The following is a 57,671-nucleotide window of genomic DNA, read 5'->3' as shown; positions in this document are numbered from 1 at the left end:
GCTGCCGCCATCTTTAGGCTGTCCGTTATCAGCTGTTGTGGTAGCTGTACTGGGCGTATTCCCATTCGTCTCAGACGTAGATCCAGAATTCCCGCTGGAGCATGCACTTATAACCAACATCAATACAATTAATACCAATACACCAGTCAAATTACGACGCATCGCTCTAGCCCCCGTGTCCTCTTAGTATGTAATAAATTTATTATAAATCGGAATAGTCGGATTTACAATCGGTCAAAAACTGTTTATTCCCCTTGTCATTAGCATTCCAGACATTATGTGATCGAATCTAGAAAAAAGACACCCGTTAAGGGTGTCTTTGTCTTCAGAGTATCCACAAACTGATTAGTGCCAGGATGGCAGGCAGGCCTTGCTTTAATAAAATAGACTTATTGGCAGTTAATGCACCATACAACGCAGCCACTACCACACAAATGACAAAGAATAATTGGATTTGCCGCCCGAACACAGTATCTGGATAGAACAAGCCCCACACCAATCCGGCTGCCAAAAAGCCGTTGTACAGCCCCTGATTTGCAGCCAAGGATTTGCTTGCTTCCGCCAGCTCCTTCGAGGTGCCGAACGTACGCATCGCCCGCGGAGTCGTCCACAGAAACATTTCCAATATTAGAATGTACACATGCTCCAGAGCTACAATTCCGACCAATATTGAACTAAGTAAGCTCAAGTATATTCCTCTTTTCCACATAAAGTTACTATGAGGTGATTTTTAGATCTATCCTCGAAAAGTATAGTTCATCTTCCAAAAACAGTAAAGAGACCGAGCCTAAGGCCCGGTCTCATTTCTACATGAAGCCTTACATCGTTCTTGCAAAATCCAACAAAGCTTTGGACATGCTGTTGATCTCGTCTGTAGATGCATTCACTTGTTGCGTTAGCGCGGCTTGTGTTTGTGTCAGCGTAGACATATTACCAATATTGTGCAAAATCCGCTCGATGAGTGTCTTCATTTCGTCCAGACTAGTCTCGATATTTCCGGTCGCATCAGCACTGTGTATGGCGAGTTTTCTCACTTCATCTGCAACTACCGCAAACCCCCGTCCCTGCTCGCCCGCACGCGATGCCTCAATGGCGGCATTCAGACCCAGCAGATTCGTTTGATTCGCAATCTCTTTAATGAAGTTGGAAATGTTTTGCGTCTCTTCTGCACTGACTTTGGCTTGATTCGCCGCCTCTGTCGATTGCTCCTGAGCCGTTGCTAGCTCCTGCGCCTGGTTACTAACCGAGTTAACGCCGTTCACCATTTCCGTAATGGAATCGGAGAGATGCTGGATTTTGAGCGTCAGCTCATCCGCGACAGCCTGCTTTTCCTTTTCGACAGTGATATCACGAATGGTACCCGCAATACGAATAGGCACTCCCTTGCTATCGCGTATGCTTTTTCCACTGCAATAATACCACCGATGCTCGCCATTCTTACGTACTAAACGGCATTCCATTTCGTACGGTGTGCGTCCCGTATAATCATTTAAATGATCATTCAAAATCTTAATCGCCATTTCGGCATCCTCAGGATACAGGATTGAAGCCCAACTGCTAAGCTTGCTTGGGAAATCTTGCTCGTCCTTAAAGCCTAGCGTTGCGCGGAATTGCGGTGACCACCAAAATGTATTATCCGGATTTTCTATATTTCCTCCAATAATGTTTACATCGTAAGGAGCCTCTACCAGCACAAGGTTAATGAGATCGTATCTTGTAACCATGGCCTCCAACTCTTCAGACTTAATCTTCTGGTCGTGCACATCCAATAGAGCGCCCGCAATCCGAAGCGGCACTCCCTGCTGATCGCGGATCGTCGTTCCGGTAGCCCGGAACCAGCGGTATTCTCCATGCTTCAGCTTCAAACGATACTGTACGTCATAAGGCGTCTTTCCCGTAAAATCCAGCAAATGATCCGACAATTCGGTCAATGCTCTGTCATGATCTTCGGGGTGCAGCCGGGATGCCCAGCTGTTTAATACATTGGGAAAGTCCTTTTCGCTCTGATACCCCAGCATAGCACGAAATTCTTCTGACCATGTGAACGTATTACTTGGATTGACGGGATCACCCGCAACCACCTCCATGTCCCATAAGCCAATCTCTATAGCCTTGGTAACAAGCTTCAGACGGATGTCAACATGTTGAGCATCATTTTTCATGGACTCAAGCGCTTGGTTGACATTGTTTGCGATTTCTTGAACCTCGGAAGATTGGGATGAAACTTGTATTGCGGCAGAATAATCCTTCTGCTGTATTCTTTGTGAAAGTTTGCGGCTTTCTTCTACTAAAGGAGCAAGTGAGTGGGTCTCATTTTTTTTAAGAAACATATATGCTCTTCCCTTCTAAGCCAATATATAAAACGATATAGTTTAATATCGGAATTTTATTAAGAATCATTATAAATAAATCTAAAATAGCATAGGTAATAAGAATCATTTTTATGTCCATATACCTATATATTCATACATAAAACATCGAAAAATATCGAAAAAGGAAAGGTCTTAATAAGTCTGGAAATGAAAAGAACACCTTCGCATTACTTCGCAAAAGTGCTCTTTCTGGCAATTATTCAGTTCGTTGCATCTTATTTAATTGAAGCAACGTATTCCTCGCCCTTTTCTTTATCATATTGGCCTTCCCATTTGGACATGACCACAGCGGCAAGCGAGTTACCTAATACATTGACTACCGTACGCGCCATATCCAGAATGCGATCAATACCAGCAATAAAAGCCAACCCCTCCAGCGGGAGGTTCACTGCTCCAAGTGTAGCGAGCAAAACGACAAAGGAAGCACCTGGCACCCCTGCAATACCTTTAGATGAAATAATCAAAACTAGCACCAGCGTGATTTGTGTCGTGATTGGGAGGTCAATGCCATACATTTGGGCAATAAAAATCGCAGCCAGTGCCTGATACAGGGTGGAACCGTCCAGATTAAAAGAATACCCAATCGGAATGACAAAGGACGTAATTCCTTTAGGACATCCGAACTTCTCCATCTTCTCCATGATCTTAGGCAAAACACTTTCCGAACTGGCCGTCGAATATGCAAGCAACAGCTCACTTTTCAAAATTTTAACCATGGTCCAGAGACGGGTACCGCAAAGCTTGGCGATAATTCCAAAAACAATCACAATGAACAGTATCATGGAGCCGTACACCGACAAAACAAGCTTCAATAAAGGCCATAACGAGGCCAATCCAAACTTGGCCACTGTCGTTCCAATCAGGGCAAATACACCGAACGGAGCCAGGCGCATGACCTGATTGGTTACCCAGAACATAGCGTCGGCTACGCCTTCAAAGAAATTCAGCACAGGCTTGCCTTTGTCACCAATCGCCGCTACCCCTAGTCCAAACAGTACGGAGAAGAATATAATAGCCAGCATATCTCCCTCGCCCAGGGCGTGAATAACATTGGTAGGAACAATATGCACAATCGTATCTATAAAGCTATGGCCTGACTTCTCTGCAGTCTCTACATAGGAATGGATATCACTCTTGGCCAGGTGGGACATGTCCACGCCGTCACCTGGTCGAACCAGATTGGCAACAAGCAGTCCGAAAAGGATGGCGATTGTCGTTACAATCTCAAAGTAAAGGATCGACTTTCCGCCGAGTTTACCCAGTTTCTTCATATCTCCGACGCCGGCTACGCCGATAATGAGCGTTGAGATCACAATAGGCACGACAATCATCTTGATCAAGCGGATGAAAATATCGCCGATTGGCTTTAAGTAGACTTCCACCCCTGAATTGCCGTAAAATAAGGCACCAATAATAATACCTAAAGCCAGACCGATAAAGATTTGCATCGTCAAATTAATCTTTTTCACTTCGTGTCCCCCCTGGCTGATTTGTATATTTTTGCAGTATGCTGTTCTTAATATTCAAATGATGTTATTTATACTACAATCTGATCTATAAAAAACGACAATTATCTACAGCTGCATTTATTTTTTTCTATAAATTCACAAACTTTAACGGCGAGCCTGTGAATTTAGCTCACATTGCCTTTCTGACTGAATACCCAGGAGGTGAATATAGATGAAGTTGAATACGCTCCTTTTCCTGCTCATGCTTGTATTTGTACCGCTCGCAGGTGAGCTGAATATTCACCCGTTCGCTAATACATTCCGTCTCAGCTTTGGTACGCCTGTATTTTTTTTCTTTCTGTTATCTATTCGTCATATTCCGCCTGCATTATCGGGAGTGCTTGCAGGGATAGCGGTAGTCGCCTTTCGCATCTTACTCAATCATTACACTCAGCCCGGCCTTCCCTTCGAAGAGTTGCTGACACTGCACGGCCCTACTTTTTTTTATTACACGGTCTACGGCCTGCTCTTCCAGGTCCTTAACATTAATGCTGAGCCTTACCGCGCACTCCGCGTGGGCATCCTCTCTGTAGGGATTGAGGTTGCCGCAAGTGTGTCGGAACTTAGCGTCCGGTGGAGCATGGACGGCGATTTCTGGGACATCATTAAGATCAGCAAAGTAGCTTTCATGGCTATGATCCGCAGCTTCTTCGTGCTTGGGTTTTATAATATGATTCGGTTAAATCAATCGGTCCAGCATGAAGAGGCACAGAGGCAGCAGACGGAGCGAATTTTACTCCTTGTATCGGACTTGTATGAGGAGTCGGTCCAGTTAGGCAAAACGCTGTCACATGCAGAACAAATCACTCGTGAAAGCTACGAGCTGTACCGTGAGTTGCAGCAGGATGAATCTCTGAAGGATAGAGAACATTACGCCAGACAGGCACTTCGTATTTCCGGACAGGTTCACGAGATCAAAAAAGACAGCCAGCGGATTTTTGCTGGTTTGTCCAAGCTGATTGATGCCGAAAGCGGAGTGCATTACATGGCCTCTCAAGAGCTTGGGGAGCTAATCATCCGAACGAACAGCAAATACGCGCAATCGCTGGACAAGTCTATTCGTTTTACCCTTGATGTCGATCCATTGTTACCCAAGCTGCATGTTTATACCGTTTTGACACTTATTAATAACCTGACAGCCAATGCGGTTGAAGCAATGAAGGACAACGGAAGGATTGACGTTTCCATTCGCTGTCTAGCGGGAAAAGAGGATATAGCTTCCTTTATTGTCACCGACAACGGGCCGGGTATTCCTCAGCGTAAAAGGGAAATGGTCTTCACACCGGGGTATACGACCAAGTATGATGAGGAAGGACAGCCGTCGACCGGTATGGGATTGTTTTATGTACGTGAGGTCGCGGAGAGCCTTGGAGGAACGATTGAACTGCAACAGGATGAAGAAGAGAATACAGATAGATTACAGACCACTTTTAGAATTACATTGCCTTTACGGAAACTGACGGAGAAAGGAAGATAGCCCGGATGCGTTTTTATATTGTGGATGACGATCAGGGAATTCGTTCTATGCTGGCAGACATTATTGAAGACGAAGGTCTAGGAGAAGTCATCGGGGAAGCAGAGGATGGTACCTACGTGAATAGCGGCCTCCTGGAGCTGAACCGGATTGATGTATTGCTGATTGACTTGCTGATGCCGCTTCGTGACGGCATTCAGACCGTGCGTGCACTCGGCGATCAATTCAGCGGCAAAATCATTATGATTTCTCGCATCGAATCCAAAAACATGATCGGCGAGGCATACTCGCTCGGTATTGAATATTATGTGGCCAAGCCTTTGAATCGACTGGAGATTATTGCAGTTATTCATAAGGTGGCTGAGCGTCTGCGCATGCAGCAGTCGATTACGGATATTCAGCGCACGCTTCAAGGGTTGTCGATGTTCACAACGAACAACCCAACGGCAACAATTGAACCGACCCGAAACATCGTAACTTCCGGGCAGTTTCTGCTCTCCGAAATGGGGATGATCGGCGAAGCCGGGAGTATGGATTTACTGGACATGCTGGAATTTCTGGACCAGTATGAGGAGGAAACAGGCAATCTATCTCCTTATCTGTTCCCGCCGTTGAAGGATATATTTGCTAATGTAGCATCCAAACGGTTAGGGGCTTCAGCCTCAGCAGTAGAGCTGAGTAAGGAAATCAAGGCATCGGAGCAACGTGTCCGCCGTGCTATTTTCCAGACGCTAAGCCATATAGTATCGCTCGGATTGACTGACTATACCCATCCTAAATTTGAAAATTATGCATCCAAATTTTTTGATTTTACAGAAATCCGCAAAAAAATGCTGGAGCTGCAAAACAATGTGGAGCCTTCACTGTCCCAAGCCCGCATTAATACGAAAAAGTTCGTACAAGTGCTCTATATGGAAGCAAAACGGCTATTACACTAAGCATTTTGCATAAATCCCAAGAGTATTTACAAATCAGCAATATATAGATCGGAACGGGTTAGTCCGTCTATATATTGTACCCTCGAGCGTTGGGAATCGAATTATGCAAAATGCTGACATTAAAAGAAAGCACCTGCATATCCCCATGTATCTATTACTTGGAGATTAACAGGTGCCCATCGTAGATGATTCGATATCCCTTTAGTCCAGACTCTTGTCCTGCCACTCCATAGCTTCCAAGAGATCTACACCATCGGACAGCAGACGTTTCAAGACATTCAGTTCTTCCGAGCTATAACGATTTAAAAATTGAAATAACTGCTGCTGTACCTTAACATGCAGTCGTTCATGCACAAGAAAGAGTCTTTTCCCCAACGGGGTTAACCGAAAATAGATTTCTTTCTTGTTGTCGTTAAGCTGGGTTCTGCGAATCCAGCCTTCCTTGAGCAGCTTGGTGCTGACTTTCGAAACTGTACCCTTGCTCAGCTCAATTCGATCCGCTAATGTCGTAACATTAATCGGTTCATGCCTCCCGATACAGTCAATGACGTGCACATCCGTCAGATTGAGTGAAGCAATTCCATCAAAATGCTCTTGGATTTCTTCGAGAATAGTCATGCTCTCTCTCTGCTGATGCTGCTCCAGCTGGTGATTCATCTTAATGAGCAAATCATAAACATGCTGAACTGATGTCACTTTCTCCATACGAAAAAATGGTCACTCCTTTGGCATACTCCTCCTTTCATTATAGCCCATTTTTGTTTTGTAGAAAACAATATATGCATACGGAAAGCTCCCCTTTAACATTTCCGTATATATACAAAATATATCTATTGTTAATACTTTGTTTCCATTGAAACAATTTTATTTTAGTGCAATCGAGAATGATTATCAATTGTTTTTAAAAATTATTTTTGTTTCTCTTCATACTACGTGGGTATTTTCATTTTATAAAATATAATTGTATAATCGTAAAATGAGAATAAGCTAGAAACAAGTTCTCCATAGAAGGGATGATGATACATGTCGGATGCAAACCAATTATTCGGTCAAGCACTGGTTAAATCACTGGTTGGGGAACGTGGACATATTCGAGTAGCTCGGGCTTTACCAGACATCGACGTCGAACTGGCAGGGAAGAAAAATGCAGAAATGCCTTACAGCATTTATCAACTGCTGAAGCATATGATTTACTGGCAGCAGTTCATGCTGGAGCATTTGGAAGGACGGAAGCCCCAGCTTCCGGGCAATGTCATGGAAAGCTGGCCCAAAGAGACTGGACCGCAAAGCGAAGAGGCATGGCAGGCTGTCATTAACGAATTTTTACAGGGTGTAGATCAGGCTGTGCAGATTGCCGAAACCGCGCAACTGGATGATTCACTAGCTCATTTCCCAGGTGAAACGAAAGCAGGACTACTGCGGAATATCGCTTCCCACAATTCATATCATTTGGGTGAAATCGTGCTGCTACGCCGGATTTATGGAGCTTGGCCACCACCAGGAGGCGGCTTTCCAGCCTAAAGGCAACACCATGCTCTAATCAAGCTTTCCCCCATCCGCTGCTCCATACCTCCATCATTGCAATGGGATTTAGGCACCGCGAGGAACTCGCTTGCGTACCCTATATGGGAACCCGCTAACTCGACCTGAAGCCGTTTACCCGTAATCAGGTGCAATCCGAATAACGGTTCCCATGATGCAAGACCAAAGAGAGGTTTCGAGGTTATGGTGAGACACTTATATTTAAATCGTAATATTGCCTGTATGATTGTGATCAGCCTTATTGCTAACATGAGTGGAAGTATGATCCTTCCACTCTTTGCTATTTATGTAGAGCAATTCGGGATATCCGTACTCGGCATGAGCATTTTATTTTCTCTATTTTATGTAGGTAGATTTCTTGGTGGAGGCTTGGCAGGACGAATTTATGAAAAGATTGGCGCAAAACGCTTGGGGTTGAGCTTACTTATTGCTGAAATCGCATGTATGCTCCTGTTTCCGATTGCAACAAGCTTCATCATTCTATCCATACTGAGACTCCTCCAAGGCTTGGTAGCTATAGGTCTAACCGTCTTTGTAAGAGTCACGATCAACCATATGAGCACCGCAGAGAATCGAGGCACGCTCAATGGATATATCAGCAGCAGTGAAGGTGCCGGTATGATTTTAGGGCCCCTTATGAGTGGAGCTATTGTTTCTTATTTTTCTTTATCCATTCCGTTTTATTTCGTTGCTATTTTCTCATGTATATCCTTCGTTGCCGTCTCCAGAATGACCTTCCCCAGTCTCTCTTCCAAACCTCAGCAACAGCACGCTCCCCTTCATGAGTCGAAAAGAAAAACCATGCTAACGAAACAGCTACTGCTCTATTCCACCGTTCATTTCCTTGAAATGAGTGCATTCGCTATATTTTTAACGTACTTCTCTGTATATGCAACCTACAAACTCCATTGGAGCCCCGCAGAAATTAGCTTAGCTTTTACCATTATCGGCATATCGACCTTCATATCAGCCCCCTTTATTGGCAAACTATCTGATCTACTTAAGGATCGCTTGATGCTTTGTATCATCGGTCTATTGTTGATCATGGTGGAAATCATCTTATTTCTTTGGTTCACAGAACCGTGGATCGTATACTTAGGGATGTTCATCGGAGGTATAGGAGGAGCCAGCTATCTGGATTCCTTTTACTCGCAACTAGGGGATGTTATTCCTGAGGAGAATAGAAGCTCATTTATCGGCAACGTCGTATCTTTGTCCGAATTGGGGGCCATTGTGTCTCCGATCATCGCAGGTGCACTCATGGAACGGTTTAGCATCAACACTCCCTTTTACTACAATTTGATTTTGGTGTTGATCGCTATAGTTATCCAATATGTTATTCATTTTAAGTCGAAATCTATAAGAAAAAGGCCATTTGCATAAGCAAGCGGCCTCCTTTCTTTTCATCACAGCTCCAACTCAACTGCAACCCCAAAATGATCCGATACAACTGGTCCAGTTTTCCCGTTCAGTACAACGGTTGAGGATTGAACCTGTGCAGCCTTATTGGAGAAGATAAAGTCAATACGGAGCGGCTCCGCATTACTTTCCCAACCAGCAATAGCTTTAATCACTGTGTGGCCTTCATCACGTACTGCTGCATTCGGATAGGTGTCCGACCAGCCGGATTGCAGTACATAGTCATATCCTTCTCCGCGTACTTCAGCCGCGTTGTTGAAATCACCCATCATAAACACAGGAGTCGGAGCAAAAGAATTTAGCACTTTTGTTGTACGATCCCATAGTCCACGGAAGGATTCTTCATCATTCCACCAGTTATAATGTCCACTTACAAACCAGGCCTGCACTCCGTCCACCACAGTTTGAACGCCGACAATTTTACGTGAGCGGTAGTTGTCATAATCCTGTAGCGAGGAAACATATTCGTTCACCGTAGCTGTAATCGGTGTTTTGGACAGAATCGCCAAACCCTCGTCGTATTTGGCAAAACCAACATGTGCGGGAGCCCACGTCCACTGATAAGCATCGGACAATAGCCCGTTCAGCACATAAGCATAGTTATCACGCTTAATGACAACTTCAGGATCTGCGCTATAATAAGCGCCCAAATCGTCCGGCAACAAAGGAGTCTCTTCCATGGACTGGTTCACTTCCTGCAAAGCAATGACATCAAACTGCTGTTCATCAATAAAAGCAGCCAGCTGCTTTAGCTTATCATGCTGGTTTTCTTCCATCCAAGCATGTGCATTTAAGGTTAACAACTTCAAAGTAATCACCTGTTGAGTATGTCTTGTATATCTGATTTAAGCACATCGGCCTTCGGTCCGTAAACTGCCTGCACCCCATTGTCTACTTTTATCAAGCCCAAGGCACCCAGCGCTTTCCACGTCTTTTCGTCCCCAACGGCATCCGTATCCTTCACCGTCACACGCAGACGGGTCATGCAAGCGTCCACCTCGACAATGTTCTGCTCACCCCCAAGCGTCTTGATGATATCCGTAGCCAGTTGATTTTGAGTGGAAACAGCTGCCACACCCTCTGTCTTCGTATTCCCAGCCACGGAAGTCCCTTGAGGCTCCTCATCCGTATAGTTCCCCAGTCTTCCCGGCGTAGCCATTTTGAATTTACCGATCATAAAATACGCGATAAAGTAGGTTGCTACCGCAAACACCACACAAGTCAGCACGAAGTTAATAATATCCTGCACCAAACCCGCATTTATAGACAACGGCATTCGGGTCAGCAGTTCAATCATACCAAACGAATGTAAACGCAAATGTATGATGTCGGCCATTCCGAACGCAATACCGGTAAGAATAGCATAAACCACATACAGCACAGGCGCCACGAACATAAACATGAATTCCAGTGGCTCCGTTACCCCTGTTAAAAAGACAGCTGCGGCTGCCGAAAAGATCATCGACTTGTACTTGCCACGTTTATCTTTGTCTACACGGCGATACATGGCCACCGCTAGTCCCATAAGGATTCCTGCTCCACCGATCATTTGTCCTACCTTGAAGCGGGCAGGCGTCACGCCTTCCAACAAGCTATTGTAGGCTGTCGGATCAGTACCACGAAGCGCACTTAGGTCACTTGCCCAAGCCAGCCACAGCGGGTCTTGCCCGGCAACGACGCTTCCTGCCCCGGAACCCGTAAGTGTCGTGTAAACGCCACCAAGTTGAGTATAGTTAATAGGAACGGTCAGCATATGGTGAAGTCCAAAAGGAATTAATAGTCTTTCCAGTGTACCATAGACAAATGGCGCTACAAAAGGAGCCGACTCCCCTGAGGTCGCTAACCAAATACCGAACTGATTAATCCCCCCCTGAACAAATGGCCAGATGGCAGACATGATCAAACTTACGATGACAGACCATAAAATCACGACAAAAGGAACAAAACGTTTGCCGTTAAAAAAAGCTAAAGCGTCTGGCAGCTTGCGGTAATTGTAGTACTTGTTAAATACCACGGCCCCGACAAAGCCGGAGATGATACCGACAAACACACCCATATTAAGTGCAGGTGCCCCTAAGACAGAGGTAAAATAGCCACTAACCGGAATGGATGCACCAAAAAGAGTGTGGGTGGTGGCACCCTCCTGGGTTAGCATTTTCGAGGACACACCCAAAATCGTTCCTGTTGAAATATTAATGAGAATAAAGGCAATTAAGGCCGCAAAAGCTCCGCCCGCCCGTTCCTTAGCCCAGGAACCACCAATTGCCACGGCAAACAGTATGTGTAAATTATTGATAATACCCCAACCCAAATTCTCCATAACCCCGCCGACGGTCAACCAGAAATGGATATCACCAGCCAACATCGCCACTACTTTACCAAGCGAAATCATAATCCCGGCTGCCGGCATAACAGCAACAACCACTAGCAGTGCTTTCCCGAGCTTTTGCCAAAAATCAAATGATAGAAGTTTTTTCATGCTCCTTCAATCCCCATCCCTTATAGTATGTACAGCGTTGTTTGTACCCTATAAACATTATGCAATCGGTTGCACAATTATTATAATGATATCGCTTTCTATTGGCAATACCCTAATTGTAAATATCTTGGCTAATGATCATAGAAATACTCGAAAAAGCCGCGAATTTGTTGATTTTCGAGCAATATCGTATGATAGAACATAATATTTCCTGCTTGAGATAGCAAAAGGAGACGAAGACGATGGCAGTAACCATCAAAGATGTCGCAAAACGTGCTAATGTTGCTACTTCCACCGTATCCCGTGTCATTCAAGACAGCCCCAAAATCAGCGAAGCGACCAAGGCACGTGTCCGTAAAGAAATGAAGGCGCTTGGCTATGAACCCAACTATTCAGCTCAGAGTCTGGCTAACCGTGTCACACAGTCAATTGGCATCATTATGCCTGAATCGGATGTGGCAATCTTTCAAAATCCGTTCTTTCCGGAAAGCCTTCGCGGGATCAGCGAATGGGTAAATGAGCACAACTATACACTGTCCATTGTCACAGGAAAAACGAGCGATGAATTGCTATCCCGCGTGAAGCTGATGACCCGGACCGGGCGTGTTGACGGCTATATTGTTCTGTACTCCAAGCAAAAAGATAGCATTGTGGAGTACCTTCATAAAGAAAAAATACCTTACACCGTAATCGGTAAGCCTCAGCAATTTGTCAGTGAAACTACCCATGTAGATAACGATAACTACCAGGCTGCCAAGGATGTGGTCACTTATTTGACTGGGCTGAATCATCAGCACATTGCTTATGTTGGCGGTGATCATGAACACATCGTGAATATTGAAAGACTCCGAGGCTACCAGGATGCGTTGCGAGAGGCAGGCTTGCCTTTACCCAAGGAATACGTGGTCAGGGAGCCATTTAATCTGGAGGACATGCGCACATTATTGCAGGCCACCCCGCCGCCTACCGCGATGATCGTTAGCGACGACCTTGTAGCCATGGCAGTACAGAAAATGCTTTCTCAGCTAGGCGTGTCCATGCCAGAGCAGTTATCCATGGTGAGCTTCAATAATCTAATGCTAGCTGAGCTGATGAATCCCCCTCTGACTTCCGTGGATATTGATATCTTCACTCTAGGTTATCAGGCAGCCAAAAGCCTGATTGAAAAAATCGAGGACCCCAAGGAATTGACCAAGCACATCATTGTTCCCCACCGAATCGTGGAGCGCAAATCCAGCCAATTACTATGATTCTTAGCGGAATGAACAAGAACTGATTTTGTGGAAACCCATAAAATCAGTTTTTTTGCGTTGACAGGGCAAACGGTTGCACTATATACTGAACTCGCTCATATACTGGTTTCGTTAAAACAACGATCTCATTTTCCGAGAGGGGTACGCAATCATGGTTTACAACCGATTATTTGACGTAGATAGCTGGAAGCTGACAACACACACTCTACATAGCACACACATGCGATTACAGGAAAGCATAACGTCCATAGGCAACGGTTATATGGGCATGCGCGGCAATTTTGAAGAAGCTTATTCAGGTGATCATCATCAGGGAACGTATATCTCCGGTGTATGGTTCCCCGACAAAACAAAGGTCGGCTGGTGGAAAAACGGCTATCCTGAATATTTTGGTAAGGTCATCAATGCCATGAACTTCATCGGCATCCGTCTGATCATAAACCAAGAGGAAGTAGACTTATTTACGGCACACATCAGCGATTTTGTGCAGGAGTTGGACATGAAACAGGGGATCCTGCGACGCACCTGCACCGTGAACGATCAGGTTCGTATCACTACGGAGCGTTTTCTGAGCATTACCACTCGTGAGCTATGCCTGATCGATTACCAAGCAACGAATATAAGCGAGCAGCCTCTAACCATAGAGCTTGTCCCTTATTTGGACGGCAATACGAAGAATGAAGACACGAACTATGACGAGGTTTTTTGGTTGGAGGAGGCCCGAGAGGTTCAAGAACAATTCATCAGCCTGTCCACAACAACTATAGATAATCCCTTCGGTATTCCGCGTTTTACCGTAAACGCTACCATGGGTATTGTGACCAAGGGACAGGATCTGCAGACGACGGAAGAGAGCTTTTTGTACGCTGCACGCCACTATCAATACAGCGTCGCTCCGGGCGACAGTATCCAGCTGCAAAAAATTGTGGCGGTTACCACCTCACGGGATATGGAAAAGGATGCACTGATTCCACAAGCTGAACGCATCGCTGTGGAGGCTGTGAACAAAGGCTACACCTCCCTCAAGCAGGAGCATGTCGCAGCTTGGGCTCGACGTTGGGACAAAGCAGATGTAGAAATCGAGGGAGATACAGAGGCCCAGCAGGGAATACGCTTTAATATTTTTCAACTGTTCTCTACGTACTACGGCGAAGATGCCCGTCTGAACATTGGTCCCAAGGGCTTTACAGGTGAAAAATATGGCGGTGCCACCTATTGGGATACAGAAGCATATGCCGTGCCTATGTACCTGGCGCTTGCAGACCCGGACGTAACGCGAAATCTGCTGCTGTACCGTCACCAACAACTAGAGGGTGCCAAGCATAACGCAGCCCAGCAAGGGCTACGGGGTGCACTATACCCTATGGTCACTTTTACAGGTGTGGAGTGCCATAACGAATGGGAGATTACCTTTGAGGAAATCCACCGTAACGGGGCCATTGCATATGCCATTTACAATTACACCAACTATACGGGGGACTCCTCCTACCTTCATCAGTACGGCATAGATGTACTGGTTGAAATTAGCCGCTTCTGGGCCGACCGGGTTCACTTTTCCAAAAGCCAGCAGCAGTATATGATCCACGGGGTTACCGGGCCGAACGAATACGAAAATAACGTCAATAACAACTGGTATACCAACACGCTGGCTGCATGGGTTTTGAAATATACCTTATCGGTCTTGCCTCAAATTTCAGCAGAAAAATCGATGCATCTAGCGGTTACGGCTGATGAGCTTGCCCATTGGCAGGATATCATCACTCACATGTATTATCCCTATGATGAGGAGCGGGAAGTCTTCGTACAGCACGATACCTTTATGGATAAGGATTTGCAGCCTGTATCCTCCCTTGATCCCAGCAACCTTCCATTAAATCAGAAATGGTCATGGGATAAAATCCTTCGTTCCTGCTTCATTAAGCAGGCAGATGTGCTGCAAGGGCTGTATTTCTTTGGAGACCAGTTCACGCTGGAGGAAAAAGCGCGCAATTTTGCATTTTACGAGCCAATGACTGTTCATGAATCCAGTCTGTCCCCGTCCATTCATGCCGTGCTGGCTGCCGAACTCAAAATGGAAGAAAAGGCAGTCGAGATGTATAAGCGGACGGCCCGTCTGGATCTGGATAACTACAATAACGATACCGAAGACGGACTTCATATCACTTCCATGACAGGAAGCTGGCTGGCGATTGTACAGGGATTTGCCGGGATGAGAACGTATCGTGAAACATTAAGCTTCTCCCCCTTCCTGCCTCAAGGCTGGAACAAATATACGTTTAAAATCAACTATCGCGGTCGCTTGTTAAGTATTCTCGTACAGGAAAATGAAGTGATCATTACCCTGTTGGACGGAGAACCGCTGACGCTGGAGCTGTATGGAGAGCCAACGCACATTACCAGTGGACAGTCGTTAATGACAAACAGCGTTTCATAAATCGGGCAGACAGGGGGGAAACCAAATGAAAGCAGTCATTTTTGATCTGGACGGAGTCATTACAGATACCGCCGAATATCATTTTCAGGCATGGGGCAGCTTGGCGGCAGCGCTTAGCATCCCTTTTGATCGGGAATTTAATGAACAGTTAAAAGGAATCAGCCGTACGGAATCGCTCGACAAAATACTGGCGCGCGGTAACCTGTCCGATACGTTTTCAGAAGAAGGCAAGCAAGAACTGGCCACACGGAAAAATACGGAGTATCAGCGGCTCATCTCAGCTGTAACTCCCTCGGACATTCTTCCAGGCATTAAAGCGCTTCTGACAGAGCTTCGTGAAGCCCGAATCGGCATCGCGCTGGCCTCTGCAAGCAAAAATGCAGCGTTTATCCTGGAGCGACTGGAGCTAGCGTACTATTTTGACAGTGTGGTGGATGTTACCGCCATTCGGCATGGCAAACCTGACCCGGAAATTTTCCTCACCGGAGCCGCAAATCTGGGCGTTCAGCCTGCCGACTGTATCGGTATAGAGGACGCACAGGCTGGCATACAGGCGATCAAGGGCGCCGGGATGTTCGCGGTCGGTGTAGGAACACCTTCGCAAATGCAAGGTGCGGATATCGTGGTAGCCACTACTGCCGAGCTTTCTCTGAGCATGTTGGAGGCACATTTCTACGAGTTCAAAAAGTGACCTTCACTCGGAGTAGTTTATATGGCGTTATCTTAGGGATAGAGCACCCTCGCCTCATATGTATGACCAACGACGGACACCACTGGTGTTCGTTTTTGTTTACATGTACTCAAAAAAACTCCCTCTGTCTCTCGCGTCTTCAGCTCCTCCATCGTCGAACACGTTGAATTACCATTCCATGAATATCTATCACCATTTTACACATATTACATGTATGTCGTTGATTTAAGCTTTTGAAGGAGGACGAGTCATGGCAAGATCACTCGAGGCGAAATTGGACCATCTAAAAAAGACCCTGGGCCATCTTCCCGATGTCGTCTTCAAAAAAATGAACGTGGGACAAACGGGAATTCATGTAGTGATGGTTTATCTCTCCGGTATTGCGAATACGGGCATAATTAATGAACAAATCGTTAAGCCACTCATTTTGACTGGAATCCGTGAAAACCACTCCCAAGTTAATCTGGAGAAAATAAAGGAGGAACTGATACAGCAGACGGCATTTACGATCGGTACGAAAGAAGGGGCAGACCTTGAGACATGTGTAATTGAAGTGTTATCGGGAAATACTTGTCTGCTGATCGAAGGAACCGATGAAGTTTTTTTTGCTTCTACGGGCCAGTTTCCTTCGCGAAGTGTCGATGAACCGAGCACCGAAACTTTGGTGAGAGGGCCGAGAGAAGGTTTTATTGAAGATTTGGAAAGCAACTTGGCAATGGTAAGGCGGCATATCAAAGATCTAAGTTTCAAAATAGATAAAATGACCATAGGAAGGAGATCTTCACGGAAATTGGCGATCTTGTACATATCAGATATCGCAAATCCAGAGCTAGTTCAGGAAGTTAAACGAAGAGTCGAAACGATTGATGTGGACGATGCTTCCGATACCGGGATTATTGAGCAATGGATTGAGGAACATTCATGGTCTCCGTTCCCACAGATTCAAGCCTCTGAACGCTCGGATAAAGCTATAAATGCTTTAATGTCCGGAAGAGTTGTCATTATGCTTGATGGCACTCCTTTTGTCCTGATTGCTCCCATGACCTTCTGGATGCTGGCTCAATCCCCAGAGGATTATTACGAGCGTTTTCCTTTAGGAACATTTTTTCGTATGCTTCGTTTAATGGCTCTGTTCATTGCAACATTCCTGCCTTCGCTGTACGTTGCACTTATTTCTTTCCATCCTGGATTAATCCCGCCTGAGCTGGTGATGTCTATCGTTGCCTCAAGGGAAGGAATTCCTTTTCCCGTTTTTGTGGAAGCTCTAATTATGGAGTTATCATTGGAAATATTACGCGAGGCAAGTCTGCGGCTACCTAAAGGCATAGGACAAGTCATCGGTATTGTAGGCGGTCTTGTGATTGGACAAGCAGCGGTCGAGGCGGCGGTCGTAAGTGCTTTTCTGATTATTGTCGTTGGTCTTACGGCCATCGCGTCCTTTGCAAGCCCGCAGTACAGCGGCAGTATTGGAATACGGCTTCTTCGTTTTCCCATTATGATGATTGCAGGGATTTATGGGCTGTATGGCGTGATTTTAGCCTTTATTTGCTTAGGCGTACACATGGTCCAGATCAAAAGCTTTGGAGTTCCTTACATGTCACCCCTAGCCCCAATTCGGCTAAGAGATCAACAAGATACTTTTATTCGGGCTCCTTTTAAATACCTCAAAAAGCGTCCTATGATGCTAAAGACACAGGATGAAACACAATCTAACAGGAAAAGGAAGTAAGCCAATGATCTCTTACATCTTTCTGTTTCGTCGAACCCTACGGGTGCAAAAATGCGTCGCCGTATGGATCGCATGTGCTCTCCTCACTGGTTGTTGGGACAGCAGAGAGATCGATAACTTGAGTATCATTCAAGGCGTCGCCATTGATACAGATGAGCAGGAAATGCTGGAGCTTACCTACCAGCATTTAATAGCGCAGAAATCCAGAAAAAATATGTATAGCAACGTAACAACCTTTAACAAAAGTTCCATTCAATCTGCTTCAAGGGAACAGGCCAAGCTGGTATCCCGTGCTCCTTTATATAGTTTTATTCGCTTGATTTTGATTAGTGACCAAGCTATACAAAAAACAAGAATCGACCAATTGTTAGATACGTTTACCCGCTCCTATAAACCGAGTCGAAAATCACTTGTTATGATCGTTAAGGGCAGTGCGAAAGAAGCGCTCAATAAGATCGGCAAACATAAAGAGATACCTTCCATTGACCTTGAAGCATTGGCTAAAAATAGCGATTTCAACTCCAAAATACCCTATAGAATAACATTAGGGGAAATTTCTACACATATTTCACAAGGATCTGACTTCGTCATTCAATGCCTAGAAACCAATGAAGGCAACCACTTCTCAGGCGCAGCTTTGGTCAGCGGCAAAACGAAGAAATTTGCTTATTGGCTAGACGAAGAGGATGTTAACGGGATCAACTGGATGCTGGGAAAAACGAAGGGTTCAATTATTAGAACTGAAGGCCCAAAATCGGAACAATCCATGGTGTTTGAAGTCGAAGATGTCCATACAAAACTTATCCCCCACCTCAACGGGCAGGATCTCTCATTCACAGTTCGTATTAAAGCAGATATCAAACTAAACGAAAGCTCGGATAATTCTGTAGACTTCCTGAAGGAATCATTCATCCAAACCGCTAAAGAAGCGGCGCAAGATGAAATCAGACAAACAGTATCCCTATCGTTAAACACGCTCCAGAAAGAAATGAGAGCAGATGTAGTCGGTTTTGGCACAAAAGTAAAAGTGAACTATCCCAATTACTGGGATCGGGTAAAGGAAAATTGGCAAGATACATTCAGTCAAATACCGATCGATGTTCAAGCTAAAGTACAGATCGAACGAACAGGTGCTTATACAAAAGGAGAGGGAGCGTAATGTCCAACATACCTTCCATGAAACAGGAAAAAATATCTACTCTGCAAGCCTTATTTACCGTCACTTCGACCGTGTATGCTGTGGGTATTGTCAGTTTACCAAGAACCATTGCGGAGCAGACAAAAACGCCCGACGTGTGGCAGGGACTTTTGCTGGCAAGTCTGCTTGGGATAGGCGTCATTTTTATCCATGTTAAATTGTGTCAACGATTTCCAGGGAAGACGTTCTATGAGTTCAATCCTGTGATCGCAGGTAAATTCATCGGTCAACTCATCAATATCGCATTTATTGTATATTGCACGATGATCTGCTCGCTTGTATGCAGAATGATGGCGGAATTCCTCAAAGGCCTTGCATTGGAGAGAACGCCAATAGGCATGATTATTTTTCCGTTTCTTCTGCTTATAGGGTATTTGACTTGGGGCGGTCTCCATGCGATGGTTCGATTGGTCGAGCTTTTTTTTCCTTTAACCCTTATTGTTTTTTTATTGTTGATCGTTTTCAATATCAATCATTTTGACATCGATAATTTGCGCCCTGTTTTTCATAAAGGATGGGGCCCGATCTTCCAATCTCTTAAAGTTGTACCTTTTTCGGCAATGGGTTTTGAATCGGTTCTCATATTAACAAATGTTATGGCCAATCCACAAAAGGCGTGGAAGGCTGGCTGGATCGGCTACTCGATTGCAATGGGTTTGTATCTCTTGATGGTAACGATGGTCGTTGGCTGTATGTCAGTTGAAGAAGTTTCCCGATTGCAATGGCCGGTCGTTTCTTTTGCACAGCAAATAGAATTCCCCGGCGCGTTCCTGGAACGATTTGAAATATTATTTATCATTTTGTGGACGATCAAAATCTTCATGACCGCCTCAAACTATTATTTCTATATTGTTGCCGGGATCAGCCAGCTCACCCAAAAGTGGAATAGGTACATCTGTTATCTCCCGTTAATTTTATTATTTTCCCTGAGCATGTATCCCCAAAGTTTTATTGAAATAGGCAATTTCGATAAAATAACAGGTTACTTTGGCATTATTATATGCGCAGCAGTCCCCTTGGTACTTCTTGTCATCTCCATGGTCTTCCGCCGAGTGGAGAATCTGGATGGGAAACAGTAGAGGATAGCCCCCATTCTTGCCCGATGACTCAAGTCCCCTTACGTTATAGAGTAAGGGGACTTTTTGCTTTATCCAGCGGATATCTTCGAAATTTTCCAACTCTCCCTCCACTCAATTTATATTCGTGAACTGATATAATGGAAGAGTTAAGCTACTACCTGATCAACTATTCTCTCTTAGGAGACTAATCATATGAAACCAACCTATCTTATGAATGATATACAGTGGCAACAGCTTATTCAAAACGTGGCTGATCATTTTAATGATGTAACGATCAAACGAGGCTTTCAATATTTTAAGCAGGGAAAGGTAAAAGAATTCGCAATGCCTGATGCCGACCATATCGCAGCTGTCGTAGATGGAAGCGAGCTATACGAGGTGGATCTTCACTTGAGTGCTTTTGCTGCCAGCAGATGTACATGCCCTGTCCACACCAACTGCAAGCATATGATCGCCGTACTACTGAATTACGCGAATGAACAGGAACGTTCTGTACATGCTTTAGTGAACGCTCATTCGGCGGGATTCACCCGATTGGCGGCAAAAGCTGACACGCGTACCACACCTCCTTCCCGGTCGAATCTTTCACCGGATCACAAGGAAGCAACAAGAAACGCTCTCAGTAAAACAGCAAGCAAGATACCAGACATGCCCATTTCAGAGTGGCATGATCTGTTCGATCAGTGTATCGCCCTTAACCGTGTGAACACACAAAATTCCCAATATGTCCAAAGCGCTTTAGCCTCGATCTATGCTGTGAAGCCACCGCTTTCACCCGGCATGCAACAGCTATACGGACTGCATGCTCATCTGCGTGTGCTGGAAAAGCTGGTGCCTCAGTCTCCCATGCCGGGCTATCCCTCTCATACCTATATGGGGTATTACACGCAAATCGCCGCCGATGAGCTTAAAGAAGCTATCGAGCGTGATTTTGAAAGCCCGCTGGAGCTGACCGATGAACCGATGCAAGAAGCCCGTATCGCAGAAACCTTAGCCTATTTGCGCCGAAAAATGCTGACAGAATCGCGTAACGGTACTTATTTTTCAGACACGTATTATCAGTTTTGGCTGAACTGGGTGCATCCCGAAAGACAGGACTCCAGCATATATACGGAGGAATTACAGCATTTACAGGTGGCTGAGGAGGATCTCGGCACAACTTTAGCACGGCTTCCATGGATGTTGGCTCGTAGCTGGATGCATATTTACCAATCGCAGGATAATGAAGCTTGGGTACTTCTTCAGGAAGCGGAACGAGCTTTTCCACTAAAAATCTCTTCCAACCAATTGCTTTTGTTCTTACAGGCGTTGCGCAAAGCCGAGGATTGGGCACGTCTCAAGGACGGACTGCAGCATATCGGTCCCCTGCTTCACAGTCATCGGGATGACCATTTACAGGATTATATGCATGATTGGGATGTGGTTTTGCAGCACCTTCCAGAAGCGGAGCAGGACATGTGGGACACGCTGGTGGGTATGCTTCCATTTGCCGGAGGAATGTATGAAGAGGCGCTGCTTGCCCACGAAAAATGGCGGTCATGGATCGACTATCAGCTAAGCATACGCAGTGAACCATTGAGTTTTCGAGTGAGCGTGTTACAGCCCATTGAAAAGAACGCGCCTGAGTTACTACTCCCCTTTTACCATCAAGCGGTAGAACGTTATGTGCTAGAAAAAAACAGAGCCAGCTATAAAGCAGCAGTCAAGCTGTTAAAGCGACTGTTCAAGCTGTACAAGAAAATGAAGCAAGAATCACGCTGGGAGCTGTTCTTCACGACCTTCACCAGCCGTCATAGCCGCCTGCGGGCGCTACAAGAGGAATTGCGGAAAGGGAAATTGTTATCATGAGTCAATATACCGAAACGATTACCGTGCATATCCAATTAACTACCTATGGAGACGCGCTGATCTATGGCGATTCCTCCATGAACTATAGCATTTCCGGCCAAATCCTGAAGCAGCGTTTGTTTGCTTGGCATGAGGCTTCGTTTTATGGCACCGAGCTGGAGATTCAACATGTTCAAGACACGGATATTATCCTGCTGCCTTCGGAGCAGGTGATTCCTTTTCTGGCAGAGCGCGAGCTTCTAAAGCATATCGAATGGATCTGGGACGAGGCCCATGCCCCGTGGCTTCGGCTGATCCCTTTACTTGCTCACTGTATTGAAGCGAAAGCATATGTGCCCAGCTTCACGGCATTCCAGGCAGGGAAGCTGCAATGGATGTGGGATGCGGAAGCACAGGAAAACATCCAACCGGCAGAGCTTGCTTTGCTAGACAGCTTGGAGAAGGACGAGCAGGATGGGCTGATAGCGGCGTTCTCGGCTGCCGTATTTCAGCGCTGGTACGGCACTGAAGCGGAAGCCGCCGATTTGCGAAGAGAATATCCAATTCTCTTCGCTCCCAATCGCCCGGCGGCGGGTCTAGACGCGCGGGCCTGGCTCATCGCCATCGGCTGGAAAGCCGATACCGCGCCATTTCGGCCGCTTCTGCAACTGCTGGAGCCAGAGCTGGAGGACGATGAACCGTCCTGGCAGCTCAAGCTTGTGTTGCAGGACAAGCAAGACCCAGCGTTGCTGGTGTCTGTACAGCTCGCCGATGATGGGTACGCATCCGGCTCATGGCCCGATGCCTGGACAGCACATGTCCGTGAGCGCTCAGCCGGGTGGCTAGAACGCTTGACCTCGATTTTGCCTGCCGGGCAGCGTGCCGGAAGCCGCGATGACGTGCTGAATCACCCGCTCTCCGACGAAGCAGCGTGGCAATTCCTGACGACCGACAGCCAGCGTCTGCTGGAAAGCGGTTGGCAGGTGCTGCTCCCGGCTTGGTGGGAGGCAGCTACCCGCAAGAAGCCGAAGCTGCGGGCCAAGGTACGCCCGGGCGAAGGGGCGGGAGAGCGCACGAAGGGCAGCTCGCTGTTCGGACTGGACTCGATTGTCCAGTTCGATTGGCGTGTTGCCATTGGCGACGCCGATCTGAGCGAGTCGGAATTCGCCGAGCTCGTCGCTCGCAACGAGCGCTTGGTGCGCTTCCGCGGGCAATGGATCGCGCTCGACCCCGCGTTGCTGGCGCAGATCCGCCGGGCCATGGCCGGGATCGACAGTGCTCAGGGTTTGTCCTTCCAGGACATCCTACAGCTACATCTGCTCGGCAACGCCGACGAGCCTGAAGGCGACGCCTCGGGCGAGCAGCCGGAAGATGCGGCACGCTTCCGACTGGAAGTCGAGCTGAATGCCCATCTGCTGAAGCTGATCAGCCAGCTCGGACGGCAGTCGGAATGGCCTGCATTGGACGTGCCGGACGGGCTGCAAGCCGAGCTGCGGACGTATCAGCGGGACGGGTATACATGGCTTGCCTTTTTACGGCGTTTTGGACTGGGTGCCTGTCTCGCCGATGACATGGGACTCGGTAAAACAGTGCAGTTTATTACTTATTTACTGCACCTACAGGATATTGCCGCCGAGACGGGCGTCCGTTCCAGCTCGCTGCTGATTTGCCCGACTTCGGTGCTGGGCAACTGGCAGAAGGAACTCAGCCGCTTCGCCCCTTCATTAAAGGTGATGCTGCACTATGGAAGCAAGCGGGAGCAGGGAGACTTGTTCCGCGAAGAAGTCGAGCAGGCCGATGTCATCCTGACCTCCTTCGCTACGGCAACCCTGGATCAAGAGCTGCTACAAAGCATGACTTGGGATTCAGTCTGCCTGGATGAAGCGCAAAACATTAAAAATGCGCAAACCAAGCAATCCACAGCCGTGCGCAGCTTTCCTGCACGTCATCGGATCGCGTTGACCGGGACACCTATTGAAAATCGGTTGTCCGAGCTATGGTCCATTTATGATTTTATCAATCCAGGTTATCTGGGCAGCTCACGCGCCTTTAGCAATCGCTTCATTAATGCTATTGAGAAGGAACATAACGAGCAGCGCACGTTAGATTTGCAAAAGCTGGTTCAGCCCTTCATGCTGCGGCGCAAGAAGAAGGACCCTGCTATACAGCTTGATTTGCCTGACAAGAATGAGATGAAAACGTACATTCATCTGACCTCTGAGCAGGGCGCGCTCTATGACCAGATTGTCAAAGAGTTGATGGAACGGATGCAGAAGCTGGAAGGGATTGAACGGAAAGGAGCCATTTTATCCGCCCTTACCCAGTTGAAGCAGCTTTGTGACCATCCTGCCCTCTTAACCAAGGAGGCACTCCCGAATGCCGCGGATTCCGGTTATAGTCAGTCCGATCTTGAAGCGGTCATTAGCCGTTCATCCAAGCTGGAGCGCATTCTGGCTATGGTCAAGGAACTGCGGGAGGAGGGCGAGCGCTGCCTTATTTTTACACAGTATATTGGTATGGGGCAGATGCTCCAGCGGGTACTCGCTCAGGAGCTGCAAGAGCCCGTGCTTTATCTGAACGGCAGCACATCCAAAACGGCCCGTGACCGAATGATTGATCAATTCCAATCTCACACGCTCCCCCCTGCCGAGCAACCGTCCGTGTTTATTTTGTCGCTCAAAGCCGGGGGGGTGGGTCTGAATCTGACGGCCGCCAACCACGTCTTTCACTTTGATCGCTGGTGGAATCCAGCTGTTGAAAATCAGGCCACAGACCGAGCCTACCGGATGGGACAAACGAAGGATGTACAGGTGCACAAATTTATCTCGTTGGGCACGCTGGAGGAACGCATTGATGAAATGCTGGAAAGCAAGCAGCAGCTTAGCGACCAGATCATAACCAGTACCGAGGGCTGGATTACTGAGCTGTCTACAGACGCGTTAAAAGACCTCTTTACGCTACGGCGCGATTGGGCATGATGAGGTCCCGAATCGAACGATAATGTACATGGAGTGTCATTTTGAGTTCGGTATATACCTATTTATAAGAAGTCGTAGTTTATAACACAATCCAAAACTCCTTTGTGTGCATTTACTATCTCATCACAACAAAGGAGTTGATTTTTAGTGGCCATTCGTCCTCCACAAACATTGAAATCTACGGGCAGAAAGGTTCCTGTTACGAGATATCGCAATGTGAGCCCTACACAAACTCTACGCCGATTTACAGTTATCTGGGCTAACACAAACGGTGTTCCTTTTAACACAACCGGATTCTTTGCTATACTCCGGCGTCTAGATGGAAGCTTTGTCCAAGCTGCAGGCTTCGATGGTTTTGGTACTGCGCGATTTAACAATGTTCGCACACCTACGAACCAGCCTTATATTCTGCGTACTTTTAGAGATGATGGAGTATTATTCCGCGTTAGATCCGTACCTGCTGGCGTATCCTCGTTTGTCGTTATTGGTTAAGTTCGTACCGAACGCAGCCTAGACGTAGTTAACAAAAAAAGCAGCCAGCAACAGAGCTTATCTGTACTGGCTGCTTTTTTATATGGCCTACCTATTCGGAATCTTCTTCCACTATTGCATTTTTCGTAACGGCCGTATTGTACACCGTTTTGAGCCAGTTTTCACTCGACCAGTTCAGCTTACCTGCACCTGCTCCATCCTTGGCCTGCAATTGAGCAACCAGATTGGCAGGATCTTCGGCTGTATAGCTGTATGGCAACGTTGTGAACCCATTCCAAGAGAAGTCCTTGGTCTTGGCAGGATAAGGGGCTAACGGGCTATTCGCATCGTCACTGCCTCCTCTGAATACGGTACCGTTGTTCGAAAAGATAACGTCCTCGGCTTTGATTTTACCTGTGTAATCCGCTTTGTTAGGATCTTTTTGATTATTACGCACTGGAGAAAATACATCAATTAAATACGATTTTTCTAGCAACACCGCGCCGTTTTCTGTTGAAATTGCACCATTACCCACGACATCAAAATGGTATCCTTTTGCAGCAATTGCTTTAGCCATATCAGAAGTAATTCTTTTTTTGGCTCTGGCCAATCCGGCATCGTCCATAACGATGTTATATGCATGAGCATTACCACCACGCAGACGAGGCATGCGATCCTGAATATCCAGATAGTAATTATGATGCAGCGTCACCTCCAGGTCTGCATTGTCGGAAGCCATTTCCGTAGCACCGATTAGATGAGCCTTCTTTTGTCCTGCTGCAATATCAATGATATCTTCTTTACTCATGCCTACTGCACTGCTTCTCAGATACGCGTACATAGGATAGGAAGACTTGTCTGCTTCCATCGCGTTGACTTGTTGGGTTACCCAGCTGTTGGAGCTGCGGTCATCTCCTTTGAACAAAGACCAGGAAATCGTAACTCCGTTACTACCTTTTTTCACATCTACCAAACCATCATAGGCTTTGTTAAATGTACAGTGATCGATCCATACCTTGGAACTTGTACCTTCGATGGTAACATAATCCCAGTCATTCTTATCATAGTTCCCTTTGGTTGCTTCATCCCACTCCCAAAGCTCATCAAATTCGAGGTTACGGAAAATCAAATTAGAGCTTCTTTTGATGACAAAGCCAGCATGTTTGATTTTCGCACCATTGGCAGAGAAAATCGTAACCCCATTCATATTTTCGATATAGACTTTGCTCACACCTGTCTTTTTCAGAACAGGATGCGTCTGTACAGGATTGTTGGCACTAAAAGGCATTACTTTGGCAGCACTAGGAATTTCATTCCAACCGAGATCAAGATCGTTCATAATCTCAATCACTTTGACTTTGCTGCCTTTCTTCAGTGCTTCGTTGAGATCTACAGCATTGTATACCTTTTTGTAGTTGGCATCTGTATCCGCAATGTTGCCACCACCTGTATTACCATACGAAAAGCCAGTCAAATTATAGTTATTTTTGGAGGTTACATCAGGGTCCACCCCAGGAGTCGGTTGTTCTGTACCTGGTGTCGGATTCACAGGCGGTGTTCCTGGATCTACCTCAGAAGAAGCACCGGATACCATCACATTATCGAATTGGGCAGCTGCTTTGGAGGTTACCAATCCAATGGCTCCAGCAGTGAGGCTGGTGTCTGTTGCGGACAGTTCCAGTTGATCATTGACATACATTTTGATTTCCGAACCGGATAGTTCCAGCTTGACTCTGTACCATGTATTCGTGTCTAGTTTGTATTTTTTATTCGTAGCCAGTGTCTTCATAGAGCCTTTGACTTTTTTCCGAATCTCAAGAGCTCCGTCTTTCTTGTTATACAACGAAGCTGCATAGAAGTTGTTGGAATCTGTGTATCTACCTGCAACGTAGACTCGATTGGAGCCATTAAAATCATTTACATATACATCTGCTTGCACGCTATAGTTCGTCCATGAGGCGTTACCTTTGACGGAATGGCTTTCGCTTCGAGTAGATTGTTGGTATGTAGATCCATTCGCGTCCTTGACCACAGACCAGTTCCCCGATCCTGCGGTCCAGCCTTGAGCTTCCCCTTGTTCAAAATCATCACTTATCTGTAAATTCCCATCCGCATGTGCATGACCCAGCAACGGTAATGATAAAGACAGTACCAACGTACTGCTTAACATTACACTTGCACATTTTTTTAAAAAACTCGACTTCATATAACAGTCTCCTTCTCGATTAGATTCATGAATACTAAAGCAAAGGTTGCACCGTTTATCGGACATGACATGCCCAACGGTATATAACGTACTGATGAAGGGAATAATATTCCAACACCAATGAGGGCCCTAAGCGCTATACTCCAATAATTATAGACACTTAAATAAATATTAAAATATGTCTAATTACTTATCTTTTGTCTTAATTTCTCTATTAATTTTGCATCCTTTTTCGTGAACACACCAACTGCTGTTTCATAAAATCACAAAAAACGATATTTTTTTATTTTTGAATAAGACATACGGTTGTCATATTGGGAATGGTACATATAAAGGGGTGAGTATCATCCATATCATTTAAAGGAGCGATGAGATGTCCAGTTACGAATACGCCTCCAAATCAGAGTTAAAGGAAGCCATTCATGCCTCCTACTTACGATTTGACGGTGAGTTCCAGGAGATCGACGAGAGCCAAAAGGATATTCGTATCCCTGAAGTAGATAAAACACCTGCAGAAATGATCGCCTACCAGCTCGGATGGCTTCATCTTGTCATGACATGGGACAGGGACGAACGGGAAGGAAAAACCGTGATCATGCCCGCCCCCAATTATAAGTGGAATAGACTAGGTGAACTATATCAATCATTTTACAAGACCTACTCCCACCAATCTTTACGTGAATTACGCGATATGTTCAAGTTGGCTGAGCAAAAGTGGCTGGATTGGATCGACACACTTAGTCATGAAGAGCTCTTCACTCAGGGCGTTCACGACTGGACAGGGACTAATCCGAAATGGCCCATGGCAAGATGGATTCACATCAACTCGGTGGCACCGTTTAAAACATTCAGAGCCAAGATACGGAAATGGAAGAAATACAAAGTTCAACAGTGATGAAAAAAAGTGTGCATTGTGCTACAATACTTGAGTTGTATCGGGATACATTTAGGGAAGGGTAAGTGAAACGCCATGCTTATTATTGGTATTGCCGGCGGTACAGGTTCCGGTAAATCGACGGTAGCACGCGCCGTCGTTGAGCGTCTGGGATCTAATAAAGTGACTTTCATATCTCAAGATAACTATTATAAAGACCATTCACATCTGAGTTATGATGAACGTGCTTTGGTCAATTATGATCATCCGTTTGCCTTTGACAACGAATTGCTTATTGAGCATCTCCAATGTCTGAAAAAAGGACAAGCGACACAAGCGCCAGTGTATGACTTTACGGTTCATGCACGCTCCACGGACGAGACGGTAGAGCTTCTGCCAAATCACATCGTTATGTTGGAAGGTCTGCACGTACTGTCAGACGAAAAGCTCCGCAGCTTGCTTGACATCAAAGTATTTGTGGATACTGACCCTGATGTGCGCATTCTCCGTCGGGTTCTTCGCGATATTGAGGAACGCGGCCGCACCATCCATTCGATCCACGATCACTATTTGACTACGGTTAAGCCGATGCATGAGGCATTTATTGAGCCTTCCAAGAAATACGCTGACCTGATCCTTCCTGAGGGAGGACACAATGAGGTTGGTATTCAACTGCTGTCTATTTTGACTGAAAAATATTTGGCGGGAGATCGGACATGGGGTACTGTATAAGGTAATCCCGGTTATTTAGGCTGTCGAGATTTTCTCGGCTGCCTTTTTTGTTGTTTTATATGCCATTTGGACTAAATTTTTTTGGAATCCCCGTGTAGTTTATGTTAGCATGTAAAGATTAAATGCTTTAGATTTAAGTTAAGTTGGAAGCGTTGTCAAATATGTGCCTCAGATGATATGACGTCCACGTGATGGAGGTCTTTTTTGAATTAGGATTTTTGCAAAATCCTCGAATAGGTATAATTACGGAGAGTGCTGCCATGAATGAGCTATGCAACATTTTGATTGTGGATGATGAGATATTGGTACGGCAGGGGATCAAACACCACTTGTCGTGGGAACAGTATGGATTTCGAATTGTAGGTGAAGCTTCTAACGGTAAAGAAGCATTGGAGCTAATTGAAACCTTGCGCCCTCATATAGTCATTACAGATATCGTAATGCCGATCATGGATGGCGAGGAGCTGACGCGCATAGTCAGACAGAACTATCCAGATATCGAAGTCATTGTACTTAGCAGTTACGGCGAGTTTAATTACGTGCGATCCACCTTTCAGCAAGGGGTTGCTGACTATATTTTAAAGCCCAAGCTAGACACGGATGAGCTGCTCCAGGTGCTCCAGAGAACCGCTCGCAAAATTCCATCCATTCAATATCAGGCAGATGCAGGGAATAGTCAAATTACGATAGATCATGTGATCGAAAAGCTGATCTCCGGGTATAGCATGGACTATGACGCCGAGCTGCTGAAGCAAGCATTTCCTTATGCCCGTTTTGCACTCATAGGTATAGAACAGCTGGCACAGCAGGATAAAGGGCGCTCCATCTCTGCCTCGGACCTATTTTCCAAGCTTACGGATCGAGTATCCTCTGCCTGTGAGTACATCGTACTGCGACAACTGCCATCTGATGTCTATGCGGCTGTGTTTTTAGCCAATCTTGATCCACGGGAAGTGAACGCCTGGATGGCTACGGTTAGGGAAGTTGCTCAGGAGACAAAGCGAGTCGATCCACAAACAGGCTGGGCAGTTAGCCATTTATTTGATGACTTCAATCAGATTAGTGACGTCTATCAGGATGAACTGCCAAAACTGCTGAGTTACCGCTTTTATTTCCCAGAAACAGCGCTGCTAATAGAAGACGAACTCCCTCCGCCTGTACAGGTGAACAGCTCGTTCAACTTAAAACAGTTTACAGAAGAGATGAAGCGGGAGCATTTTGATACAGCTTTTCAGGATTTGAGATCCTATGTAGCCGCCATGTCCGGTAACTATACCTCTACCGCTTTTGAATTCAAATCGCTTCTCGGAAATATCGTGTTCAACATTACGATTTTGCTCGGGAATCAGGGGTATGATATGAAGGAGCTGGATGCGGCGAAATATTCCTATTTCAAAACAATTAATGATGCCCCTCATGTACATGAAGCCGTGCGCCTTCTGGAGACTTTTTTGGAGGAAGCGAACAGACAGATCATGGCTAAAACACAGCAAGGAAGTAGTGCAAGCATGAAAAAACTGCTGGAGTATATTGAGGAGCATCATGCTGAAACGCTCAATTTGACGACACTTGGACAATATTTTCACTTTAACCCTTCCTACTTGTCCAGTTATTTTACGGCACACCATACAGAAGGTTTTAGCGAGTATCTCAACAAAATTAGGGTTGAAAAAGCCGCGGAGTTACTACGGTCGGGGACGATGTCCATTTCGGATATTAGCAGCACGGTAGGCTATTCGGACCCCAGCTATTTTACCAAAGTGTTCAAAAAAGTGAAGGGTTGCTCGCCCAGTCAGTACCGCCGGGAGCATCTCTATTAGAGAGTAAGCCACATCTGCCAGTAGAAAAGAGATTGAATATGAAAAGATATATCCATAAGATCAAATATCAAGGTCTGTTCTTCAAAATCTTTATTGTTATGGTGGTCAGCATCACTGCGGTGTCCTTGCTGACCTCTTTGGTGACGATTCGGATGTCTGAACGACTTTTTGCTGAGACATTCAGTATTACAAATGCCAAGGTACTCAGCCAGATTCAATCCAGCTTTGAATCCTTCAATGATTCTATCGTGAATGCCGTAACCCATGCTTCGGAAAATGGAACGGTCAAGAACTATCTGACTGGCGGTCAATCTGACTCGATTAACTCGGCGAGGATTTACTTCGGAATGGCACAGCAAATGAAGCAAATTAAATCGAACGTCGATGCCTATGATGTCGGTGTCGCTGTAACAGGTCTGAATGGCCGGAGCTTTTACTCCGACTCGTCCTATTGGCCTGTAACTGCGGAAGAGCTTAAAAGCAGTGCTATTACAGCCCGAAGTGTAGCACGACCGGCACAGCTTATGTATCAATTGGATACTGAATTGTTGCAGCAACAAATGAATAGTACCCCGCAAAAGCCAACACCCTATATCATCGCCTCCAAACCATTTATGGAGCGGACCAGCGGCACCCTGTACGGCATGATCTACATCGCTATCCGAGAGCCTGAATTTCGCCGTTTCTACAACAATTTCACGAGCAACGGGAATGATGTGCTTATTTTGGACAAGTCGGGACTGATTGTATCGAGTAATCGCCAGGATCTGATCGGACAACGCTCCAGTGAGCTGCTAGGCTATGCCACAAAAATCAATGAACAGGGACTTAACTACATGAATGCGGATGTGATGAATAAGGAGAGTATCCTCCTTTCTAACTATATCCCTTCATTTGATTTTTATCTGGTGAACATGATTGACAGACAAGCCGCCATTGGGCAAATTATAGACGTTAAATCCGTTGTATGGATCTGCATTGCCATCGTACTGATTGCTTTGGTGATCGTTTTTCTGATATCCCGTCGACTGATTCGTTCGCTGACTCGACTGGTGAAGCAAATGTCGACCATACGCGAGAAGAATTTTGATAATTATATCCCGGTAACGGGCAGCTATGAGGTTAGACAATTAAGTCATGCTTACAACTACATGCTGGATGAACTAAATGACTATATCCGTAAGCTTTTAGAGACGCAAAAGGGTCAACGGAACGCAGAGCTTGCTGCACTACAACGGCAGATCAATCCGCATTTTCTGTACAATACACTGGCTTCGATCAAAATGCTGGTGCTCAAAGGAAACAAGGAAACAGCCGCCGAGACGATCAATGCACTCATTTCCTTACTGCAAAATACAATCAGCAATGTGAGTGAAACGATCACCATCGAGCAGGAAATGGCCAACATGCAAAATTATGTGTTCATTAACCATGTACGCTACGGGCAGCGGGTACAAGTGAATTATTTTGTATCACCCGATTGTCTGGAGTACCATGTACCCAAGCTCATCATTCAGCCTTTTATCGAAAACTCTTTTTTCCATGCGTTTAATGAAAAAAATGTAGGCCACATCTATATATTGGTGTCCAAAACGGAGGATACATTGATCTGTGAGGTAGTCGATGATGGAGACGGTATGGATTTGGACGGGCATACGGCGCAGGACGGACTGCCGAATCCCAAGAGCAAGCGCCAACTGTTCACAGGCATCGGCATCCAGAATGTGCACAACCGCATTACCCTTCTATATGGAGAAGAATACGGCGTGATCATCTCCAGTAAAAAAGGCGAGGGCACCAAAGTAAGAATGACCCTGCCATTGATCGTAAAACCCGCCCCTCCTACCCCATAAAAAATATAGGCTGAACTAAACAAAGAAGGTGGAACAAGAACGGAGTGGGCGGAATGGTGCTGTACAAGCGTAGCGGTCGCCTTTGTATCCGGATTTCAACCTTATATAATTTGAATAAAGAAATCTGGATACAACAGCGATGGGAAGCACCATCCGGCCGCGCAGTGGCGCTTCGTGAACAACTTTAATTCAACCTAAAAAAAGTACCTAAACCAAAACAAAATACAAATGTAAGCGGTACCTTTTTTGATAAATCATAATAATAAGACCAATCCGTATAAAGATATTCCTAACGCCAACAAAGTATGGATGGTACACTAGATTTATAAATAAGGTAACCGCTTTCATTCAAGAGATTTAGAACTAGCAAGCAACATATAAAAAAAGAGTAGGGGTTGAACAAAATGAAAAAAATGACTTTCCTTCTGCTGATTGCAAGCTTGATCTTGCTATCCGCGTGCTCCAGCAATTCCGAGAAAGTAGCTACTACCACAGATTCAGGTAAAAAAGAAATCACCGTCTGGGCTTGGGACCCGAACTTTAATATCGCAGCTCTGAAGCTGGCAAAAGATCGCTACGTTGCCAAACATCCAGATGTAACCGTAAACATTGTTGAATATGCTCAAAACGATATCGTACAAAAAATGAATGCCGGTCTTAACTCTGGTTCTACCAAAGGACTGCCGAACGTGGTTCTGATTGAGGATTATCGGGCACAGAACTTCCTGCAAGCCTATCCCGATTCTTTCCATGATATGAGCAGCACGATCAAAGCATCCGACTTCGCTGATTATAAAATCGGACCGACTAGCTACAACGGCAAGCAATACGGTGTTCCATTCGACTCCGGTGTTATGGGACTGTATGTAAGAACGGATTATTTGGAACAAGCCGGCTACAAAGTAGCAGACCTGACCAATATTGATTGGGACAAATTTATTGAAATTGGTAAAGCCGTAAAACAAAAAACAGGCAAAGAAATGCTGACTCAAGATCCGAATGACCTCGGTCTGATCCGTGGTATGATCCAAGCCGCAGGTTCATGGTACCTGAAAGAAGACGGTAAAACACCAAACCTGGCTGGTAATCCAGCTCTGAAAGAAGCGCTCTTGACGTACAAATCCTTGTTCGACGCTAACATTGTTAAAATGAATGCCGACTGGAGTCAGTTCCTGGCCGCATTCAACAGCGGTGCAGTTGCTTCCGTACCTACAGGTAACTGGATTACACCTTCGATCAAAGCAGAAGCTTCGCAATCGGGTAAATGGGCCGTTGTTCCTTTCCCTAAGCTGAAAAATATACCTGAATCCGTGAATGCTTCCAGCCTCGGTGGCAGCTCCTGGTATGTTCTTAACTCGGACGGTCAAGATACCGCTGCTGATTTCCTGAAAGAGACATTCGGAACAGATCCAGAGCTGTATCAAGATATGCTGAGCAAAATTGGAATTGTTGGTTCATTGAACGCAGCTTCCAGTGGTAAAGCTTATGACGTAGAAGATCCGTACTTCGGTGGGGACAAAGTATACAAGAAATTTGCAGAATGGACTAAACAAGTTCCAAAAGTCAATTATGGCCTGCACACGTATGCCATTGAGGATATCATGACCGTTGAAATTCAAAACTATCTGAACGGAAAAGATGTAGACGCAGTTCTGAAAGATGCTCAAGGACAGGCGGAAGCACAGCTTAAATAAGACAGTCCATCTAGCCAAGGCTAAACAATAAAACGATAAGCACTTAAAACCTTGGGCTTGCGAGTTCAAGGTTTTATTGCTGCACAGGGAGTTGACATGGTATGAAGACAGCCGCGCCCAAAATAACTACAACACGTCTCAAAGCAGGTATGACAGGATGGTTGTTCATATCCATCGCAGTGATCATGATTGCCGCTTTTTATTTCTATCCGATGATTCAGGCGCTTATCTTGTCCTTTAAGACAGGTACAGGGTCTAATCTGAGCTTTAATGGCATTGATAACTACAAGCGATTGTTCACCGATAAAATGTTTATAACCGCCGTGAAGAATACGTTTATCTATTTGATTTTCCAAGTACCTTTGATGGTCATTCTGGCTCTGTTCATTTCGGTATTGTTGAATGATAAAAACCTGAAATTCAAGGGCTTTTTCCGCACAGCTATCTTCTTGCCGTGTATCACATCCCTTGTAGCATACTCGGTTGTCTTCAAGTACCTGTTCTCGTCCGACGGTCTGGTAAACTCCTTATTGCTGAATCTGCACGTGATTGGCACGCCCATCCAATGGATTACAGATCCTTTCTGGGCCAAGGTTACGATTATTATCGCGATCACATGGCGCTGGACTGGTTATAATATGATCTTTTACCTGTCCGGTCTTCAGAACATCGACAATTCTATCTACGAAGCGGCCCGTATTGACGGAGCTTCCCCGATCCGACAGTTTTTCAGCATTACGGTTCCACTGCTTAAGCCGATTATCCTGTTCACTTCGATTACATCAACGATTGGTACACTTCAACTCTTCGATGAAATTATGAATATTACCAAGGGTGGGCCAGGGAACGCAACATCTTCAATTTCGCAATATATTTACAACCTGTCCTTCAAATATTCATCCGACTTTGGTTATGCGGCGACCGTATCTTATTCCATCGTCATTATGATCATTATCTTGTCGATTATCCAGTTCAAAGTGGCAGGTGAGAAAAAATGATGAAAACAAAAAGAGCATTTACGTACGCCTTTCTGATCATTGTGTCGTTCGTTTCGATTTTCCCGTTCCTCTGGATGATATCCAGCTCCACGAACCTGTCGGTCGATGTGACCAAAGGCAAGCTTCTGCCTGGCTCCCATCTGATGGATAACATGCACAATTTGCTTGAAAAAGTAGACATCGTTACCGCACTAAGTAACTCTGCAAAAGTCTCTATCTCAACTACGCTGCTGGCTATGCTAATCGCATCACTGGCCGGTTATGGCTTTGAAATTTACAGAAGTAAAGCGAAAGACGTTGTCTTCAATATCCTGCTGATGTCTATGATGATTCCGTTTGCGGCGATCATGATCCCGCTCTACCGGATGTTCGGCAGCATTTCTAATGTCATACCGTGGATCGGTATTGATACACTCTCTTCTGTCGTCATTCCGACCGTAACTACGGCGTTCCTGATCTTCTTTTTCCGTCAAAGCACCAAGATGTTTCCAAAGGATCTACTGGAAGCAGGTCGTATGGATGGATTATCCGAGCTGGGTCTGTTCTTCCGGGTGTATATGCCTACGATGAAAACAACCTATGCCGCTGCCGCGATCATCACATTCATGTCCAGCTGGAACAACTACCTCTGGCCTCTGATTGTGCTGCAAACGCCGGAGAATCAAACGATTCCGCTGTTGATCTCGAACCTCGGCTCCAGCTATGCACCGGATTACGGTGTCATCATGATCGCCATTGTCCTGTCCACACTACCGACTGCACTGGTATTCTTCCTGATGCAGAAACACTTTGTAGCGGGCATGGTGGGTTCGGTAAAATAACAGATTTCTGTGTATGTTCTTCATTTCATTTTAAAAATAAGGAGTGTTCGCCTTGACCATCCATACCCCTAGTCTGGACTGGCTGACCGACGTAACCAAATTTGCTGTACATCGGCTGCCCGCCTATTCCGATCACAAATATTACGCTACGCTTCAGGAAGCGGAGCTGCAAGCTGATATGGCTTGGCGCCATAGCCTGAATGGGAGCTGGAAGTTTAACTATGCAACCAATCCAGCCAGCCGTCCGGTAGAGTTCTATGCTCCTGGCTTTGAGTATGGCGGCTGGAGCGATATTCAGGTGCCGGGTCACATTCAGACGCAAGGCTTTGGCCAAATGCAGTACGTGAATACGATGTATCCGTGGGACGGACATTCGGACGTTCGCCCACCCCATATTCCGAAGGATCACAACCCGGTCGGGAGCTATATCAAAAGCTTTGTTTTGCCGGAAAATATGGCTTCCGACGCGCAGCCTGTGTTCATTTCCTTCCAAGGCGTCGAGTCGGCTTTCTATGTATGGTTGAACGGACAATTTGTCGGTTACAGCGAGGACAGCTTTACACCGTCTGATTTTGAACTGACACCGTTCTTGCAAACAGGCGAAAACAAGCTGGCAGTAGAGGTATATCAAAGAAGTACGGGAGCGTGGCTAGAGGATCAAGACTTTTGGCGTTTTTCCGGTATTTTCAGAGACGTATATCTCTATACCATCCCTACGGTTCACGTACGTGACCTGCATGCCAAGGCAGATCTAGATGCTTCCTACACGCAGGGTCTTCTGGAACTGAAATTGACCTTGGAAAAGCCGGCAACGGCCTATGCAACTGTCGATGTGAAAGATGCTGCCGGCCATGTTGTAGCTTCTTTAAAAGCTGACTTTACTGATGGCACAGCTTCGCTGTCAGTAACCTTGGAGCAAGTACAGCGCTGGAGCGCAGAAAAACCTTATTTATACACGTTGTTCATACAAATTTATGATGCCAGTGGATCGCTCGTGGAAGTCATTCCACAAAAAATGGGCTTCCGTAAATTTGAGCTGATCAACAAGGTCATGCATTTGAACGGCAAACGCATCGTCTTTAAAGGTGTGAACCGCCATGAATTTAACGCTCGCACCGGACGTGCGATTTCTCGTGAAGATATGCTGTGGGATATCCGGACGCTCAAGCAGAACAATATGAACGCTGTTCGCACCTCTCATTATCCAAATCAGACTCTTTGGTATGAGCTATGCGATGAGTACGGAGTCTATGTAATTGATGAAATGAACTTGGAAACACACGGTTCCTGGCAAAAACTCGGCGCCGTCGAGCCCTCGTGGAATATTCCCGCTAATCTGCCTGAATGGCAGGATATCGTCATGGATCGCGCCATTTCCATGCTGGAACGGGACAAAAACCATGCATCCATTCTAATCTGGTCCTGCGGCAATGAGTCGTATGCAGGTGAAGTGCTGCGCAATGTCGCCAACTATTTCCGAGCCACCGACCCGAGCCGTTTGGTGCACTACGAAGGCGTGTTTCACAACCGTACGTACGATGATACCAGCGATATGGAGAGCCGGATGTACGCCAAACCCGCAGATATCGAGCAATATCTGAACGACAATCCGCAAAAGCCGTATATCAGTTGCGAATACATGCATGCAATGGGTAATTCCGTAGGCGGCATGCACAAGTATACAGAGCTGGAGAACAAATATGAGCTGTATCAGGGCGGTTTTATTTGGGATTATATTGATCAGGCTGTTATGAAAAAAGATCGCTACGGACGCGAGTACCTCGCGATCGGCGGCGACTTTGACGACCGTGCTACAGACTATGGCTTCTGTACGGACGGAATTGTCTATGCAGACCGGAAGGTTTCGCCGAAGATGCAGGAGGTCAAATTCCTGTATCAAAATCTGAAGCTCACCCCGGATCGCAGCGGTGTAACCCTGCGCAATGAAAACCTGTTCGAGGGAACAGGCGACTATGAGTTAGTATATAGCCTGCTGCATGAAGGCCAAGAAATCGCACGTAATGCCATTCATGTAGATGTAGCGGCTCAGACCGAAGCCTATATTCCACTAACGTTCCCTAATACGGATGGAAAGCCTGGTGAGTACGTTATTCACACCGCTCTGGTTTTGAAGGAAGCGACGCTCTGGGCTGAGGCTGGACACGAAGTGGCCTTTGGACAGCATATTTTCATCGTGGAAGATCCAAATCCACTGAAAATCCCTTCGGGTGGCGCCTTACGAGTGGTGCATGGCGATGTTAACATTGGCGTTCACGGTGCAGATTTCAGTATGATGTTCTCCAAAGGGGCAGGTAGCCTGACTTCACTTCGCTACGCCGGACGTGAGATGATCGCCATCCCTCCTGCCCCATTGTTCTGGCGGGCGACCACAGACAATGATCGGGGAACCGCACTAGGCTTTGAAGCCGCTGGCTGGTTCGCTGCAAGTCTGACACGTAAATGTGTGGGCATCGAGGTTACGGAAGAACAAACAGACCATGTAACCGTTACATTCCGCTACACGCTGAGCATCCATGCAGACGTACAGGTAACGGTAGCCTACACCGTCTTGGCGGATGGCAGTCTGAACGTAAAATCGACCTATGAAGGTGTATCAGGGCTACCTAACCTGCCGATCTTTGCCCTTTCGTTCAAGGTTCCGGCGGACTATCGCCATCTGGACTGGTACGCGATGGGACCGGAAGAGAATTACATCGACCGTGCCTTTGGCGCAAGACTCGGCGTATTCCACAACGAAGCTGCGGATAACGTATCCGGGTATGTTGTACCGCAGGAATCCGGCAACCGTACAGGCGTGCGCCGTGTCGATATTACCGACGATTCTCAGCGAGGTATACGCATTACTGCACCTGCTACCGCACCGGTGGAATGCAATATTTCGCCGTATACAGCGTTTGAGCTGGAAAGTGCATACCATCTGTATGAGCTGCCCAACGTGTATTACACCGTTGTCACCGTAGCTGGCAAGCAAATGGGTGTAGGCGGCGACGACAGCTGGGGAGCTCCCGTACATGAAGAATACCAAATTAAAGCCGATCAAAAGCTGGAGTTTGAGTTTACTGTGCAACGGGTATAAATAAGCACGCTCACTGTATGACAAGTAGATGTAACAAAAGCCCTTCCGCTGCTTCCCTCATGAGAAGCTAAAGCTGGAAGGGCTTTTGTATTTACGTATCTGCAGAATAGGCAGCGATGGCCATATCTATTTCAATATAACTTCAATATCACGTCCAGGATCGCTGTACTTGTAGATGCCAGGATTTAGTTCCAATTTTCCGTCTAATTCAATGTCTTTGTAACGGTCAACATTAACTCCTGTGGATACCATACCCTTCGCAATGATCTCAGGCACTACTTCTTTGCCGTTAATTCGCATTGTTGTTTGGTTGACGCCTTTGAAGCCAGGGGAACCGGATTTCGATTCGACAATCAAATCTTTTCCCTCTGTATAGTATGTGAAATCAATTTGATAACCGTCCGCATTAAGCTCAGCGAACTGTTTTTCTTCTTTAGGTTTATGAAGAGTGATCCAATTCTTAGACGTATCACGTTTCTGGATGACAGCATCTTTCAATATAAGTTTCATTGGAACATCAGACCAGTCCTTATACCACTCTGGGGATTCAAATTGATATAAGTGTTGATAATTTTCAGGACCAGCCCCTTTAAGATTCCATCCTCCGTTAATTTTTTTATCACCTATAACCAACTGAGCTGTTTTATAAAGAACATTTCCTTTTTTAAGTGAATCACGCTCTGTTACTAGAATTTCAATATCCAAGGGGGTAACAATTAGTTGGTCTAAGGTAGCGCCTGTACTTTCTTGGAATTCAGCGCTGCTATGCAGCTTCTTGGAATAAATCGCTTCACTTGCTTTTTTTCCATCCGCTTCAAATTCGAACTTCCAAGTACCTTCAATTCTTTTTGCTTCCTCAATGTAACGAAAATGAAGGTTTGCCTTTTTCCAATCTTGTGCAGTCATGTTGAATACCTGCTCAATATGCAAGTCTGGGCTGTCGCTAGGTAGAATAGTTGGGATTGCGTCTATCTCTTTGTCGCCCGCTTTCATTACCAAATGCGGGTTCCCACGTCCTAAATCGGATGGAGCTGCAGCAACTCTAAAGCGGACAACAGTCTTGTTGTTGGTTTGTCGAACGGATTCTATATAAATGTTAGGATACTGCTTGGTCCCGGTAACGAGGGTATCCCCGGCTTGATGGTCCGTCTTTAAAGGAATATCCTGACTACGATAAAAAATAAGATTCTGTGCCTCAAGTGTGTAATCTTTTTTACGATCCCTTAAAGTATCAATAGTTTCATAAATGCCAAGGAGTTTCTGGCTTTTAGGATCGTAATTTAAATATCCGTGTGCTTGTTCCTTGGTATCAGAATTGCTAGTTACCATAGTTTTCTCTATAGCAAACCCAATATAACTGGTTGGATCGGTTCCTGGATCCAGAGAGATAAGCATTTTCATTTTTTCTCCATCCGTTACAACACCATTCAAATTCATTGTAATGCCTGCATTGGATGATTTTAGATCATACCGCTGGCCAATACCGTTATTTAGCGCATTGGTTACACTCCGTCCGCCTATTCTATCCCAATTGATGGTCACACTAGCGAATACAGGGATGGCAACGAGCAGAAAACATGAGAATACGATACCTGCTGGAACAATTTTTGCTCTATGCATAGGTGCTTCTTGTGACTGTTGCAGAGTTGCTTTTCGTTTGGTTGCTTCCTGTTCTATATTTACCCACATTGCATCATATTCAGGTTGAGGAATGTTCTGTTCTTTTTCAAAATACCGACTCACTGCTACTCATCTCCTTTACTTGGGATATCACCATTTTTTTTAGCAGTTTAAGCCCCCGATTTAATCTAGATTTAGCTGTTCCTTCGGGTATATTCATAACTCTAGAGATCTCCGGCATAGTCAATTCGTTTACATAACGAAGGACCACGACCATACGAATTTTATCTGGAAGCTTGTTATATAGCTTGTGTAGCTCTGTCTTCGTTTCTTGATGATATAAGCTCTCTTCCACCGGATTAAATGAATGAGGGCGTGACAATAAAAAAGTTCGTATTTCCTTCATCAGCCCAGTTTTTCGCCTTCTAAGCACATTACTGCACTCATTAGAAGCAATTCGCAAAATCCATGATTTGAGATCTTGTACTTTGGACCTGTCGGCCAAAAGTGCTTTGACAAACACTTCCTGGCAAACATCTTCTGCATCTGCTTGATTTTGCATCAAATAATAACAAAAATAATATATCTGCTCCTTATATAGTTCAAACAGCTCTCGATCAGTCATATACGTGCACCTCCCTTGTCGTGGTCTCATCTATTAAGACTAATAATGGAGTACAATCGTTCATTTACATCGAAAAAAGGCAGCCCTATATAGGACCACCTATTATTGATCGTTCGATTCCCGACACTCGGGCAAAACAAACCTACTGTGCCACATGCTCAATTCACTGCTTTTATCAATCAAAAAACCGCCCTGCTGTAACCGCCATCATTTGCCCTAAACCAGCATGAGTCTGCCGCACCGGGCTAGCTCGTAGCAAGATTGACATACGTTCGCGTGAAATCAAGGTTCTTCAAGTCCCTTTGATCTATAAAAAACTCCAAATACCCCGCGTCCCACCAGCACATGCCAACCTCATCCAAAGAAGATACCGAGAGCAGAACATGCCAATTTTCCGAAGCCTGATCGTGCTTTTCCCGATTCGTCTGATATTCTTGCAGCTGAGGCAACACCTCGGATCGTAAATGCTCCGCATAATCCGTACTCCCCCTATGCATAGCTTGCTCGATTTCCTTATGAATCTGACTCTCACTCTTATGCCAGTTAAACAGAAGACCCTCCAGCCCGTTTCGGCGTAGATAAGCATCCCGCCGGGTATTCCCGGCAAAAGATTGATGCTGCCCCCACACCGTGTCGCTATGTTCATATAGAAGCTCATAAAGCTCTTCGTACTGATCTACAAGAATATCTCCTAGCTCACCCTCCGATGGTAGCGTCAGATCGGATGAAAAGAAATTGCATACGCGGTGAAACCCCGTTGCTCCGCCAACACCTCTACGCGCCCAGTGGGCGGTAATGTTTTCTGCAAAACGCTACTGTCGCCATTATAGTAAAAGATTTTATGGTCAATATCATAGGCGGGCTCATCCAGCCCAAGAAAAAAGTAAAGTATGCCCTGATGAGGCAATCCCTCAAATGGTGAAAAAGGTAGCTCGCTCAAATTAATTTGAGCAATAAATGTATAATATTCCCCATCTGAATTACAAGGCCACTCTATTGTGGGTGGCAGGTCTGGATAGCCGGCGATCCGACTATTTCCAATGTGTTCGTAGTTTTCCTCATGCTCCACATGAAATTGTATAGCAACTTCAGCTTCCTGATGAATCTCTTCTTTTAAATCTTCATCCAGTGAATGCCCTTCCAGTATTCGAGTCAGTTCATCCTTTAATGGTGGTTGTAGCATCTCACTCGCCCCTTTACATTGAAGTATTATGTATTGCTTGCTCTCATTTGATCTCTTATATCAGATTACCAAATTACAGTCTGACAAGCTATTTCTCTGGTGACAGGTTGGTCAGTCCTCAGTCAAATCATCGATCTTCGCTGCAAGTGAATGGTGGATACATCCAGCTCTTCATTTACGATTCAAGCGGAAATGCACTAGACATTGTTCATAAATGTTTTGTGATAGGCATTCCGGTATTGGGAAGGAGTCATATGGGCTCTCTTTTTGAACAAACGCATAAAATACTTCTCATCGCTATATCCTGCCTCTTCGGCAACCTGTTTAATGCTCATATCTGTACGGGAAATCAACTCTTTGGCTTTGTTAATACGAATACTGTGTATGAACTCCAAGGGGCGCATTCCTGTATTTTGCTTGAACAAACGAGAGATATAATCCTTGTTGTAATTGAATTTTCGAGCTAAATCCGTCACGGTCAGCGGCTCTTCGGCATGAATACGGGTCCACTCAATAATTTTGTTAAAACTCACATTCCCCTGTGAACTGACAGGATTGGAAAGCAAGCGGCTGAGCGCCAGTTCAGATATCTCGATCAGTAGCGAGGTGAACAAATAATTTGCGCTGTGATACGTAAGATAATGTGAGTTGGCTACATGCAAAATCTGATTGACAATAATATGAATCCGATCCCCGTTATCTGCCTGTACACATTGCGGTAAATAGATATTCCGCATCATACCGTGACGCTGCAAACGTCCATCCAAAGCACTTGTTTCCTGCTTCATTTCCTCATTAGATAATACATTCGGGGTCGTGGGAACATCGAAATGGAACCAATAAAATTTCACGCCCGGCAACGATTCCCGGTATCCTTTATGCGTACGACCGGGGTACAGCAATAGAATATCTCCCTCGCCTACTTCAAAATTTTCCTGTTCCTCCCGTATATATACCGTCTCTTGGACACCCAGGATCAGCTCAAAATTCTCAATGGAACGACTCATATGTTTCCAAGGCACCTCGTTAACAAACTCGCCTGCCGAGATCAGTTGGATCGGAGCATCTACATTTACTTTTAGATAGGTCATGTTATCGCCTCTTTAAATTCATGTTCGGATTTGTCCACCCATTGTATGGTTAAGCTACTGACATACCGCGATTGCAATGCTAATGTAGTGGAGAAATATACACTTTCATCTTAGCTAAGGAGCGATGATTTTGAAAGCTAAAGCTTTTGACTTGCATAAAGTAAGAATTGATTCCGGTCCACTTTTACATGCGATGGAACTGAATACGGCCTACCTGCTGAGTTTGGAACCCGACCGTTTATTATCGCGCTTTCGTGAATATGCGGGACTGAAGCCCAAAGCGGCTCACTATGAAGGCTGGGAAGCGCGTGGCATCAGCGGACATACACTCGGTCACTACCTGTCCAGCTGTGCACTGATGTTTGCCTCCACAGGCGACGAAAGACTGTTGGAACGCGTGAACTATGTGGTCGACGAACTGGAAATATGCCAAGACAGTCATGGAAACGGATACATTTCGGGCATTCCACGTGGGAAAGAGATTTTTGAGGAAGTAAAAGCTGGAGATATCCGCTCCCAGGGCTTTGATCTGAACGGCGGTTGGGTGCCACTATATACCATGCACAAACTTTTTGCGGGCTTGCGTGATGCCCATCTGCTGGCGCATCATCCCAAGGCCCTGTCTATAGAAATCAAACTCGGCAACTGGCTGGAGGATGTACTTCAAGGGCTGGACGATGATCAGGTGCAGCAGGTGCTGCACTGTGAGTTTGGCGGTATGAACGAGGTGCTAACGGATCTGGCGGAACATTCGGGAGAAGAACGCTTTTTGAGCCTGGCGGAACGCTTTTATCACGGAGAGGTGTTAAATGATCTCGCGGATAGCCAAGATACGTTGGCAGGGCGACATGCCAATACGCAAATTCCCAAAATCATTGGCGCTGCACGGCAATTTGAAATGACGGGCAAACCGCAATATGCGGACCTCTCCCGCTTTTTCTGGGATCGGGTTGTTCACAAGCATTCCTACGTGATCGGCGGCAATAGCTATAATGAACATTTTGGTGAACCTGGGAAGCTGAATGACCGTTTGGGTGAAGGTACCTGTGAAACTTGTAACACCTACAATATGCTGAAATTAACAAGACATATGTTCGAGTGGGATGCCTATGCAGCCTATGCCGACTACTATGAACGAGCGATGTTCAATCATATCCTGGCTTCACAGCAGCCTGTAGATGGACGTGTGTGCTATTTTGTATCGCTGGAAATGGGAGGACACAAGTCCTTTAATTCTCAATATGAGGATTTCACATGCTGTGTCGGGTCCGGTATGGAAAGCCACTCCATGTACGGCACTGCGATTTATTTTCACACGCCAGAAACGATCTATGTCAATCAATATGTCCCTTCTACCGTGACATGGAACGAGATGGGCGTACAGCTCAAACAAGACACTCTCTTTCCGCAAAATGGACGGGGAACGCTACGCGTCATCAGCAAGGAGCCTAAATCCTTCGCGATCAAGCTAAGATGCCCGCATTGGGCGGAGCAAGGGATGATAATTAAAATCAACGGGGAAGAGTACGTCACAGAGGCTTGTCCTACCAGCTACGTTGTAATTGAACGGAAATGGAACGATGGGGATACGATCGAGTATGACATTCCTATGACCGTGAGAGTCGAGGAAATGCCGGACAATCCGCGCCGAATTGCATTTATGTACGGCCCGCTTGTACTGGCTGGGGACCTTGGCCCTGTTGAACAGGAGTCCAACGAGGAACGTCTGCTTGCGTCTGTTCTGATCGGATCGGCCGATTCCCTGACAACGAAGCTGATTGCTGACGGGAACGAACCCAATACGTTCCATATGACCGACTTAGGCTATATCGGAGACTTGAAGCTTCGTCCGTTTTATCAGATGTATGATCGTTCATATACCGTCTATTGGGATCTCTTTTCCCAGGAGGAATGGGTAGCAACAGAGGCAGAATATCGTACCGCGTTAGCGTATCAGCTAGAGCTGGAACGACTTACAGTGGACGTTGTGCAGCCTGCCGAAATGCAGCCTGAACGGGATCATGCCTTTACTGGCGAGCATGTAGGTCTGGGGTCCATCTATAACCGCAAATATCGCGATACCTGGCCAGGGGGCTGGTTCTCTTTTGTCATGAAGGTGCTTCCGGATGAGCCTGTCCAATTGGCGGTCACTTATTTGAAGGACTTGAGCCGTCCCCATAGTGACTTTGACATCACTGCGGATGGTCAGATTTTAGGGGAAGGCAAGCTGGAGTCTGAGGAAATGAATAAATTCGAAACATTCGCCTATGAGCTCCCTCGATCTGTGACAAACCACAAGAATGAAGTGACGATTCAATTCAAAGCCCATCCACAAGGTAAGGTGGCGAAAGTGGCCGGATTGCGGATAATCAGACATTCTATTGTATGATCAAATTATCAATATAAATCTACTACAGCGCCACTACGCAGTCGGATGGGGCTTTCCATCGCCACCCCCCGGATTTCTGGAATAAAACCCTTCATCGGTGGAAATCCGGGGGTAGTGATGCTTCCGAAGCGAGCTTTCCTACGGAAAGATTTGAAAGCGACCACTTCGCTTGTACAGCACCATTCCGCCTACTCTGTTTTAATTGTTCATTTTTTAAAGTAAGCTTATATAACAACAAGCAGACGCTCCTATAAGCTGTCTGCTTGTTCCGCTTACCGCCTTATACCTTCGAATCATCGTTATTGCTTCATGTACACTTCACAGCATGTTCATTTCACGGAAACTGTCTCTAATCTTGCGTAGCTCTTGCTGTGCCCTGCTGTATCGCGAGGCGTAGGTCCAAGCAAGCACTTGATGATAATGCGAAGGTGTTTCAATCGTGGTCACGTTATACATGGCCAGATTCCCATCTATTTCTCCTTTTAGGGTAAACTCAATGGCAGGATATCCGTTCACCACCATATCTGAAGCGGTCCCCAATTCAGGGTCCGTAATTCCTGACACCAAATGATCCTCAATGATTCCTTTATATTCTTGAAGAGTCATACTACTGTCAAAGTCGCTTTTTGGTTCAGACAATACAATCAAATATCTTTCGGTAAATTCATTTTTAATGGAAATATCCGCTTCCTCATTAATCATATTATCTCGCGACCAATTCCAGGGAGCCGTAACCGCAAACTGGCTATCCTTACTGGTAAATACCTCAGGCTTCATGATTTGCGTAATGAGCGTAGAAATTAAAGATACAGCAAAGACAATTGAAATGATCGTCGTCAGGAGGATTGCTCCTGCAATAATCCCGGTTTTCTTTCTGCCCACCTTTCCCAAATCCCTTACCTTAACCACATATGTATTCGCAGCCATATCTCCAATCCGTTGTTTCCGAGGTGTCACCAGTACACATATACCGGCGGGCAGTCCCATGAAAAGCAGCGGATTCGTATCCACCAGATGTATGAGAGTGCGGATCAAGGATTTAACCATGCCTGGCGGCCTTCCTTCTCCATTCACAACCTGAATACGAAGTACAAACTTGCCCAGCGTATAGCCTGTAAGTCCTTCCAGTAACAGATAATAGCAGAAGGAGCCGATCAGGAGGAGCATCACTACCATACCCATATTTGGGGTTTCCGCTTCAGCTACTTTTTCCGCTGTAAAATATACCAGCCCTCCGTACCCAAAAACGATAAGAATGAAGTCAATCATCCAAGCCGCCCATCTTCTGAAAAAAATAGAGGCACCGTATGTTTCTGATAATACTGCCATCTTATCCGGTTCTCGTCGCTGATAGCCGCCATTCTTCACAAATTCTCCCGGAGCTACTGTAGATGGATTTTTCAATAAATTAGGTTCTTCCAAATGATACACCCCTGATGTCAATTTAATCCCAGTTAAGTATAACATCCTTTTTCATCCAGCGGAGCAAGCCTGACAGTGCACTGGAGTAAACCGAATCCCGCCGATAAACAAACCACACCTCTAATTTGCGATATTTTTCAGGTAAACGATGAGAAGCAATACTTCCCGCCTCCTCTGCCTTTGCAATCGACGATTGTGGCAACATGGACACCCCCAGACCAGAGGCTACACCACCCAAAATAACTTCCAACGTTCCGAACTCCATAACCTGATATGCATCCACACCCGCTTCGCTCAGAAAGCTTTCCGCTCTTGTACGATGCGTGCACCCTACGTCGAAGAACAGCATAGGCTTGGCAAGCAGCTCACCCATGTCCTTTTTCCCTGGTTCCGAGATGAGCACCAACTCCTCCTCAAAAGCCGCTACATGCTCTATATGCGGATCATCGACGGGGCCATAGACGAACGCTCCATCTAATTCGTAATTTAATACCTTTTGTACGAGACCATGTGTGCTGCCTGTCATAAGCGATAGATGGACATCAAGATACTGTGAATGATATTCCGTCAATAAAGAAGTCAGATGCGTAACCGCCGCCGTCTCAATCGAGCCCAGTCGCAAAGGTCCCGCAGGCTGGTCCGAATATTGAGTAGACTTTACAGCCTCGTCCAGCAAGGTCAGTATGGTATCCGCATATTCCAACAGATTCTCTCCTGCCGGCGTTAACGTCATTCCCCGATTAGATCGACGAAATAGCGGTACGTTCAGTTGTGCCTCAAGCTGCTGAATCCGCGAGGTCACATTGGACTGTACATAATTCAAAACTTGCGCAGCCTTCGTGATACTGCCCTCGCGAGCGACAGCCTGAAAAATTTTCAAATCACTGCTTTCCATGTATATGTCACCTGCTTGGTATGATCATTTATGATACTCACATTCAATTTTGTTCATTTTACCGGACGCTTGCCGCTCTGTACAATTCAATATACATGCAATTGCATCTAAATTCGAACCACGGGAGGTTTTAAAATGAAAGCCGTAATCCATGCCAGCAAAAGCGGCCCTGAGGGCCTGATGTATACAGACATTACGGACAGACAGCTGGGACACAACGAAGTGAAGGTAAAACTTAAAGCTGCAGGCTTAAACCATCGGGACCTATTCCTCATGGCAGATCGAACAGCCAACGATGCTCCACTCATTCTGGGGTCGGATGGAGCAGGCGTGATCGAGGCTGTGGGCGCTGGCGTCCCAACCTCACTGGTAGGCACTGACGTAATCATCAATCCATGTATCGGATGGGAGAATACGCATCATGTTCCCTTGGTTCCAGCCATTCTGGGCGGACCTTCAGACGGGACACTCGCTGAATCGGTTATCATCCCCGTCCAAAATGCGGTCAGCAAGCCAGCATACCTTTCATGGGAAGAAGCAGGGGTGCTGCCTTTGTCTGCTTTGACCGCTTACCGCGCGCTCTTCACAAGAGGCCAATTACAGCAGGGTGAGCACGTCCTTATTCCCGGTATTGGCGGTGGTGTAGCCACGTATGCCATGCTTATGGCTTTAGCAGCAGGCGCGCGGGTCACCGTCACGTCACGCAGCGAAGCAAAAAGGCAGGCTGCCCTCGCTCATGGCGCTAATCATGCATTCGACAGCCATAGCGAATGGAAAGAAAGTATGAACGGAGACACCGTGGATCTGGTCCTTGACAGTATCGGTCCTGCTACGTTCGATAAATATTTGGATATCCTCAAGCCGAACGGTCGGATTGTTACATTTGGCGCAAGCTCAGGAGACCGAATAGAGATTCCACTGCGGTCTATATTTTTCCCTCAAATCAGCATCATCGGCACCTCTATGGGCAGTGGCGAGGAATTCGTAGCTATGCTTCAGTTCATGGAGCGCCATGCACTCCATCCGATTATAGATAGCGTATTTTCTTTACAAGACACAGCACAAGCCTTCCACCGTATGCAGCAGGGAGCGCAGTTAGGCAATATAGGGATCAGGATAGGGTAAGAGATCTGAACGAAGTATAGGAATAGAAAAAAATCCACTACCGTAAAATGCCTTCTCCCAGAAGTCAATTTTATGGTAGTGGACCTATTCAGTCGATTAAACGATGCTGGACCCATTTGTTGCCGCGGAAGCGCCAAAGGAAAACGAGTCCCCGCACGCCCCATTCAATATCCATGGCCAGCCAGACACCAACAATCCCCAGGTTGAACACAATGCCCAAAATATACCCGAGCACCACCCGGCACAACCACATGGACAGCATTGAGGTGAAGGACGTAAATTTTGAATCACCTGCTGCCCTTAGTGCAGAGGGTGTAATAAAGGCAATGGACCAGAGCGGAATCTGGGCCAACGTATTAATCAGTATGACAACAAAAATGTCATCTACGATTTCAGCAGGCGGATGAAACAGCCCCACCATCGGCTCAAACAAAGGCATCAGTATGAGCCCCATTACAATAAACGAACAAGACGACAGCCAAATAAACGATTTGGTAAACTTCCGGGCATCCTCGACATTTCGACGTCCCATACATTGACCGACCACGGTAACAATCGTAAGAGCCAAAGCATTCGCAGGGATTTGGAACACGTTAGCTAGGGATGAGCAAATGGCATTCGTCGCCAACGCATTCGTCCCCAGACTCACAATGAAAATTTGGGTTAAAATTTTGCCCCCATTGAAAAACATCTGTTCCGCTGCAAAGGGAAGCCCGATAAACAGAATCTTTTTAAGCATAGCCAGATTAAAATAAAGCATATCTCTAAGCTGAACACGCAAGTCGTCATCTACTCTGACCAAATAGATCAATGCGCACACTGCCCCTGCATATCTGGACACATTGACGGCAATCGTCATGCCCAGCACACCCATATCTAATACATTAATGAATACCACATTGAGGAGCACGTACGAGAGGTTCATGATGAGCGAAAGAGCCAGCGATGCCCTCGTCTTCCCAATTCCCCTCAGCGCCCCACACACTGCCTCAACGATTGCAATCCCCACAAAAGACATACAGCTTCCCAGCAGATATACCTTACCGTTAGCTAATACATCAGGCGAGGCGGAACCAAACAGAACACTTAAAATCGGATTGTACAACACGATCATAAACAAACTGATACATAAGGCCAACAAGGAAACGGAGGAAATGGTGCCGGATGCGGCTTTAGAGACCATGAGGTCGTTACCGCTCCCCTTATACTGTGCCACGACAACCGTTCCCCCGGTAGACACTGCAACAAACACATTAATCAGAAAAATATTCAAAGAATCAATCATATTTACAGCACTGACTGCCGCCATTCCCGACGAGCTAATCATTGCCGTGTTCACCAAATTAAGACCCACGATAAAAGCCTGATCAATCAGAAGCGGGATAAACAGCGCGATAATCTGTCGATAATCAATAGACTCTCCTGAAAAATGCTTATTCAGAAAGCCATGTGTTCTCATCCTTACACTCAGTTGACTCATATCATCACATTCTTTTTCTCAAATTGAAAAAAACCCTTCAACAGAAGAGCCTTCATGGCGAAAAAATGTATAAAGTTGCAAGGCTAGATGTGTCTAGTTCTTGATTCTGTACACTTTTCTCTACATAGAAGTATTACTCCAAAAGAAAATCCTGTCAATGGTCTTGCTCACATTTGAATAGAAAATAACAGAAAAACCTGCTCAGCTCAGTGAACAGGTTTTGGAGCAGCATTATAATGTTTTAATATGTCATTAAAACATTGTTAAGAGAATGTCTATGATCTTCTCGCAATTAAATCTTGTTGAATAGAAGCTTCATTCTTTTCGAATTTTTTATAAAAAAACATAGGAATGATTCCGATCAAGAAGACGATAAATGGCAGCCAGATAAAGCTAAACTGAATGCCAGACAACGCCGTAGGAGTTTGAACTTGCCCAGCGATGTAACCAGTGCTGCCCATGATCCATGCTGGCAATAATCCGCCGATTCCGCTACCCGCTTTAATACAGAATGCGCTTCCAATGGAGGTCAGGAAACCACTTGCCCGAATACCATTTTTCCATTCCCCATAATCGACTGTATCTGACAACATCGCAAACGGCATAGAACACGCAAAGCCTGATCCTAACGCACCAATAATCCAGCCGATAATAATGAGGGTTAAGTCTGTACTGCCCATTAAAATCACGACTTGCCCCAGCGCAGCTAATATCAATCCGATAATCATAATTGCATTTTTACTTAATTTTCTGGCGAAAAACGGAATCAGAACCATCGAGATCAATTGCAAGGAGGTCAGTCCATTGATTAAAGGCACTAAGTCCTTACTGTCCAGGTTGTATTGCAGATAAAAAATTAGCGTTGCTGAACGAATATTCAAACCAATCCAGTAACACAAGTTGGCAGCTACAACGAGCATCCAGGGCCAGTTTCGTTTGATGGCTGTAAAGCTTTTAGCAATGGGAACAGATTTCGTTTTCACTGCTGCATTTTCTCGCAAATCGGCAAACGCTATGAAAAACATAATAATCGCCATGATACCAAATAAAACGAGCGTTAAGGAAAATCCTTTTTGATCATTCCCCTGTCCAAAGAAAGCGACCAAAGGTAATGTAAACGTCGTGGCAATGAAGAAACCTACGTTCCCCCCGACCATACGGAAGGAGTTCAAGACTACGCGTTCGTTAGAATTGGTGCTCAGATTAGGCAAAATAGACGTAATCGGCGTACTGATCCCTGTGTACAGGATGCCGGCTATAATATACGTAATGGCGGCATATGCAATTTTGCCCGACTCACTCCAATTGGGTGTCGTAAACGTAAGGACCATGAACACAGCGAACGGGATCGCTAACCATAGAAAATAGGGTCTGCTCTGGCCGTATTTTGACCTGGTTCGGTCAATCAGGATGCCCCAAATCGGGGCATCAATGGCATCGATAAAACGGGTGATAAATAGTAATGTCCCGGCAATTCCGATAGAAAGTCCGAATACATCTGTATAAAAATATAATAGATAACTGGAAATAACACAGTATAGTAGATTGCCTGCTGTATCCGTTAATGAATAGCTGATTTTACGATGAAAAGGAACGGTACTGGCTGTCTTTTCCGGTAGTTCCGTACTCACAATTCTCGTACTCATGATCTTTCCTCTCCCCATGCGAATGAATTATGATTCATAAACCCATACACGCATTTCCCCTTTAGCCCGATTGCACCAGGCATAGTAAGGGATCGCGGTAATTTGTTGAGGAACAAATTCAGGAGGCTCCGAGCTATATAATGCATTCGAATTTTTTACCCGGTATCCCTCTATGGTCAGCTTTACAATGCCACCCAGCAGGTTTTTGCTGAACTCTTCCGTAATGAGGCTATCCTTCGTCAATCTTAATCCTGCCAAATTCGCTCCATTATCCACTTCTTCCAGGCAAAACACGACTGGTCCGCGTTGGAGAGCAATTTGCTGCTGGTTCATGGAGACCAGCGGATTGCTCCGAATGCGCTCAACCGGCATAGCCAAATGCAGAGTTACCACATCTCCGTCCTTCCAAGTACGCTGAATCTCGATATAGCCTTTTTCCAGACGGTCTAATGATATGGTTTCTCCATTCACCTTCACCTCTGCCTGCTTGCACCACCCAGGAATCCGTAGTGCCCATTTGAAGGAAGTCGGCTCTGTTACGTGGATCGAAAATGTTAGGTCCGCGTCCCATGGATAATGATGAGTTTGTGTAATTTCAACCTCATGACCAGATAAAGTCATGTTCACCTTGCTGGCAATGTACAGATGCGTATACAACGTATCGTCCGTTTGGGTATACATATTGTCCTCAACTGATGCAATCATTCGTGCCAAATTGGGCGGACAGCAGGCGCAGAAAAACCATTTTTGCCGTTCTGTTTTTACATGTTCCTGATCTTTTCTGGATTTTTGAAAAGGATTAACCTCCAGCGGATTCACGTAGAAAAACCGTTTCCCGTCCAGGTCCATCCCACTAATCGTCCCGTTGTATAGCGCACGCTCCAGAACATCGGCGTATTTCCGGTCTGGCGCTAAGCGCAGCATACGATTGGCCCAAAAGGCCAGCCCTACAGAGGCGCAAGTCTCACAGTACATGCTGTCATTGGGAAGATCGTGATGGCAAGTGAATGCTTCCGCGTTTACAGTAGAACCGATGCCTGCGGTGATGTACATTTTGTGATTCGTTACATCATCCCACAGCGTTTCACAGGTTTGTAACAGGGAAGCATCCCCTGTTTTCGCGGCCAAGTCCGCCATCGCAATATACAGATACACTGCTCTTACCGCATGGCCGACTGCCTCTTTTTGTTCCCGCACAGGTTGGTGTGCTTGCTGGTATTCGAAGCCTAAGCCAAAATTAATATTGTTATCATCATTCCAGGTGGGCTCTGTTTGAATATATTTTCTCTTTTCTTGTTCCTCTGCAAAGTAAATAGGATGCTGTCCCCGCTGTTCAATAAAATATTGCGCTAATTTGAGATATTGATCCTTTGCAGTTACGTCGTATAATTTGATCAAGGCCAACTCAATTTCTTCATGTCCCGGATAGCCTTTCCGTTTACCTTCTTCCGTACCAAAAACCTGCTGAATCAGGTCTACGTATTTCTCCATAATGTGAAGAAACTTCGTTTTGCCCGTCGTTTCATAATAAGCAACAGCCGCTTCTATAAAATGCCCTGCACAATACAGCTCATGATTGTCTCTTAAATTGGTCCAGCGATTGTTGGGTTCCTTAAGCAGATAGTACGTATTTAGATACCCATCCTCAGCTTGGGCTCTTCCCAACAATTCAATCACTTCATCAGCCCGTTCTTCAAGCGCAGGATTCGGATGATCCCTTAAGCTAAAGGCAACCGTCTCCAACCATTTGGCAAGGTCACTGTCCTGGAAAACGGTTCCATAATACTCCCCACTGGATTCCCCGGCTGCAATCCTAAAGTTTTCAATCGCATGACTGGGTTCTGTATCTGGTAATTCATCATTTAATGCTTTCCACTGATAAGGAATAACCTCTTCCGCCACAACCTGCTTATACTTTTTCCAAAATAAATCGTCAACGATGACATGCTTAACTGGCTTTGCCGTTTTCATTGGATAAACATCCCTTCCTGGAAATAGAACGCTTTCATTTTTGAGAAAATAAGGATAAAGTAATGATAATATCGTACAAGCTAACCTGAGCTCCCCTTGCTACAGTCCTTATTTTATCAACCTGAATTTATAAAAAAAATCGCGATCTTTAACTAAAACTTATACGATTTCACACACAAAGGAGCTGGCTTCCATGAGCAAAACAGACTTTCTATCATTCCTTGTTCCTCCGCTGCCTTATTTCATTGAGGGGAATTTTACTACATATCAAAAAGGGGATTGGCACCCGAATAGGTATAATCTGGGTTATTTTGACGTAATAATCATTAAAGAAGGATTGCTGCACATTGGTGAAGAGGACGAAGTGTGGAAGGTAACTAAAAATTACGCTCTCATTCTTGAACCGGATAAACATCATTTTCCCATTGAGGCATGTACAGAACAAACCTCCTTTTACTGGTTCCATTTTCAAACCAATAGCATGTGGTGCGCACAATCCTCGCCCAATCCTATTATACCCAGCACCCCCATTCCCGAGCTGCACTTTCATTCAGAACATACGACCATTCATTTGCCCAAAATTCAAAAAGTGGTGAATCCACATGAGCTATTTTCGAAATTAGACTATTTACTAGCCTCTACTTTAAAACCTAGAAAACTGGCACTATGGGAGGCCCAACAGACGTTTGCGAGTGTTTTCCAGAGTTTGGAGTATGATCAGAATAATAAAGACAGCTCCTCTAAGTTGGCGGAACAAATCGAAATATACCTAAAACAGAATTACAAAAATACAATCACCAATAAAGATTTGGAGACCCATTTTCACGTACATCAGAACTATCTCGCCAGATGCATGAAGGTCGCTTTCCAGCGCACACCGCTTGAGTATTTAATGGATTATCGCCTAGATCAAGGACGCAGTCTTTTGCTGCAAACTGACTGGTCTGTCCAACAAATTACGGAGGAAACGGGATTCTCCCAAGCAAGCTATTTCTCCAAATGCTTTAAAGAAAAATTCGGAATGTCTCCCAAGAATTACAGACAACAATACTGGAAACCAGTCCATTGAATGCTTACACCTCCTTTACATTCTCTTTACATTTTCATTGTATCCTTTTGATATTCTCGCTTTATACTGAGTCGGTTATATCATTTTCACTTCAGAAAAGGGGCATACATATGAAGTCAACTAAACTAGCATTATTAGCCATGTTAACGGGGATTCTGGTATCACCAGAACTGACCCATGCGGCAGACATTCAGCCATCCGGGTATGCATCACTACGAACACAGGCAGATAAAATGGGGGCGACAATTACATGGGACAGTGATGACCAGTCTGTTTTGGTCAAGCTGAAAAATGGCATTGTCGGGACCTTTACAGTGGGTGAGAAACAATATCGTCTAGCTGGACTAAGCGGAAAAGCGGACCGGGAAATTAAGATGATGAATGGAAATGTATATCTTCCTACAAAACTTATTACAGCGCTTGAAGCAGAGAACAGCAAATATGCAGATCCTAAGGACGCAGTTCCCACCTATAAGGTGATCCCCTCTGCCGAAACAGAAGCTGTGGAGGATGGAGAAGACGCAGCCGACGACCCTGCAATCTGGCTCAACCCGGTCGATCCGGAGAAAAGTAGAATTTTAGCAACCAATAAAGGCGGCGGGATTTTAGTCTATGATCTGGAAGGTAAGCAACTGCAAAACATGAAGGTCGGAAAAATGAATAACGTGGATCTTCGTTACGGTTTCACATTGGGCGGCAAAAAAATTGATATCGCAGGGGCAACCAATCGAACCAACAACACGATCGATATCTTTTCCATTGACGGTGCATCAGGAAAGCTGACCAACGTGGTTGGCAAACCTATTAAAGCATCTATGAAAGAAGTGTACGGATTCAGCTTATACCATAGCCTCAAGACAGATAAATTTTACGCGCTCGTGTTGGGCAAAGAGGGTGAATTTGAGCAATATGAGCTGACTGACGACGGAAGCGGCAAAATTGCAGGTAAGCTTGTCCGCCAGTTCAAGCTGAATACGCAATCCGAAGGCATGGTTGCTGATGATGAATATGGTACGATCTACATCGCTGAAGAGGATTACGCTATTTGGAAGTATAGTGCCGAGCCAGACGGTTCAACCGAGCCGCTGCGACGTGTGGATATTGCAGATGGGCGCAGACTTCACGATGATATAGAGGGACTTACATTGTATTACGGTAAAGATGGCAAAGGGTACCTCATGGCCTCCAGCCAAGGAAACAGCAGCTATGCGATCTATGAACGACAAGGAGACAATGCATATATAAGCAACTTCACGATTAGCGCGAGCCCTACCGTTGATGGTACGTCTGTCACAGACGGTATTGATGTTCTTGGCTACGGATTAGGCAAAAATTTCCCGCATGGTATCTTCGTTGCACAAGATGACGAAAATCTTCAAAATGGCAAAAAGTTGAATCAGAACTTTAAAATGGTGCCCTGGGAGCGAATCGCTACGGGAGCCCCTACCCCGCTAACGATAGACGATGGCATCAACCCGCGTGAATTGGTAAACAGAAGCACGCAGTAATGCCCTTCGGGGAAATCAACTCAACATTCCGACTCTATTCATAGAAAAAAAGAGGTGTTCCAAAAGCCATAAACCGGCTACTTGGGACACCCCTTTTTGTTTTTAAGCGAGAAAAGGTTTAAGATCCAGCACCAGCACATTTACCGAGTTGGCCGGTAAG

Annotated in this window: 45 protein-coding genes (2 of these 45 cut by a window edge); 26 read left to right on the top strand and 19 right to left on the bottom strand. The window is 45.7% G+C overall.

The genetic code is table 11. The features are described from left to right. The 4 genes from ACWGXJ_RS01305 to ACWGXJ_RS01290 form a co-directional block, all read right to left on the bottom strand. Window positions 1–162, bottom strand: the 5' portion of a protein-coding gene (locus ACWGXJ_RS01305; protein ID WP_452565989.1) for an ABC transporter substrate-binding protein. The gene continues 1,458 nt to the left of window position 1, outside the view; the window shows 162 of its 1,620 coding nt (coding positions 1–162); the start codon lies at window positions 160–162; the stop codon falls past the left edge of the window. Between the two features lie 163 nt (window positions 163–325). Then, the gene (locus ACWGXJ_RS01300; protein ID WP_061831915.1) at window positions 326–688 is read right to left on the bottom strand and encodes a DUF1304 domain-containing protein; all 363 of its coding nucleotides are present in this window, start codon (window positions 686–688) and stop codon (window positions 326–328) included. Window positions 689–818: 130 nt separating this feature from the next. After that, a complete protein-coding gene (locus ACWGXJ_RS01295) occupies window positions 819–2,330 on the bottom strand; it encodes a methyl-accepting chemotaxis protein (protein WP_452565988.1) in 1,512 nt (503 codons plus the stop codon). Window positions 2,331–2,587: 257 nt separating this feature from the next. After that, window positions 2,588–3,841, bottom strand: coding sequence for a cation:dicarboxylate symporter family transporter (locus ACWGXJ_RS01290; protein ID WP_061831913.1), 1,254 nt, complete (start codon window positions 3,839–3,841; stop codon window positions 2,588–2,590). A 211-nt stretch (window positions 3,842–4,052) separates the two neighbouring features. Between ACWGXJ_RS01290 and ACWGXJ_RS01285 the strand changes: the two genes are divergently transcribed. Continuing rightward, window positions 4,053–5,357, top strand: a complete 1,305-nt coding sequence (locus tag ACWGXJ_RS01285) for a sensor histidine kinase (RefSeq protein ID WP_452565987.1) — start codon at window positions 4,053–4,055, stop codon at window positions 5,355–5,357. Window positions 5,358–5,362: 5 nt separating this feature from the next. Further along, complete coding sequence (locus ACWGXJ_RS01280) at window positions 5,363–6,292, top strand: response regulator (protein WP_061831911.1); 930 nt, start codon at window positions 5,363–5,365, stop codon at window positions 6,290–6,292. A gap of 201 nt (window positions 6,293–6,493) precedes the next feature. On the opposite strand, the gene ACWGXJ_RS01275 is transcribed toward ACWGXJ_RS01280, so the two are convergent. Beyond that, window positions 6,494–6,997: a MarR family transcriptional regulator gene (locus tag ACWGXJ_RS01275; RefSeq protein ID WP_452565986.1), complete on the bottom strand. Its 504-nt coding sequence runs from the start codon at window positions 6,995–6,997 to the stop codon at window positions 6,494–6,496. 318 nt (window positions 6,998–7,315) lie between these two features. Here ACWGXJ_RS01275 and ACWGXJ_RS01270 point away from each other — a divergent pair, with 318 nt between their 5' ends. Both ACWGXJ_RS01270 and ACWGXJ_RS01265 read left to right on the top strand, forming a co-directional pair. Beyond that, the gene (locus tag ACWGXJ_RS01270; protein WP_250259875.1) at window positions 7,316–7,813 is read left to right on the top strand and encodes a DinB family protein; all 498 of its coding nucleotides are present in this window, start codon (window positions 7,316–7,318) and stop codon (window positions 7,811–7,813) included. A 204-nt stretch (window positions 7,814–8,017) separates the two neighbouring features. Then, a complete protein-coding gene (locus ACWGXJ_RS01265) occupies window positions 8,018–9,217 on the top strand; it encodes an MFS transporter (protein ID WP_452565985.1) in 1,200 nt (399 codons plus the stop codon). A 23-nt stretch (window positions 9,218–9,240) separates the two neighbouring features. Here the strand turns inward: ACWGXJ_RS01265 and ACWGXJ_RS01260 are convergent, their stop codons facing one another. Together ACWGXJ_RS01260 and ACWGXJ_RS01255 are read right to left on the bottom strand one after the other, a co-directional pair. Then, window positions 9,241–10,062: an endonuclease/exonuclease/phosphatase family protein gene (locus tag ACWGXJ_RS01260; RefSeq protein ID WP_452565984.1), complete on the bottom strand. Its 822-nt coding sequence runs from the start codon at window positions 10,060–10,062 to the stop codon at window positions 9,241–9,243. 5 nt (window positions 10,063–10,067) lie between these two features. Next, window positions 10,068–11,732: a PTS transporter subunit IIBC gene (locus ACWGXJ_RS01255; RefSeq protein WP_452565983.1), complete on the bottom strand. Its 1,665-nt coding sequence runs from the start codon at window positions 11,730–11,732 to the stop codon at window positions 10,068–10,070. Between the two features lie 242 nt (window positions 11,733–11,974). On the opposite strand from ACWGXJ_RS01255, the gene ACWGXJ_RS01250 reads away from it, so the two are divergent. The 9 genes from ACWGXJ_RS01250 to ACWGXJ_RS01210 all read left to right on the top strand — a co-directional run bounded on the left by ACWGXJ_RS01250 (window position 11,975) and on the right by ACWGXJ_RS01210 (window position 25,413). Next, window positions 11,975–12,982, top strand: coding sequence for a LacI family DNA-binding transcriptional regulator (locus ACWGXJ_RS01250; RefSeq protein WP_103048414.1), 1,008 nt, complete (start codon window positions 11,975–11,977; stop codon window positions 12,980–12,982). Window positions 12,983–13,136: 154 nt separating this feature from the next. Then, window positions 13,137–15,419 (top strand): family 65 glycosyl hydrolase domain-containing protein, encoded by a 2,283-nt coding sequence (locus ACWGXJ_RS01245; protein WP_440723322.1) that lies wholly within the window; start codon window positions 13,137–13,139, stop codon window positions 15,417–15,419. Between the two features lie 25 nt (window positions 15,420–15,444). Next, window positions 15,445–16,110 carry a beta-phosphoglucomutase gene (gene pgmB / locus ACWGXJ_RS01240; RefSeq protein WP_025722091.1) on the top strand — a complete coding sequence of 222 codons (666 nt, stop codon included), beginning with the start codon at window positions 15,445–15,447 and terminating at the stop codon, window positions 16,108–16,110. A gap of 250 nt (window positions 16,111–16,360) precedes the next feature. Then, window positions 16,361–17,839: a spore germination protein gene (locus ACWGXJ_RS01235; protein WP_452565982.1), complete on the top strand. Its 1,479-nt coding sequence runs from the start codon at window positions 16,361–16,363 to the stop codon at window positions 17,837–17,839. Continuing rightward, a complete protein-coding gene (locus ACWGXJ_RS01230) occupies window positions 17,808–18,998 on the top strand; it encodes a Ger(x)C family spore germination protein (RefSeq protein ID WP_452565981.1) in 1,191 nt (396 codons plus the stop codon). The genes ACWGXJ_RS01235 and ACWGXJ_RS01230 overlap by 32 nt, the downstream gene beginning before the upstream one ends. Beyond that, window positions 18,998–20,116 (top strand): GerAB/ArcD/ProY family transporter, encoded by a 1,119-nt coding sequence (locus ACWGXJ_RS01225; protein ID WP_069290839.1) that lies wholly within the window; start codon window positions 18,998–19,000, stop codon window positions 20,114–20,116. Before ACWGXJ_RS01230 ends, ACWGXJ_RS01225 begins: the two co-directional genes overlap by 1 nt. A gap of 192 nt (window positions 20,117–20,308) precedes the next feature. Then, the gene (locus tag ACWGXJ_RS01220; RefSeq protein ID WP_452565980.1) at window positions 20,309–21,964 is read left to right on the top strand and encodes an SWIM zinc finger family protein; all 1,656 of its coding nucleotides are present in this window, start codon (window positions 20,309–20,311) and stop codon (window positions 21,962–21,964) included. Continuing rightward, window positions 21,961–24,921 (top strand): DEAD/DEAH box helicase, encoded by a 2,961-nt coding sequence (locus tag ACWGXJ_RS01215; protein ID WP_452565979.1) that lies wholly within the window; start codon window positions 21,961–21,963, stop codon window positions 24,919–24,921. The genes ACWGXJ_RS01220 and ACWGXJ_RS01215 overlap by 4 nt, the downstream gene beginning before the upstream one ends. 147 nt (window positions 24,922–25,068) lie before the next feature. After that, window positions 25,069–25,413 (top strand): hypothetical protein, encoded by a 345-nt coding sequence (locus ACWGXJ_RS01210; protein WP_061830247.1) that lies wholly within the window; start codon window positions 25,069–25,071, stop codon window positions 25,411–25,413. A 91-nt stretch (window positions 25,414–25,504) separates the two neighbouring features. On the opposite strand, the gene ACWGXJ_RS01205 is transcribed toward ACWGXJ_RS01210, so the two are convergent. Then, a complete protein-coding gene (locus tag ACWGXJ_RS01205) occupies window positions 25,505–27,598 on the bottom strand; it encodes a pectate lyase family protein (protein ID WP_452565978.1) in 2,094 nt (697 codons plus the stop codon). A gap of 373 nt (window positions 27,599–27,971) precedes the next feature. On the opposite strand from ACWGXJ_RS01205, the gene ACWGXJ_RS01200 reads away from it, so the two are divergent. The 9 genes from ACWGXJ_RS01200 (at window position 27,972) to ACWGXJ_RS01160 (ending at window position 39,487) form a co-directional block, all read left to right on the top strand. Continuing rightward, the gene (locus tag ACWGXJ_RS01200; RefSeq protein ID WP_250267194.1) at window positions 27,972–28,493 is read left to right on the top strand and encodes a ClbS/DfsB family four-helix bundle protein; all 522 of its coding nucleotides are present in this window, start codon (window positions 27,972–27,974) and stop codon (window positions 28,491–28,493) included. 75 nt (window positions 28,494–28,568) lie between these two features. Beyond that, window positions 28,569–29,204, top strand: a complete 636-nt coding sequence (udk, locus tag ACWGXJ_RS01195; protein WP_013308305.1) for a uridine kinase — start codon at window positions 28,569–28,571, stop codon at window positions 29,202–29,204. Window positions 29,205–29,464: 260 nt separating this feature from the next. Continuing rightward, complete coding sequence (locus tag ACWGXJ_RS01190) at window positions 29,465–31,024, top strand: response regulator transcription factor (RefSeq protein WP_452565977.1); 1,560 nt, start codon at window positions 29,465–29,467, stop codon at window positions 31,022–31,024. A 38-nt stretch (window positions 31,025–31,062) separates the two neighbouring features. Next, window positions 31,063–32,877, top strand: a complete 1,815-nt coding sequence (locus ACWGXJ_RS01185) for a cache domain-containing sensor histidine kinase (RefSeq protein WP_452565976.1) — start codon at window positions 31,063–31,065, stop codon at window positions 32,875–32,877. Between the two features lie 44 nt (window positions 32,878–32,921). Further along, a complete protein-coding gene (locus ACWGXJ_RS01180) occupies window positions 32,922–33,065 on the top strand; it encodes a hypothetical protein (RefSeq protein ID WP_165179568.1) in 144 nt (47 codons plus the stop codon). A 216-nt stretch (window positions 33,066–33,281) separates the two neighbouring features. After that, window positions 33,282–34,571 carry an ABC transporter substrate-binding protein gene (locus ACWGXJ_RS01175; protein WP_069290831.1) on the top strand — a complete coding sequence of 430 codons (1,290 nt, stop codon included), beginning with the start codon at window positions 33,282–33,284 and terminating at the stop codon, window positions 34,569–34,571. Between the two features lie 101 nt (window positions 34,572–34,672). After that, on the top strand, window positions 34,673–35,569 hold the full coding sequence (locus ACWGXJ_RS01170) for a carbohydrate ABC transporter permease (RefSeq protein WP_069081021.1): 897 nt from the start codon (window positions 34,673–34,675) through the stop codon (window positions 35,567–35,569). Continuing rightward, window positions 35,566–36,390, top strand: coding sequence for a carbohydrate ABC transporter permease (locus tag ACWGXJ_RS01165; RefSeq protein WP_069290830.1), 825 nt, complete (start codon window positions 35,566–35,568; stop codon window positions 36,388–36,390). Before ACWGXJ_RS01170 ends, ACWGXJ_RS01165 begins: the two co-directional genes overlap by 4 nt. A gap of 52 nt (window positions 36,391–36,442) precedes the next feature. Further along, window positions 36,443–39,487, top strand: a complete 3,045-nt coding sequence (locus ACWGXJ_RS01160; RefSeq protein ID WP_452565975.1) for a glycoside hydrolase family 2 TIM barrel-domain containing protein — start codon at window positions 36,443–36,445, stop codon at window positions 39,485–39,487. Window positions 39,488–39,613: 126 nt separating this feature from the next. Here ACWGXJ_RS01160 and ACWGXJ_RS01155 read toward each other — a convergent pair whose 3' ends face one another. The 5 genes from ACWGXJ_RS01155 to ACWGXJ_RS01135 form a co-directional block, all read right to left on the bottom strand. Further along, the gene (locus ACWGXJ_RS01155) at window positions 39,614–41,230 is read right to left on the bottom strand and encodes a DUF4179 domain-containing protein (protein WP_452565974.1); all 1,617 of its coding nucleotides are present in this window, start codon (window positions 41,228–41,230) and stop codon (window positions 39,614–39,616) included. Then, window positions 41,214–41,732 carry an RNA polymerase sigma factor gene (locus ACWGXJ_RS01150; protein WP_254329876.1) on the bottom strand — a complete coding sequence of 173 codons (519 nt, stop codon included), beginning with the start codon at window positions 41,730–41,732 and terminating at the stop codon, window positions 41,214–41,216. Before ACWGXJ_RS01150 ends, ACWGXJ_RS01155 begins: the two co-directional genes overlap by 17 nt. A gap of 245 nt (window positions 41,733–41,977) precedes the next feature. Continuing rightward, window positions 41,978–42,361 carry a DUF1963 domain-containing protein gene (locus ACWGXJ_RS01145; protein WP_452565973.1) on the bottom strand — a complete coding sequence of 128 codons (384 nt, stop codon included), beginning with the start codon at window positions 42,359–42,361 and terminating at the stop codon, window positions 41,978–41,980. An 86-nt stretch (window positions 42,362–42,447) separates the two neighbouring features. Then, window positions 42,448–42,915: a DUF1963 domain-containing protein gene (locus tag ACWGXJ_RS01140; RefSeq protein WP_452565972.1), complete on the bottom strand. Its 468-nt coding sequence runs from the start codon at window positions 42,913–42,915 to the stop codon at window positions 42,448–42,450. 197 nt (window positions 42,916–43,112) lie between these two features. Beyond that, a complete protein-coding gene (locus tag ACWGXJ_RS01135; RefSeq protein ID WP_452565971.1) occupies window positions 43,113–44,006 on the bottom strand; it encodes an AraC family transcriptional regulator in 894 nt (297 codons plus the stop codon). A gap of 130 nt (window positions 44,007–44,136) precedes the next feature. Here ACWGXJ_RS01135 and ACWGXJ_RS01130 point away from each other — a divergent pair, with 130 nt between their 5' ends. Next, the gene (locus ACWGXJ_RS01130; protein ID WP_452565970.1) at window positions 44,137–46,395 is read left to right on the top strand and encodes a beta-L-arabinofuranosidase domain-containing protein; all 2,259 of its coding nucleotides are present in this window, start codon (window positions 44,137–44,139) and stop codon (window positions 46,393–46,395) included. 318 nt (window positions 46,396–46,713) lie between these two features. On the opposite strand, the gene ACWGXJ_RS01125 is transcribed toward ACWGXJ_RS01130, so the two are convergent. Both ACWGXJ_RS01125 and ACWGXJ_RS01120 read right to left on the bottom strand, forming a co-directional pair. Beyond that, window positions 46,714–47,862 carry an RDD family protein gene (locus ACWGXJ_RS01125; protein ID WP_250259897.1) on the bottom strand — a complete coding sequence of 383 codons (1,149 nt, stop codon included), beginning with the start codon at window positions 47,860–47,862 and terminating at the stop codon, window positions 46,714–46,716. After that, a complete protein-coding gene (locus ACWGXJ_RS01120) occupies window positions 47,840–48,712 on the bottom strand; it encodes a LysR family transcriptional regulator (RefSeq protein WP_452565969.1) in 873 nt (290 codons plus the stop codon). The genes ACWGXJ_RS01125 and ACWGXJ_RS01120 overlap by 23 nt, the downstream gene beginning before the upstream one ends. Before the next feature lie 135 nt (window positions 48,713–48,847). Between ACWGXJ_RS01120 and ACWGXJ_RS01115 the strand changes: the two genes are divergently transcribed. Beyond that, on the top strand, window positions 48,848–49,837 hold the full coding sequence (locus ACWGXJ_RS01115; protein WP_452565968.1) for a zinc-binding dehydrogenase: 990 nt from the start codon (window positions 48,848–48,850) through the stop codon (window positions 49,835–49,837). A gap of 88 nt (window positions 49,838–49,925) precedes the next feature. Here ACWGXJ_RS01115 and ACWGXJ_RS01110 read toward each other — a convergent pair whose 3' ends face one another. From ACWGXJ_RS01110 to ACWGXJ_RS01100, 3 genes are all read right to left on the bottom strand, one after another. Beyond that, a complete protein-coding gene (locus ACWGXJ_RS01110; protein ID WP_452565967.1) occupies window positions 49,926–51,317 on the bottom strand; it encodes an MATE family efflux transporter in 1,392 nt (463 codons plus the stop codon). Window positions 51,318–51,592: 275 nt separating this feature from the next. Then, complete coding sequence (locus ACWGXJ_RS01105) at window positions 51,593–52,963, bottom strand: glycoside-pentoside-hexuronide (GPH):cation symporter (protein ID WP_452565966.1); 1,371 nt, start codon at window positions 52,961–52,963, stop codon at window positions 51,593–51,595. A 27-nt stretch (window positions 52,964–52,990) separates the two neighbouring features. After that, entirely contained in the window at window positions 52,991–54,934 is a 1,944-nt protein-coding gene (locus ACWGXJ_RS01100; protein ID WP_452565965.1) for a glycoside hydrolase family 127 protein, read from the bottom strand. A gap of 193 nt (window positions 54,935–55,127) precedes the next feature. Here ACWGXJ_RS01100 and ACWGXJ_RS01095 point away from each other — a divergent pair, with 193 nt between their 5' ends. Together ACWGXJ_RS01095 and ACWGXJ_RS01090 are read left to right on the top strand one after the other, a co-directional pair. Further along, window positions 55,128–56,003 (top strand): helix-turn-helix transcriptional regulator, encoded by an 876-nt coding sequence (locus tag ACWGXJ_RS01095; protein ID WP_061830230.1) that lies wholly within the window; start codon window positions 55,128–55,130, stop codon window positions 56,001–56,003. 110 nt (window positions 56,004–56,113) lie between these two features. Next, the gene (locus tag ACWGXJ_RS01090) at window positions 56,114–57,511 is read left to right on the top strand and encodes a phytase (RefSeq protein ID WP_254351788.1); all 1,398 of its coding nucleotides are present in this window, start codon (window positions 56,114–56,116) and stop codon (window positions 57,509–57,511) included. A gap of 102 nt (window positions 57,512–57,613) precedes the next feature. Here ACWGXJ_RS01090 and ACWGXJ_RS01085 read toward each other — a convergent pair whose 3' ends face one another. Continuing rightward, window positions 57,614–57,671, bottom strand: the 3' portion of a protein-coding gene (locus ACWGXJ_RS01085; protein ID WP_452565964.1) for an alpha-L-arabinofuranosidase C-terminal domain-containing protein. It continues 3,692 nt past the right edge of the window; the window shows 58 of its 3,750 coding nt (coding positions 3,693–3,750); the start codon falls outside the window, past its right edge — the gene reads right to left on this strand; its stop codon occupies window positions 57,614–57,616.

This window comes from Paenibacillus sp. S33 (genome assembly GCF_053615415.1).
Note: the sequence above shows the minus strand (reverse complement) of the source record. Positions and strands in the feature narration are given on the sequence as shown.

Excerpts from the sequence above, each read along its gene's own strand:
- ACWGXJ_RS01295 (WP_452565988.1), bottom strand. The coding sequence starts at position 2,330 with ATGTTTCTTAAAAAAAATGAGACCCACTCACTTGCTCCTTTAGTAGAA.
- ACWGXJ_RS01285 (WP_452565987.1), top strand. The coding sequence starts at position 4,053 with ATGAAGTTGAATACGCTCCTTTTCCTGCTCATGCTTGTATTTGTACCG.
- ACWGXJ_RS01280 (WP_061831911.1), top strand. The coding sequence starts at position 5,363 with ATGCGTTTTTATATTGTGGATGACGATCAGGGAATTCGTTCTATGCTG.
- ACWGXJ_RS01275 (WP_452565986.1), bottom strand. The coding sequence starts at position 6,997 with ATGGAGAAAGTGACATCAGTTCAGCATGTTTATGATTTGCTCATTAAG.
- ACWGXJ_RS01270 (WP_250259875.1), top strand. The coding sequence starts at position 7,316 with ATGTCGGATGCAAACCAATTATTCGGTCAAGCACTGGTTAAATCACTG.
- ACWGXJ_RS01265 (WP_452565985.1), top strand. The coding sequence starts at position 8,018 with ATGGTGAGACACTTATATTTAAATCGTAATATTGCCTGTATGATTGTG.
- ACWGXJ_RS01255 (WP_452565983.1), bottom strand. The coding sequence starts at position 11,732 with ATGAAAAAACTTCTATCATTTGATTTTTGGCAAAAGCTCGGGAAAGCA.
- ACWGXJ_RS01250 (WP_103048414.1), top strand. The coding sequence starts at position 11,975 with ATGGCAGTAACCATCAAAGATGTCGCAAAACGTGCTAATGTTGCTACT.
- ACWGXJ_RS01245 (WP_440723322.1), top strand. The coding sequence starts at position 13,137 with ATGGTTTACAACCGATTATTTGACGTAGATAGCTGGAAGCTGACAACA.
- pgmB (WP_025722091.1), top strand. The coding sequence starts at position 15,445 with ATGAAAGCAGTCATTTTTGATCTGGACGGAGTCATTACAGATACCGCC.
- ACWGXJ_RS01235 (WP_452565982.1), top strand. The coding sequence starts at position 16,361 with ATGGCAAGATCACTCGAGGCGAAATTGGACCATCTAAAAAAGACCCTG.
- ACWGXJ_RS01230 (WP_452565981.1), top strand. The coding sequence starts at position 17,808 with ATGAAACACAATCTAACAGGAAAAGGAAGTAAGCCAATGATCTCTTAC.
- ACWGXJ_RS01225 (WP_069290839.1), top strand. The coding sequence starts at position 18,998 with ATGTCCAACATACCTTCCATGAAACAGGAAAAAATATCTACTCTGCAA.
- ACWGXJ_RS01220 (WP_452565980.1), top strand. The coding sequence starts at position 20,309 with ATGAAACCAACCTATCTTATGAATGATATACAGTGGCAACAGCTTATT.
- ACWGXJ_RS01215 (WP_452565979.1), top strand. The coding sequence starts at position 21,961 with ATGAGTCAATATACCGAAACGATTACCGTGCATATCCAATTAACTACC.
- ACWGXJ_RS01205 (WP_452565978.1), bottom strand. The coding sequence starts at position 27,598 with ATGAAGTCGAGTTTTTTAAAAAAATGTGCAAGTGTAATGTTAAGCAGT.
- ACWGXJ_RS01200 (WP_250267194.1), top strand. The coding sequence starts at position 27,972 with ATGTCCAGTTACGAATACGCCTCCAAATCAGAGTTAAAGGAAGCCATT.
- udk (WP_013308305.1), top strand. The coding sequence starts at position 28,569 with ATGCTTATTATTGGTATTGCCGGCGGTACAGGTTCCGGTAAATCGACG.
- ACWGXJ_RS01190 (WP_452565977.1), top strand. The coding sequence starts at position 29,465 with ATGAATGAGCTATGCAACATTTTGATTGTGGATGATGAGATATTGGTA.
- ACWGXJ_RS01185 (WP_452565976.1), top strand. The coding sequence starts at position 31,063 with ATGAAAAGATATATCCATAAGATCAAATATCAAGGTCTGTTCTTCAAA.
- ACWGXJ_RS01175 (WP_069290831.1), top strand. The coding sequence starts at position 33,282 with ATGAAAAAAATGACTTTCCTTCTGCTGATTGCAAGCTTGATCTTGCTA.
- ACWGXJ_RS01170 (WP_069081021.1), top strand. The coding sequence starts at position 34,673 with ATGAAGACAGCCGCGCCCAAAATAACTACAACACGTCTCAAAGCAGGT.
- ACWGXJ_RS01165 (WP_069290830.1), top strand. The coding sequence starts at position 35,566 with ATGATGAAAACAAAAAGAGCATTTACGTACGCCTTTCTGATCATTGTG.
- ACWGXJ_RS01150 (WP_254329876.1), bottom strand. The coding sequence starts at position 41,732 with ATGACTGATCGAGAGCTGTTTGAACTATATAAGGAGCAGATATATTAT.
- ACWGXJ_RS01140 (WP_452565972.1), bottom strand. The coding sequence starts at position 42,915 with ATGCTACAACCACCATTAAAGGATGAACTGACTCGAATACTGGAAGGG.
- ACWGXJ_RS01135 (WP_452565971.1), bottom strand. The coding sequence starts at position 44,006 with ATGACCTATCTAAAAGTAAATGTAGATGCTCCGATCCAACTGATCTCG.
- ACWGXJ_RS01125 (WP_250259897.1), bottom strand. The coding sequence starts at position 47,862 with ATGTTATACTTAACTGGGATTAAATTGACATCAGGGGTGTATCATTTG.
- ACWGXJ_RS01120 (WP_452565969.1), bottom strand. The coding sequence starts at position 48,712 with ATGGAAAGCAGTGATTTGAAAATTTTTCAGGCTGTCGCTCGCGAGGGC.
- ACWGXJ_RS01115 (WP_452565968.1), top strand. The coding sequence starts at position 48,848 with ATGAAAGCCGTAATCCATGCCAGCAAAAGCGGCCCTGAGGGCCTGATG.
- ACWGXJ_RS01110 (WP_452565967.1), bottom strand. The coding sequence starts at position 51,317 with ATGAGTCAACTGAGTGTAAGGATGAGAACACATGGCTTTCTGAATAAG.
- ACWGXJ_RS01105 (WP_452565966.1), bottom strand. The coding sequence starts at position 52,963 with ATGAGTACGAGAATTGTGAGTACGGAACTACCGGAAAAGACAGCCAGT.
- ACWGXJ_RS01100 (WP_452565965.1), bottom strand. The coding sequence starts at position 54,934 with ATGAAAACGGCAAAGCCAGTTAAGCATGTCATCGTTGACGATTTATTT.
- ACWGXJ_RS01095 (WP_061830230.1), top strand. The coding sequence starts at position 55,128 with ATGAGCAAAACAGACTTTCTATCATTCCTTGTTCCTCCGCTGCCTTAT.
- ACWGXJ_RS01090 (WP_254351788.1), top strand. The coding sequence starts at position 56,114 with ATGAAGTCAACTAAACTAGCATTATTAGCCATGTTAACGGGGATTCTG.